Annotated in this window: 52 protein-coding genes (1 of these 52 running past the window's edge); 37 read left to right on the top strand and 15 right to left on the bottom strand. The window is 61.5% G+C overall.

The window, feature by feature from the left end; genetic code table 11:
• Window positions 1-391: 391 nt before the first annotated feature.
• On the bottom strand, window positions 392-721 hold the full coding sequence (locus BM321_RS00005; protein ID WP_060738627.1) for an EscU/YscU/HrcU family type III secretion system export apparatus switch protein: 330 nt from the start codon (window positions 719-721) through the stop codon (window positions 392-394).
• Window positions 718-2,289, bottom strand: a complete 1,572-nt coding sequence (locus BM321_RS00010; RefSeq protein WP_092441135.1) for a flagellar hook-length control protein FliK — start codon at window positions 2,287-2,289, stop codon at window positions 718-720. The genes BM321_RS00005 and BM321_RS00010 overlap by 4 nt, the downstream gene beginning before the upstream one ends.
• A 199-nt stretch (window positions 2,290-2,488) precedes the next feature.
• On the opposite strand from BM321_RS00010, the gene ccmA reads away from it, so the two are divergent.
• From ccmA to BM321_RS00065, 11 genes are all read left to right on the top strand, one after another.
• Window positions 2,489-3,124 carry a cytochrome c biogenesis heme-transporting ATPase CcmA gene (gene ccmA / locus BM321_RS00015; RefSeq protein WP_092441137.1) on the top strand — a complete coding sequence of 212 codons (636 nt, stop codon included), beginning with the start codon at window positions 2,489-2,491 and terminating at the stop codon, window positions 3,122-3,124.
• On the top strand, window positions 3,121-3,789 hold the full coding sequence (ccmB, locus tag BM321_RS00020; protein ID WP_003183957.1) for a heme exporter protein CcmB: 669 nt from the start codon (window positions 3,121-3,123) through the stop codon (window positions 3,787-3,789). The genes ccmA and ccmB overlap by 4 nt, the downstream gene beginning before the upstream one ends.
• Before the next feature lie 94 nt (window positions 3,790-3,883).
• Entirely contained in the window at window positions 3,884-4,639 is a 756-nt protein-coding gene (locus BM321_RS00025) for a heme ABC transporter permease (RefSeq protein ID WP_092441138.1), read from the top strand.
• Entirely contained in the window at window positions 4,636-4,812 is a 177-nt protein-coding gene (gene ccmD, locus BM321_RS00030) for a heme exporter protein CcmD (protein WP_003199159.1), read from the top strand. Before BM321_RS00025 ends, ccmD begins: the two co-directional genes overlap by 4 nt.
• Window positions 4,809-5,264 (top strand): cytochrome c maturation protein CcmE, encoded by a 456-nt coding sequence (ccmE, locus tag BM321_RS00035; protein WP_092197753.1) that lies wholly within the window; start codon window positions 4,809-4,811, stop codon window positions 5,262-5,264. The genes ccmD and ccmE overlap by 4 nt, the downstream gene beginning before the upstream one ends.
• A 3-nt stretch (window positions 5,265-5,267) precedes the next feature.
• Window positions 5,268-7,256, top strand: coding sequence for a heme lyase CcmF/NrfE family subunit (locus BM321_RS00040; RefSeq protein ID WP_092441139.1), 1,989 nt, complete (start codon window positions 5,268-5,270; stop codon window positions 7,254-7,256).
• Window positions 7,253-7,789, top strand: coding sequence for a DsbE family thiol:disulfide interchange protein (locus tag BM321_RS00045; RefSeq protein WP_092441140.1), 537 nt, complete (start codon window positions 7,253-7,255; stop codon window positions 7,787-7,789). The genes BM321_RS00040 and BM321_RS00045 overlap by 4 nt, the downstream gene beginning before the upstream one ends.
• Entirely contained in the window at window positions 7,786-8,259 is a 474-nt protein-coding gene (locus BM321_RS00050; RefSeq protein WP_014337194.1) for a cytochrome c-type biogenesis protein, read from the top strand. Before BM321_RS00045 ends, BM321_RS00050 begins: the two co-directional genes overlap by 4 nt.
• Window positions 8,252-9,454 (top strand): c-type cytochrome biogenesis protein CcmI, encoded by a 1,203-nt coding sequence (gene ccmI, locus BM321_RS00055; protein WP_092441141.1) that lies wholly within the window; start codon window positions 8,252-8,254, stop codon window positions 9,452-9,454. The genes BM321_RS00050 and ccmI overlap by 8 nt, the downstream gene beginning before the upstream one ends.
• A 14-nt stretch (window positions 9,455-9,468) precedes the next feature.
• Window positions 9,469-9,876, top strand: coding sequence for a hypothetical protein (locus tag BM321_RS00060; protein WP_060738618.1), 408 nt, complete (start codon window positions 9,469-9,471; stop codon window positions 9,874-9,876).
• A 385-nt stretch (window positions 9,877-10,261) separates the two neighbouring features.
• Window positions 10,262-12,355, top strand: a complete 2,094-nt coding sequence (locus tag BM321_RS00065; RefSeq protein ID WP_092441142.1) for an LTA synthase family protein — start codon at window positions 10,262-10,264, stop codon at window positions 12,353-12,355.
• A 62-nt stretch (window positions 12,356-12,417) separates the two neighbouring features.
• Here BM321_RS00065 and BM321_RS00070 read toward each other — a convergent pair whose 3' ends face one another.
• Window positions 12,418-12,570, bottom strand: coding sequence for a DUF3309 family protein (locus BM321_RS00070; protein ID WP_003183939.1), 153 nt, complete (start codon window positions 12,568-12,570; stop codon window positions 12,418-12,420).
• A gap of 240 nt (window positions 12,571-12,810) precedes the next feature.
• Between BM321_RS00070 and BM321_RS00075 the strand changes: the two genes are divergently transcribed.
• From BM321_RS00075 to csrA, 3 genes are all read left to right on the top strand, one after another.
• Window positions 12,811-13,626: an SDR family oxidoreductase gene (locus BM321_RS00075; protein ID WP_092441143.1), complete on the top strand. Its 816-nt coding sequence runs from the start codon at window positions 12,811-12,813 to the stop codon at window positions 13,624-13,626.
• Between the two features lie 57 nt (window positions 13,627-13,683).
• Entirely contained in the window at window positions 13,684-14,016 is a 333-nt protein-coding gene (locus BM321_RS00080) for a YnfA family protein (RefSeq protein ID WP_092441333.1), read from the top strand.
• Between the two features lie 151 nt (window positions 14,017-14,167).
• Window positions 14,168-14,368, top strand: coding sequence for a carbon storage regulator CsrA (csrA, locus tag BM321_RS00085; protein ID WP_092441144.1), 201 nt, complete (start codon window positions 14,168-14,170; stop codon window positions 14,366-14,368).
• Here the strand turns inward: csrA and BM321_RS00090 are convergent.
• The 5 genes from BM321_RS00090 to mnmC all read right to left on the bottom strand — a co-directional run bounded on the left by BM321_RS00090 (window position 14,357) and on the right by mnmC (window position 21,934).
• Window positions 14,357-14,584: a YheU family protein gene (locus tag BM321_RS00090; RefSeq protein WP_003199186.1), complete on the bottom strand. Its 228-nt coding sequence runs from the start codon at window positions 14,582-14,584 to the stop codon at window positions 14,357-14,359. The two genes, csrA and BM321_RS00090, sit on opposite strands and share 12 nt — an antisense overlap.
• A gap of 182 nt (window positions 14,585-14,766) precedes the next feature.
• Window positions 14,767-15,957 (bottom strand): osmoprotectant NAGGN system M42 family peptidase, encoded by a 1,191-nt coding sequence (locus tag BM321_RS00095; RefSeq protein WP_092331834.1) that lies wholly within the window; start codon window positions 15,955-15,957, stop codon window positions 14,767-14,769.
• Window positions 15,958-16,158: 201 nt separating this feature from the next.
• Entirely contained in the window at window positions 16,159-17,904 is a 1,746-nt protein-coding gene (gene ngg / locus BM321_RS00100; protein ID WP_092441145.1) for an N-acetylglutaminylglutamine synthetase, read from the bottom strand.
• 3 nt (window positions 17,905-17,907) lie between these two features.
• Window positions 17,908-19,680, bottom strand: coding sequence for an N-acetylglutaminylglutamine amidotransferase (locus BM321_RS00105; protein ID WP_092441146.1), 1,773 nt, complete (start codon window positions 19,678-19,680; stop codon window positions 17,908-17,910).
• Between the two features lie 271 nt (window positions 19,681-19,951).
• The gene (mnmC, locus tag BM321_RS00110) at window positions 19,952-21,934 is read right to left on the bottom strand and encodes a bifunctional tRNA (5-methylaminomethyl-2-thiouridine)(34)-methyltransferase MnmC2/FAD-dependent 5-carboxymethylaminomethyl-2-thiouridine(34) oxidoreductase MnmC1 (protein ID WP_092441147.1); all 1,983 of its coding nucleotides are present in this window, start codon (window positions 21,932-21,934) and stop codon (window positions 19,952-19,954) included.
• A 151-nt stretch (window positions 21,935-22,085) separates the two neighbouring features.
• Between mnmC and pap the strand changes: the two genes are divergently transcribed.
• Both pap and BM321_RS00120 read left to right on the top strand, forming a co-directional pair.
• Window positions 22,086-23,600: a polyphosphate:AMP phosphotransferase gene (gene pap / locus BM321_RS00115; protein WP_092327186.1), complete on the top strand. Its 1,515-nt coding sequence runs from the start codon at window positions 22,086-22,088 to the stop codon at window positions 23,598-23,600.
• 103 nt (window positions 23,601-23,703) lie between these two features.
• Complete coding sequence (locus BM321_RS00120) at window positions 23,704-24,888, top strand: thiolase family protein (RefSeq protein WP_092441148.1); 1,185 nt, start codon at window positions 23,704-23,706, stop codon at window positions 24,886-24,888.
• Window positions 24,889-25,082: 194 nt separating this feature from the next.
• Here BM321_RS00120 and BM321_RS00125 read toward each other — a convergent pair whose 3' ends face one another.
• Window positions 25,083-25,280 carry a DUF6316 family protein gene (locus tag BM321_RS00125; RefSeq protein ID WP_092327182.1) on the bottom strand — a complete coding sequence of 66 codons (198 nt, stop codon included), beginning with the start codon at window positions 25,278-25,280 and terminating at the stop codon, window positions 25,083-25,085.
• Between the two features lie 193 nt (window positions 25,281-25,473).
• On the opposite strand from BM321_RS00125, the gene BM321_RS00130 reads away from it, so the two are divergent.
• Window positions 25,474-26,436 (top strand): DMT family transporter, encoded by a 963-nt coding sequence (locus BM321_RS00130; RefSeq protein ID WP_092441149.1) that lies wholly within the window; start codon window positions 25,474-25,476, stop codon window positions 26,434-26,436.
• 238 nt (window positions 26,437-26,674) lie between these two features.
• On the opposite strand, the gene BM321_RS00135 is transcribed toward BM321_RS00130, so the two are convergent.
• A complete protein-coding gene (locus BM321_RS00135) occupies window positions 26,675-28,069 on the bottom strand; it encodes a class II fumarate hydratase (RefSeq protein ID WP_092167491.1) in 1,395 nt (464 codons plus the stop codon).
• Between the two features lie 202 nt (window positions 28,070-28,271).
• On the opposite strand from BM321_RS00135, the gene BM321_RS00140 reads away from it, so the two are divergent.
• The 7 genes from BM321_RS00140 to BM321_RS00170 all read left to right on the top strand — a co-directional run bounded on the left by BM321_RS00140 (window position 28,272) and on the right by BM321_RS00170 (window position 36,176).
• A complete protein-coding gene (locus BM321_RS00140) occupies window positions 28,272-28,790 on the top strand; it encodes a DUF2059 domain-containing protein (protein WP_060738605.1) in 519 nt (172 codons plus the stop codon).
• A gap of 12 nt (window positions 28,791-28,802) precedes the next feature.
• Window positions 28,803-29,102 carry a BolA family protein gene (locus tag BM321_RS00145; protein ID WP_060738604.1) on the top strand — a complete coding sequence of 100 codons (300 nt, stop codon included), beginning with the start codon at window positions 28,803-28,805 and terminating at the stop codon, window positions 29,100-29,102.
• 184 nt (window positions 29,103-29,286) lie between these two features.
• Complete coding sequence (locus BM321_RS00150) at window positions 29,287-30,228, top strand: oxygen-dependent tRNA uridine(34) hydroxylase TrhO (protein ID WP_072408456.1); 942 nt, start codon at window positions 29,287-29,289, stop codon at window positions 30,226-30,228.
• Window positions 30,229-30,264: 36 nt separating this feature from the next.
• Window positions 30,265-30,867, top strand: coding sequence for a DsbA family protein (locus BM321_RS00155; protein WP_170847552.1), 603 nt, complete (start codon window positions 30,265-30,267; stop codon window positions 30,865-30,867).
• 4 nt (window positions 30,868-30,871) lie between these two features.
• Window positions 30,872-32,686, top strand: coding sequence for an ABC transporter ATP-binding protein (locus BM321_RS00160; RefSeq protein ID WP_371856601.1), 1,815 nt, complete (start codon window positions 30,872-30,874; stop codon window positions 32,684-32,686).
• Between the two features lie 181 nt (window positions 32,687-32,867).
• On the top strand, window positions 32,868-35,327 hold the full coding sequence (locus tag BM321_RS00165) for an EAL domain-containing protein (RefSeq protein ID WP_092441151.1): 2,460 nt from the start codon (window positions 32,868-32,870) through the stop codon (window positions 35,325-35,327).
• Window positions 35,328-35,405: 78 nt separating this feature from the next.
• Complete coding sequence (locus BM321_RS00170; protein ID WP_371856600.1) at window positions 35,406-36,176, top strand: iron-containing redox enzyme family protein; 771 nt, start codon at window positions 35,406-35,408, stop codon at window positions 36,174-36,176.
• A 274-nt stretch (window positions 36,177-36,450) separates the two neighbouring features.
• Here BM321_RS00170 and BM321_RS00175 read toward each other — a convergent pair whose 3' ends face one another.
• From BM321_RS00175 to BM321_RS00200, 5 genes are all read right to left on the bottom strand, one after another.
• Window positions 36,451-37,377 (bottom strand): GGDEF domain-containing protein, encoded by a 927-nt coding sequence (locus tag BM321_RS00175; RefSeq protein WP_092441152.1) that lies wholly within the window; start codon window positions 37,375-37,377, stop codon window positions 36,451-36,453.
• Between the two features lie 347 nt (window positions 37,378-37,724).
• Window positions 37,725-38,465, bottom strand: a complete 741-nt coding sequence (locus BM321_RS00180; protein ID WP_060738597.1) for a YciK family oxidoreductase — start codon at window positions 38,463-38,465, stop codon at window positions 37,725-37,727.
• Between the two features lie 191 nt (window positions 38,466-38,656).
• Window positions 38,657-39,328: an N-acetylmuramic acid 6-phosphate phosphatase MupP gene (gene mupP / locus BM321_RS00190; protein WP_072408441.1), complete on the bottom strand. Its 672-nt coding sequence runs from the start codon at window positions 39,326-39,328 to the stop codon at window positions 38,657-38,659.
• A gap of 4 nt (window positions 39,329-39,332) precedes the next feature.
• Window positions 39,333-40,031 (bottom strand): bifunctional 2-polyprenyl-6-hydroxyphenol methylase/3-demethylubiquinol 3-O-methyltransferase UbiG, encoded by a 699-nt coding sequence (gene ubiG / locus BM321_RS00195; RefSeq protein WP_092441154.1) that lies wholly within the window; start codon window positions 40,029-40,031, stop codon window positions 39,333-39,335.
• A gap of 61 nt (window positions 40,032-40,092) precedes the next feature.
• Window positions 40,093-41,424: a TRZ/ATZ family hydrolase gene (locus tag BM321_RS00200; protein WP_092441155.1), complete on the bottom strand. Its 1,332-nt coding sequence runs from the start codon at window positions 41,422-41,424 to the stop codon at window positions 40,093-40,095.
• A gap of 105 nt (window positions 41,425-41,529) precedes the next feature.
• Here BM321_RS00200 and mtnA point away from each other — a divergent pair, with 105 nt between their 5' ends.
• The 13 genes from mtnA to rfbD form a co-directional block, all read left to right on the top strand.
• A complete protein-coding gene (gene mtnA, locus BM321_RS00205; protein ID WP_092441156.1) occupies window positions 41,530-42,606 on the top strand; it encodes an S-methyl-5-thioribose-1-phosphate isomerase in 1,077 nt (358 codons plus the stop codon).
• Window positions 42,607-43,051: 445 nt separating this feature from the next.
• Window positions 43,052-45,715, top strand: coding sequence for a DNA gyrase subunit A (gyrA, locus tag BM321_RS00210; protein WP_092327168.1), 2,664 nt, complete (start codon window positions 43,052-43,054; stop codon window positions 45,713-45,715).
• Between the two features lie 239 nt (window positions 45,716-45,954).
• The gene (gene serC, locus BM321_RS00215) at window positions 45,955-47,040 is read left to right on the top strand and encodes a 3-phosphoserine/phosphohydroxythreonine transaminase (protein WP_041024563.1); all 1,086 of its coding nucleotides are present in this window, start codon (window positions 45,955-45,957) and stop codon (window positions 47,038-47,040) included.
• Window positions 47,040-48,134: a prephenate dehydratase gene (gene pheA / locus BM321_RS00220; protein WP_003199233.1), complete on the top strand. Its 1,095-nt coding sequence runs from the start codon at window positions 47,040-47,042 to the stop codon at window positions 48,132-48,134. The genes serC and pheA overlap by 1 nt, the downstream gene beginning before the upstream one ends.
• 13 nt (window positions 48,135-48,147) lie before the next feature.
• Window positions 48,148-49,260, top strand: coding sequence for a histidinol-phosphate transaminase (hisC, locus tag BM321_RS00225; RefSeq protein ID WP_092441157.1), 1,113 nt, complete (start codon window positions 48,148-48,150; stop codon window positions 49,258-49,260).
• 28 nt (window positions 49,261-49,288) lie between these two features.
• Entirely contained in the window at window positions 49,289-51,496 is a 2,208-nt protein-coding gene (locus tag BM321_RS00230; RefSeq protein ID WP_256573355.1) for a bifunctional prephenate dehydrogenase/3-phosphoshikimate 1-carboxyvinyltransferase, read from the top strand.
• Window positions 51,493-52,182: a (d)CMP kinase gene (cmk, locus tag BM321_RS00235; protein WP_014337227.1), complete on the top strand. Its 690-nt coding sequence runs from the start codon at window positions 51,493-51,495 to the stop codon at window positions 52,180-52,182. Before BM321_RS00230 ends, cmk begins: the two co-directional genes overlap by 4 nt.
• 120 nt (window positions 52,183-52,302) lie before the next feature.
• Window positions 52,303-53,994 (top strand): 30S ribosomal protein S1, encoded by a 1,692-nt coding sequence (gene rpsA, locus BM321_RS00240; RefSeq protein ID WP_053120388.1) that lies wholly within the window; start codon window positions 52,303-52,305, stop codon window positions 53,992-53,994.
• A gap of 278 nt (window positions 53,995-54,272) precedes the next feature.
• Window positions 54,273-54,554, top strand: coding sequence for a hypothetical protein (locus BM321_RS00245; protein WP_092441158.1), 282 nt, complete (start codon window positions 54,273-54,275; stop codon window positions 54,552-54,554).
• A gap of 152 nt (window positions 54,555-54,706) precedes the next feature.
• A complete protein-coding gene (gene ihfB / locus BM321_RS00250) occupies window positions 54,707-55,000 on the top strand; it encodes an integration host factor subunit beta (RefSeq protein ID WP_025805547.1) in 294 nt (97 codons plus the stop codon).
• A gap of 24 nt (window positions 55,001-55,024) precedes the next feature.
• Complete coding sequence (locus BM321_RS00255) at window positions 55,025-55,264, top strand: lipopolysaccharide assembly protein LapA domain-containing protein (RefSeq protein WP_092441159.1); 240 nt, start codon at window positions 55,025-55,027, stop codon at window positions 55,262-55,264.
• 210 nt (window positions 55,265-55,474) lie between these two features.
• Complete coding sequence (rfbB, locus tag BM321_RS00260) at window positions 55,475-56,551, top strand: dTDP-glucose 4,6-dehydratase (protein ID WP_092441160.1); 1,077 nt, start codon at window positions 55,475-55,477, stop codon at window positions 56,549-56,551.
• Window positions 56,548-57,236: the 5' portion of a dTDP-4-dehydrorhamnose reductase gene (gene rfbD, locus BM321_RS00265; RefSeq protein ID WP_092441161.1), read on the top strand. The gene runs 205 nt beyond the window's last position; the window shows 689 of its 894 coding nt (coding positions 1-689); it begins with the start codon at window positions 56,548-56,550; its stop codon lies beyond the right edge, outside the window. The genes rfbB and rfbD overlap by 4 nt, the downstream gene beginning before the upstream one ends.

The following is a 57,236-nucleotide window of genomic DNA, read 5'->3' on the forward strand; positions in this document are numbered from 1 at the left end:
TGATAAATCACCAACTCATCTTTGGCGACATCAACACCCACGATCGGCTTTGCGACAGAAACCGGCATTGCCATTGAAAATCCTCCGGGCTAAGGTTTGAACACTTGAAGGGTTCACCCAGAGGCGCAGGCTTGTTCCTATCGTCGGTCTAGGCCAGATGCATTCTTTATCGGCGCTTGGGTGAAAGGAGGAGGGGTGAAATCTCCCACGGTCTGTACTGCGGCTAACAGTCAGAATCGAGCTTTGTCCCTCCTCCCCCCTTCAAGTCCTACCATACAAGCGAGCTTGCTCGCGATAGCGGTGTGACCGTCGACAGCAATGTTGGATGTGAGCCCGTCATCGCGAGCAAGCTCGCTCCCACAGGCTTTTTCTGGCGCTCTTGTGGCTGTGATCAGTAATCGTCGCCGCGGTCGGTCACGTCCTTTTCGACACTCGGCGCATTCGGGTCATGGCCTTGGGGGAACTTGCCCTTGAGGTTCCAGGCGAACGCGATGATCTCGGCAATCGTGCGGTACAGCTCTTCCGGGATGCTGTCCCCCAATTCCATCCGTGCCAGCAGCTTCACCAGCTCGGCATTTTCATAGATCGGTACTTCACTGTCCCGGGCGATGCGCAGGATTTCCTCGGCCAGGGCTTCGTCGCCCTTGGCGGTGAGGGTCGGGGCGTGGTGGCCGTCGTATTTAAGGGCGATGGCCTGGCGGGGTTCGGTGTGGGTTGTCATGCGGTTTCGTCCACCCAGCGTTGTTCCAGGCGAGTCTTGGGACCTTGGGGCGGCGTGCCAAGGTGGCAGTCCAGGTCGCCGACGTTCAGGCCACAGGTCACCAGGCGCTCACGCAGTGCGGTCAGATTGCTTTCGATCAGGCTCGCGGTGTACGGCCGTTCGGCCCACAATTGGCTGGACAGGCTGCCGCTGAGCAACTGCGCTTGTATCTGCAGCGGACCGAGCGGTTCCATGTCGAATGCCAGTTCGACCCGCCAGAGCTGCTGTTTCGGCTCGCGTTCTTCCCGGCGTTCCTCTGGCTGTTCCCGGGGCGGGGTTTCCTCGCGCTGGAACTTGACCTGCAACGGCACGATGTCCTGCAGGTTGCGCATCGGGATCTCCAGCTGCCAGGTGCTCATCAAACGACCGTCGTCGGTCAGGCCGGTTTGTTCCAGGCTCGACAACTGATGGCTTTGCAGGCGCGACACGGCAGCGGCGGCCAGACGCAGCAGGTGCTCCAGATCGCCGTCTTCGTCCTGGTCTTTCAACTGGCGCGAGGGCAGCGGAAAACTGGTGGGTTGCGGCTTGGCGCTGACCTGGCCGAGCATCCCCAGGGCGCTGCGCACGAAACTCGGCAGGACCTGGGCCAGCGTATTGGCGGCAATGATGGCGCTGAGGTTGGTGGAGGCGGGCAGGGCCGGTGTCAGTTGGGCAATCAGTTTCAGCAGGTCGCCTTTCATGTCCGGCGCCAGGCTCGGTGGCTGGCCGGCGAGCAGTTTGCTTTCCAGGAATACCCCGCTGGCGACCATGGCCTGGGCCAAGCCCTTGGGCGTGCTCAGTTGCTGGACATCCGGCAGCCCAGCCAGCAAGCGAGTCGCCGCGGCGCGCAGCTCGGTGCTGGTGTCGTCGGTGACCGGCAGGTTTTGCAGGGCAGTGATCAGGCTGTCCAGCGAGCCCTGGCGGCTCACTTGGGTGAGCAGTTGCTGGCTCACCGCCAGTTGCTCCTGGCGGTTGCTCAGGGGGACGAATTTCAGCGTCTGGGCATCTTGCACCTGGGCGCTCAAGAGCGTGCCGATGCGCAGCGGTCGGGGGCTGTCGATGTCCAGGGTACTGCCGGCCTGGGCGGTGTTGAGCAGGCTCACCAATGACCGATAGACCGCCGGCTGCCCAGGCAATGACGGCAATGCCTGGCTGGTCAGCACCTTGCCTTGCAGCAGCGTGCCGACCGGCATCTGCGCCGTGTCGATGCGCGTCAAAGTGGCGACGCTGGAGGCAACGGCCTGCTGCACGGCAATCGTCAGGTTGCTGGGGGACGGTTGGGTCACGGCCAGGCTGGTGCCCTGGGGTAATGGCTGGGTGCTGGTGGCTTGCACGGTGGTCTGGCGGCCGCTCTCCAGGGTGACCTTGAGCAACAGCTGGAAAGTCTGGTCGGCCTGCTTGAGCGACAGCACTTCGGCCTGGGCGGTCTGGCCGGGGCCGATCAGCCCTTCGGCCGGTGCCAGCAATTTGAGCTGCTCGCCCGTCACCGCTGGCATACGCGTCGTTGCCGTGGCCTGGGGCAGCGGCAGGATGTTGATGTCGCCTGTCATCTGCGGTCTTACCCTGGGGAAAATAAGCCCTCTTGAGAGTAGGGCATCACATGTATAATGCCGCCCGTCTTTCAGGGAGTGGCGAAAACCTTGCAATTGTTTGACGCAGCTCTGTGGAACAGGCCGTCAAAGCATCTATGCTGCACCTCTTTAACGGCCGCTGCACCGCCGACTTGAACCGTATAAGGCCCGCGATCCCTTGACCAGTCCTCTCCTGCAAACCGTTGGCCTCGCCTGTGAGCGAGACTTGCGGCTGCTTTTCGAAAATCTCGAGTTGAGACTCTCGCCGGGCGATATGGTGCAGATCAGTGGCCCCAACGGTAGCGGCAAGACCAGCCTGTTGCGCCTGCTCGCCGGATTGATGCAGCCCACCGCGGGCCAAGTGTTGCTCAATGGCCAGCCTTTGCACAGCCAGCGCAGCGAGCTGGCCCGTAACCTGCTCTGGATCGGCCATGCCGCCGGCATCAAGGACTTGCTGACCCCCGAAGAAAACCTCAGCTGGCTCTGCGCTCTGCACACGCCGGCCGGCCGCGAGGCGATCTGGCAGGCGTTGGCGGCGGTCGGGCTGCGCGGCTTCGAGGATGTACCGAGCCACACCCTGTCCGCCGGTCAGCAGCGCCGGGTGGCCCTGGCCCGGTTGTACCTGGACGGTCCACCGCTGTGGATCCTCGACGAGCCATTCACTGCCCTGGACAAGCAGGGCGTCGCGCAGCTCGAGGAACAGCTGGCACGGCATTGCGAAAACGGCGGCATGGTGCTGTTGACCACCCACCACACGCTGGCGCGGATGCCGTCCGGCTATCGCAACATCGATCTGGGGAACTGGGCCGTATGAGTGTGTTTGGCCTGTTACTGGCCCGCGAGGCGCGCCTGCTTTTTCGTCGTCCGGCCGAATTGGCCAATCCGTTGGTGTTCTTCGCGATCGTCATCGCGCTGTTCCCGCTGGCGGTCGGTCCGGAGACTCAATTGTTGCAAACCTTGTCTCCGGGACTGGTCTGGGTGGCCGCGCTTTTATCGGTCCTGCTCTCGCTGGACGGGCTTTTCCGCAGTGATTTCGAAGACGGTTCCCTGGAGCAGTGGGTCCTTTCGTCGCACCCCCTGGCCCTTCTGGTTTTGGCCAAGGTACTGGCACACTGGGTTTTTTCCGGGCTGGCGCTGGTGCTGCTCTCGCCGCTGTTGGCGATGATGCTGGGTTTGCCCGCCGCGTGCATGCCGGTGCTGCTGGTGTCGCTGCTGCTGGGCACGCCGGTGTTGAGCCTGCTCGGTGCGGTAGGCGCGGCGTTGACGGTGGGGTTGAAGCGCGGTGGCCTGTTGCTGGCGCTGCTGATCCTGCCCTTGTATATCCCGGTGCTGATCCTGGGCAGTGGTGCCTTGCAAGCGGCGCTGCAGGGCATGCCCGCGACCGGTTATCTGCTGTGGCTTGGGAGCCTGACCGCCCTGGCGATAACCCTGACACCCTTTGCAATAGCCGCTGGCCTGAAGATCAGCGTCGGCGAATAATAATGAGGCCTGGTCAAGCATTGACCACTTCTGCGGAAGTTAAGGCAGACCTGGCTGCTCGTGATGACGAGCCGCAACCGTGATGGAAACAGCAATGAACTGGACCTGGTTTCATAAGCTCGGCTCACCCAAGTGGTTCTACGGCATCAGCGGCAAGATGCTGCCCTGGTTGAGCCTCTTCGCTCTGCTGCTGATCGGCTCCGGCGTCGTCTGGGGCCTGGCCTTCGCCCCACCGGATTACCAGCAGGGCAACAGCTTCCGCATCATCTACATCCACGTTCCCACCGCGATGCTGGCCCAGTCCATCTACGTGATGCTGGCCGTGTGTGGCGTGGTCGGGCTGGTGTGGAAGATGAAGCTGGCCGACGTGGCCCTGCAATGCGCCGCGCCCATCGGCGCCTGGATGACGGCCGTGGCGCTGGTCACCGGGGCCATCTGGGGCAAGCCGACCTGGGGTTCCTGGTGGGTCTGGGATGCCCGACTGACGTCCATGCTGATCCTGCTGTTCCTGTACTTCGGTCTTATTGCGCTGGGCAACGCCATCAGCAATCGTGACAATGCCGCCAAGGCCTGCGCGGTGCTGGCGATTGTCGGCGTGATCAACATCCCGATCATCAAGTACTCGGTGGAGTGGTGGAACACCCTGCACCAGGGCGCGACGTTCACCCTCACCGAAAAGCCGGCGATGCCCGTCGAAATGTGGCTGCCGCTGTTGCTGACGGTGCTGGGCTTCTACTGTTTCTTCGGCGCGGTGCTGTTGCTGCGCATGCGCCTGGAAGTGCTCAAGCGCGAATCCCGGGCCAGTTGGGTGAAGGCCGAAGTACAGAACAGCCTGGAGGCCGCTCGATGAGTTTCGCTTCATTCGGCGATTTCCTCGCCATGGGTCATCATGGCCTGTATGTCTGGTCGGCCTATGGTATTTGCCTGGTGGTGCTGGCCCTCAACGTGGCGGTGCCGATCCTGGCCCGCAAGCGGTATCTGCAACAAGAGGCGCGTCGTCTGCGCCGGGAGAACGGTCAGTGAATCCGCTGCGCAAAAAACGTCTTGTCATCATTCTGGCGATCCTGGTGGGTGTCGGTGCCGCGGTCGGCCTTGCCCTGAGCGCCTTGCAGCAGAACATCAACCTGTTCTACACCCCGACCCAGATCGCCAGTGGCGAAGCGCCCAAGGACACCCGCATCCGCGCTGGCGGCATGGTGGAGAAAGGCTCGCTGGTGCGCTCCGGGGATTCACTGGACGTGACATTCAATGTCACCGACTTCAACAAGACCGTGACCATCACCTATCGCGGCATCCTCCCGGACCTGTTCCGCGAAGGGCAGGGCATCGTCGCCCTGGGCAAGCTCAACGCCGATGGCGTGGTGGTGGCCGACGAAGTGCTGGCCAAGCACGATGAAAAATACATGCCGCCGGAAGTGACCAAGGCCTTGAAAGACAGCGGCCAGTCGGCGCCCGCTCCCGTGAAGGAGGGCTGATCGATGACTGCTGGCATCTTTATTCCCGAGTTGGGCCACCTGGCGATGATCCTGGCCCTGTGTTTCTCCCTGGTACAGGCCGTGGTGCCGTTGCTCGGCGCCTGGCGTGGCGACCGCTTGTGGATGAGCCTGGCCCAGCCCGCGGCGTGGGGGCAGTTCGCCTTCATGCTGTTCGCCTTCGGTTGCCTGACCTATGCGTTCATGGCCGACGATTTTTCCGTGGAGTACGTCGCCAGCAACTCCAACAGCGCTTTGCCCTGGTACTACAAGTTCAGCGCCGTGTGGGGCGCCCACGAAGGTTCGCTGTTGCTTTGGGCGTTGATCCTCGCCGGCTGGACTTTCGCGGTCTCGGTGTTTTCCCGGCAGTTGCCCCAAGTGATGCTGGCTCGGGTGCTGGCGGTGATGGGCATGATCAGCACCGGTTTCCTGTTGTTCCTGATCGTCACGTCCAACCCGTTCAAACGCATCCTGCCGCAGATGCCGATGGATGGCCGCGACCTCAACCCATTGTTGCAGGACATCGGCCTGATCGTTCACCCACCGATGCTCTACATGGGCTACGTCGGTTTCTCCGTGGCCTTCTCCTTCGCCATCGCCGCGTTGCTTGGTGGTCGCCTCGATGCCGCGTGGGCACGCTGGTCGCGCCCGTGGACCATCGTCGCCTGGGCCTTCCTCGGTATCGGCATCACCCTCGGTTCGTGGTGGGCCTACTACGAACTCGGTTGGGGCGGCTGGTGGTTCTGGGACCCGGTGGAAAACGCCTCGTTCATGCCCTGGCTGGTGGGCACGGCGCTGATTCACTCCCTGGCTGTCACGGAAAAGCGCGGTGTATTCAAAAGCTGGACCGTGCTGCTGGCCATCGCGGCGTTCTCCCTGAGCCTGCTGGGAACGTTCCTGGTGCGTTCCGGCGTGCTGACGTCGGTGCATGCCTTCGCCTCGGACCCTGAGCGTGGCGTGTTCATCCTGATGTTCCTGTTGTTCGTCGTCGGTGGTTCGCTGACGTTGTTCGCCCTGCGTGCGCCGGTGGTCAAGAGCCAGGTGGGCTTCAACCTCTGGTCACGGGAAACCCTGTTACTGGGCAACAACCTGGTGCTGGTGGTGGCCGCGTCGATGATCCTGCTGGGGACGTTGTACCCGCTGGTGCTCGATGCGCTGTCCGGCGCGAAGCTGTCGGTCGGCCCGCCGTATTTCAACGCGTTGTTCATTCCGCTGATGGCGATCCTGATGGTGGTGATGGCCATCGGTGTGCTGGTGCGCTGGAAGGACACGCCGGTCAAGTGGCTGCTGGGCATGTTGACCCCGGTGCTGCTGGGCACGGCCGCCCTGGCCGTGGTGGCCGGCGTGGCCTATGGCGACTTCAACTGGGCGGTGCTGGCGACGTTCGTGCTGGCGGCCTGGGTGTTGCTGGCCGGTGTCCGGGATATCTTCGACAAGACCCGCCACAAAGGCCTGATCAAGGGCCTGCTAACCCTGACCCGCAGTTACTGGGGCATGCAGATCGCCCACCTGGGCATCGCCGTCTGCGCCCTGGGCGTGGTGCTGTCCAGCCAGAACAGTGCCGAGCGCGACCTGCGCCTGGCGCCGGGCGAATCCATGGACCTGGGAGGCTACCAGTTCGTGTTCGAGGGCGCCAAGCATTTCGAGGGACCGAACTTCACGTCCGACAAAGGCACCGTGCGGGTCATTCGCGACGGTCAGGAAGTCACTGTGCTGCATCCGGAAAAACGCCTCTACACCGTGCAGAACTCGGTCATGACCGAGGCTGGGATCGATGCCGGTTTCACCCGCGACCTCTACGTGGCCCTGGGCGAATCCCTGGGCGACGGCGCATGGGCGGTGCGGGTCCACGTCAAGCCGTTCGTGCGCTGGATCTGGTTCGGTGGCTTGCTCACCGGCCTGGGTGGGGTGCTGGCGGCGCTGGATCGGCGCTATCGAGTCAAGGTGAAAGCCCGGGTGCATGAAGCCCTGGGCGCGACGGGAGCCACTGCATGAAACGTTGGTTGATGGTGTTGCCGCTGGCGCTGTTCCTGTTGATGGCGGTGTTTTTGTACCGGGGGTTGTACCTGAACCCGAGCGAATTGCCCTCGGCAATGATCGGCAAGCCGTTCCCGGAGTTTTCCCTGCCCTCGGTGCAAGGTGACAAGACCCTGACTCGCACCGACCTGCTGGGCAAACCGGCGCTGGTCAACGTGTGGGGCACCTGGTGCATTTCCTGCCGGGTCGAACACCCGGTGCTGAACAAGCTGGCCCAGAATGGTGTGGTGATCTACGGCGTCAATTACAAGGACGTCAATGCCGACGCCTTGAAGTGGCTCGCCGAATTCCACAACCCGTATCAATTGGACATTCGTGATGAAGACGGCTCCCTGGGCCTGAACCTGGGTGTCTATGGCGCACCGGAAACCTTCTTCATCGACGCCAAGGGCGTGATCCGCGACAAGTTCGTCGGCGTGATCGACGAACAGGTCTGGCGCGAGAAACTGGCCGCCAAGTACCAGGCCCTGGTGGACGAGGCCAAGCCATGAAGCGCTGGTTAGCCGCCGCTATCCTCGGTTTGAGCCTGGTCGGTGTGGCTCACGCTGCCATCGACACCTACGAATTCGCCAACGATGGCGAGCGCGAGCGGTTTCGCGAATTGACCAAGGAATTGCGCTGCCCCAAGTGCCAGAACCAGGACATCGCCGACTCCAACGCCCCGATTGCCGCCGACCTGCGCAAGGAAATCTTTCGCATGCTCGGCGAGGGCAAGGACAACCAGCAGATCATCGACTTCATGGTCGATCGCTACGGTGAGTTCGTGCGCTACAACCCCGCCCTGTCCTCCAAGACCGCGCTGCTCTGGTTCGGCCCCGCCGGGCTGTTGCTCGGCGGTTTCGTCGTCATCGCGGTGATCGTGCGCCGCCGCCGGGTCCAGCGTACAGCCGCCCCGGACACGCTTTCCGTCGAAGAGCGCCAGCGCCTCGACCAACTGTTGGATAAAACCAAGCATGATTGATTTCTGGCTCGCCGCAGGTCTGCTTCTTCTGGTTGCCCTGAGTTTTCTGTTGATCCCTGTGCTGCGTGGTCGTCGCGCCCAACTGGAGGAGGATCGCACCGCACTCAACGTGGCGCTGTATCAGGAGCGCGTGGCCGAATTGCAGGCTGAACGGGAGGAGGGCGTGCTCAACGCCGCGCAACTGGATACCGGTCGCGCCGAAGCCGCCCGTGAACTGCTCGCCGACACCGAGGGCGCCGACGCGCCGCGCGAATCCCGGCTAGGCAAGCCATTGCCGTTGCTTGCCGCCGTGCTGGTGCCGGTGTTGGGCCTGGCGCTGTACCTGCATTTCGGTGCCAGCGACAAGGTCGAGCTGACCCGCGAGTTCGCCCAGGCGCCGCAGTCGATGGAAGAGATGACCCTGCGCCTGGAACGCGCGGTGGCGGCGCAGCCGGATAATGCCGAGGGCCTGTATTTCCTCGGGCGTACCTACATGGCTCAGGATCGTCCGGCGGACGCGGCGAAGCTCTTCGAGCGCACCGTGGCCGTCGCCGGTCGTCAACCGGAACTGTTGGGCCAGTGGGCCCAGGCGCAGTATTTCGCCGATGGCAAGAAATGGTCGGATAAGGTCCAGGCCTTGACCGACGAAGCGCTCAAGCTCGATCCGAAGGAGGTTACCAGCCTCGGCCTATTGGGCATCGCCGCGTTTGAAGGCGAGCGTTATCAGGATGCGATCGACTACTGGGGGCGTCTGCTCGCGCAACTGCCGGAAGGCGACAAATCCCGCGAGGCGCTGCAGGGCGGCATTGCCCGTGCCACCGAGAAGCTGCAAGCCAGCGGTGGCAAAGTCGCCCAGGCCCCGGTGGCCAAGACCGGGGCATTGCTCACGGTCCGCGTCGATCTGGCACCGGCACTCAAGGCCAAGGTGCAGCCGGGCGACAGCGTGTTCATCTTCGCCCGTGCCGTTTCCGGCCCACCGGCACCGCTGGCCGCCAAACGCCTGACGGTGGCCGACCTGCCGGTCACGGTGGAATTGGGCGACGCGGATGCCATGATGCCGCAGTTGAAACTGTCGAACTTCCCCGAAGTCCAACTGATGGCGCGCATCTCCCGGGCCGGTCAGCCGACCGCGGGTGAGTGGATCGGCCGCAGCCAGCCCCTGGCCAGCAGCACCACGGCGCCACAACAATTGACCATCGACAGCCCGGACAAATAACAGGAATTCGCACCATGACCGCCATCGCTCGTATCACCCTGCTCACGCTCGTCATGGGCCTGAGCGCTTGTGCGGTCCAGCGTCCGTCTGAGCCCTCGGCACCGCTGCCACCGATTCCACCGTCGACCCCAACCACCAAACCGGCCCCGTCCACGCCTCCAGGCAAGCCGGCCATCCCGAACAAACCGGCCAAGCCGTTGCCGCGCACTTCCGCCAGCTTCGCCCCGCCACCGGGTGGCAACAGCCATTGGGACGCCAAGCTGGGGGTCTATGTGCTGGACAACCAGACCAATACGTTCTATCGCCAGCGTACCTATTACCGCTGGAACAACGGTTGGAGCCGTTCCGTCAGCCCGAATGGCCCCTGGGAAGACACCACCATCGAAGGCGTGCCGGCGGGCCTTGGGCGGCAATTTCACTAAGCATCGGGCTCCTGGGGCCATGGGCATCTGTGGGAGCAAAGCTTGCTCGCGATAAAGGCGATGCGGTCTTTCAGAAATTGTGGCGTCTGTTTCGCGAGCAAGCTTTGCTCCCACAGATAAATCCCCTCGCCACCCTAGTGTTCGCCTCAACCGCATTACCAGCCGGGATTTTTGTGTTTCCGGATATTCTTTGAACGAAATTTTCACTAAATCTTGCGGACAATCCCTCGCGCTCATATCGCCATCGGTTATTTAATGGCAATGCCATAGCCGTTCGTGCAACATTTGCGCACTCGCGCAAGCCCCGGGGCCAGGCTTTGGCCAACAGAGGGCGCGCCGTAGTTTCTCTTTTGTCACTCCAATTCCAATAGGGTCCTTAAACGACATGGCAATCCCGGACGCCCTGAGTCAGCAGCGCACCACGCATCGCCTGCTGCAACCGACCGTCAAATCGCACCTGGCCTACACGTTGCTTTGCGCCCTGGTGATGATGGTTATGCTAAGCCTGCTGCGCGTGGCGCTGCTGGTCTATAACCGCGAGATGATTCTCGACACCCCGGCCTCGACCTTCGTTGAAGCGTTCGTCAACGGCCTGCGCTTCGACTTGCGCCTGGTGGTTTACCTCTGCATCCCGTTGCTGCTGGCGTTGTTCAGCGCAAGGGCCATGGCTGCCCGCGGGTTTTTTCGTTTCTGGCTGACCGTCACCTCCAGCATCGCGCTGTTCCTCGGCTTGATGGAGATGGACTTCTACCGTGAATTCCACCAACGCCTCAACGGTCTGGTCTTCCAATATGTGAAGGAAGACCCGAAAACCGTGATGAGCATGCTCTGGTATGGTTTCCCGGTGGTGCGCTACCTGCTGGCCTGGGTCGGCGGCACCGTCATCCTCGCCCTGGCGTTCAAGGGCGCCGACCGCGCCACCCGTCCCCGTGGACCGTTCAGTGGCGGTACTATCGGCACCCGGCAGATCGCCCCGTGGTATGGGCGTGTCGCGGTGTTCATGGTTTGCCTGCTGGTGGCCGTGGTCGCTGCGCGCGGCACCCTGCGCCAAGGTCCGCCGCTGCGTTGGGGGGATGTCTACACCACCGATTCGAACTTCGCCAACCAGTTGGGACTCAATGGCACGTTGTCGCTAGTGGCGGCGGCCAAGAGCCGGATGTCCGAAGACCGTGACAACATCTGGAAAGCCACCCTTGAGCAGCCGCTGGCACAGCAGACCGTGCGTGACATGCTGGTGATGCCTGACGACAAGCTCGTGGACACCGAGACCGCCGCCGTGCGCCGTGACTACACGCCGCCGGCGGACAAGACCCTGCCGATCAAGAACGTGGTCGTGATCCTCATGGAAAGCATGGCCGGTCACTCGGTGGGCGCCCTGGGCGCGCCGGGCAACATCACGCCTTACCTGGACAAACTGTCCAAGGAAGGCCTGCTGTTCGACCGTTTCTTCTCCAACGGCACCCACACCCACCAAGGCATGTTCGCCACCATGGCGTGCTTCCCGAACCTGCCGGGTTTCGAATACCTGATGCAGACACCGGAGGGCAGCCACAAGCTGTCGGGCTTGCCGCAACTGCTCAGCGCCCGTGACTACGACGACGTGTATGTCTACAACGGCGATTTCGCCTGGGACAACCAGTCGGGGTTCTTCAGCAGCCAGGGCATGACCAACTTCATCGGGCGTAACGACTTCGTGAACCCGGTGTTTTCCGACCCCACCTGGGGTGTGTCCGACCAAGACATGTTCGACCGTGGCCTGATCGAGCTCAAGGCCCGGGAAAATGGCAAGCCGTTCTATGCCTTGCTGCAAACCCTGTCCAACCACACGCCTTATGCGTTGCCAACGCCGTTGCCGGTCGAGCCGGTCACCGACCGTGGCAGCCTGAACGAACACTTGACGGCCATGCGCTACGCCGACTGGGCGCTGGGCCAGTTCTTCGAGAAAGCCCGCAAGGAGCCTTACTTCAAGGAAACCCTGTTCGTGGTGGTGGGCGACCATGGCTTTGGCAACGAACGCCAGATCACCGAAATGGACCTGGGCCGTTTCAACGTGCCGATGCTGTTGATCGGCCCGGGCGTCCAGGAAAAATTCGGCCAGCGTAGCCATACCGTGGGAACTCAGGTCGACATCGTGCCGACCATCATGGGCCGTCTCGGCGGGCAGGTTCGGAACCAGTGCTGGGGCCGTGACCTGTTGAACCTGCCGGAAGGCGACACCGGTTTTGGCGTGATCAAGCCGTCGGGCAGTGAACAGACGACGGCGATCATTCGCGACGACAAGATCCTGGTCCTGCCAAAGGAGAAGGAAATGCCGCCGAAAATGTACCGCTATGAACTGGGCGCGAACCCTCACGCGCAAATCATCCCGGACGCACCGGACACTGCCGAGATGAAACTCAAGCTCGAATCGTTCCTGCAAACCGCGACCAAGAGCCTGTTGGATAACACCGCAGGCGTCGTTGACGGCAAGCCGGACTGATAAACGGCGAGCATAAAAAAGAGGCCTGCAAAGGCCTCTTTTTTTTGCGCTTACTTAGCGGTTTATATCTTGCCCAGTAATAGCAGGACCAACAGCACCACCAACACTACACCAATGATACCGGACGGACCGTAACCCCAACTTCTGGAGTGCGGGAAGACCGGAAGACCACCGATCAGCAGGAGGATCAGGATGATGATAAGTATTGTGCCCATTGTAGATTTCCTTATTGGTCAGTTTTGGAGTGTTGCAACTTCCAACTACCAGCACGCATGTGTTAAATCCGGGCGGCTTATTAAGTCCGACCGTTACGTCTGGTAAAAAATTCAAAGTTTTTATGGGCTCCTACCAGTTCCTACGGTTTGCCCTCGCCATTCAGCAATCTGATGGAGCGTGGGTCCGGCAGGCGCCTTCGCTACACTCGGCCTATCTCTCCCGGAACAAGGCTGTTTGCTATGCAAAATCGCATGATGATCACTGGTGCCGGCTCCGGCCTGGGTCGCGAAATCGCGCTGCGCTGGGCCCGCGAAGGCTGGCGCCTGGCTTTATCGGATGTCAGCGAACCAGGCCTTGTGGAAACCCTCAAACTCGTGCGCGCGGCCGGTGGCGACGGCTTCATCCAGCGCTGCGATGTGCGCGACTACAGCCAATTGACGGCGTTCGCCCAGGCTTGTGAAGAGAAGCTCGGCGGCATCGATATCATCGTCAACAATGCCGGCGTCGCCTCGGGCGGGTTCTTCAGCGAACTCTCCCTGGAGGATTGGGACTGGCAGATCGCGATCAACCTGATGGGCGTGGTCAAGGGCTGCAAGGCGTTCCTGCCACTGCTGGAAAAAAGCCGCGGCAAGATTATCAACATTGCTTCCATGGCCGCCCTGATGCAGGGGCCCGCCATGAGCAACTACAACGTGGCCAAGGCCGGTGTGGTGGCGTTGTCGGAAAGCCTGTTGGTTGAACTGGCGCAGCAGGAGGTCGGCGTACACGTGGTGTGCCCGTCGTTCTTCCAGACCAATCTGCTGGATTCCTTCCGCGGTCCGACCCCGGCCATGAAGGCCCAGGTGGGCAAATTGCTGGAAAGCTCGCCGATCAGCGCCGCCGACATTGCCGACTACATCTATCAGCAGGTCGCCCAGGGTCAGTTCATGATCCTGCCCCATGAACAGGGACGCATGGCGTGGGCCCTCAAGCAGAAGAACCCACAAGCGCTGTACGACGAAATGACCGTCATGGCCGACAAGATGCGCGCCAAGGCTCGGCAGAACCTGAATTGACCTGGCTGCCCGATGTCCTCAGGATGGCGCCATTCGGCCTTCCTGATGGACATCTGCATGCTCAATTACTTGTGGTTTTTTCTCGCCGCGCTGTTTGAAATCGCCGGTTGCTACGCCTTCTGGATGTGGCTGCGCCAGGGCAAGAGCGCCTGGTGGATCGCTCCGGCGCTGCTCAGCCTGACCTTGTTCGCCCTGCTGCTGACTCGCATCGAAGCGACGTATGCCGGGCGTGCCTACGCCGCCTATGGCGGCATCTATATCATTGCCTCGATTGGCTGGCTGGCCGTGGTGGAGCGGGTCCGGCCACTGGGTTCCGACTGGATTGGCGTGGCGCTCTGCGTGTTGGGGGCGAGCGTGATTCTATTCGGCCCGCGGTTCTCGGCGTCCTGAAATCACCTACGGTCCAGCAGGGTTTTGCAGGAAGTTTCCTTCAGTCGCAAGAACTTTGCTTGTAGGGCCTTACTGAATTCTCGCCGGTGTCTTGAGAACGGAAAGCAGGCCGGGCATGGTCAGGGTCCAGACATTCTTAAGGACAAGAACCATGCTCGTATTAAGCCGCGCTGTGGGTGAGTTGATTTCCATCGGTGACGATATTTCCGTCCGTGTGCTGTCGGTCAGCGGCACCACCGTGCGTTTTGGCGTGGAAGCGCCACGGCACGTCGATGTCCATCGCTCCGAAATCTACGAAAAGATCCAGAGGAAAAAGGCCCACGCCGCCCGCAAGGCGTGTTCAATCGAATAGGTGCTTGGGCACGTCGTGCTTGAGCATCAGTTGGCACTGTTCGCTTTCGGGGTCGAAGACGATCAACGCCTGGCCTTTGGTCAGCGCTTGCCGGACCCGTAGAACCCGCGTTTCAAGGGGCGTGTCGTCACCGTTGTCGGTGCCGTCGCGGGTCACGAAATCCTCGATCAGGCGAGTGAGTGTGTCGACTTCGAGTTGGTCGTGGGGGATGAGCATGGGGTACCTCGGCTAGACAATGAGGCGATGCTACGGCCAATGGGCTTTTGCGGCTAGCCTGGGGTTTGCGGTTGCTTGTTCCGGCCTCATCGCGAGCAAGCTCGCTCCCACAGGGGAATGCATTTCAAGTGTGGGAGCGAGCTTGCTCGCGATGGCAATAGCCCAGACAGTGATGTGTTGGATCAGCTATCCGACCGCTGCCCCACCAGGCTATCCACCGACGGCACCCGGGTATCGCTTTCCATCTGTGCATCATGCTCGATCTGGTGACTGAAGCGGTCCAGCGAGCCTTGGGCCGGTTGTGCGTCGCTGGCGAACACCGGTGGGCTGAGAATGTAGGCGCCGAGCAAGCGGCTGAGGGCGGCCAGGCTGTCGATGTGGGTACGTTCATAGCCATGGGTGGCGTCGCAGCCGAAGGCGAGCAGGGCGGTACGGCTATCGTGGCCGGCGGTAATGGCCGAATGAGCGTCGCTGAAGTAGTAGCGGAACAGGTCGCGGCGTGCCGATATGTCGTTCTCCTTGGCCAGTTTCAGCAGGTGCCGCGACAGGTGATAGTCGTAGGGGCCTCCGGAGTCCTGCATCGCCACGCTGACCGAATGTTCGCTCGAGTGCTGGCCGGGGGCGACGGGCGCGATGTCGATGCCGACGAATTCGCTGACGTCCCAGGGCAGCGCGGCCGCGGCGCCGCTGCCGGTTTCCTCGGTGATGGTGAACAGCGGGTGACAATCGATCAGCAGTTCTTCACCGCTGTCGACAATCGCCTTGAGCGCCGCCAGCAAAGCCGCGACCCCGGCCTTGTCGTCCAGATGCCGGGCGCTGATGTGGCCGCTTTCGGTGAATTCCGGCAGGGGATCGAAGGCCACGTAATCGCCGATGCCCACCCCGAGGGTCTCGCAGTCGGCGCGGGTGGCGCAATAGGCGTCCAGGCGCAATTCGATGTGGTCCCAACTGATGGGCATTTCGTCCACGGCGGTGTTGAACGCGTGCCCGGACGCCATCAATGGCAGCACGCTGCCGCGAATCACGCCGGTGTCGGTGAACAGGCTGACCCGGCTGCCTTCGGCAAACCGACTGGACCAGCAACCTACCGGAGCCAGGGTCAGGCGACCATTGTCCTTGATGGCCCGCACCGCGGCACCGATGGTATCCAGGTGCGCCGAGACGGCCCGGTCGGGGCTGCTCTTGCGACCCTTGAGCGTGGCGCGGATCGTGCCGCGACGGGTCATTTCAAACGCGATACCCAGCTCCTCGAGCCGCTCGGCGACGTAGCGCACGATGGTGTCGGTAAAGCCGGTGGGGCTGGGAATGGCGAGCATTTCCAGCAGGACTTTCTGCAGGTATTCGAGATCCGGTTCGGGAATTTTACTGATCATGGAAACTCCTGATGGGTTGAGCGCATCGATGGTTTCGATGAGTGAGTCCGACTGTTGGATGACGGTGCCTGCACTGGCCTTATCGCGAGCAAGCTCGCTCCCACAGGGCTTCTGCAGTGAACACAGAATGCATAAACACCAAAAATTCCATGTGGGAGCGAGCTTGCTCGCGATGGGGACTGTTCAGGCACCACACTTCTGCTAGGCCACCGTCTGGCTATGAGGAAACAACAAATCCACAAAGCGCTCGGCGGTGGGCTGGGGTTCGTGGTTGGCCAGGCCGGCGCGTTCGTTGGCTTCGATGAACACGTACTCGGGTTGATCGGCCGCCGGCACCAGCAGGTCGAGGCCGACCATGGGAATGTCCAACGCCCGCGCGGCGCGCACCGCCGCATCGACGAGGGTCGGATGCAGGATGGCGGTGACATCCTCCAGCACGCCGCCGGTATGCAGGTTCGCCGTACGCCGGACGAACAGGTGTTCTCCGGCCGGCAGCACGCTGTCGTAGTCGAACCCCGCCGCGTTGAGTGTGCGCAGGGTCTCGGCATCCATCGGGATCTTGCTTTCGCCGCCCGTGGCCGCCTGCCGTCGGCGGCTTTGGGCTTCGATCAACGCGCCGATGGTGTGCCGGCCGTCGCCGATCACCTCCGCCGGACGCCGGATCGCCGCCGCCACCACTTCAAAGCCGATCACCAGGATGCGCAGGTCCAGCCCTTCGTGGAAGCTTTCCAGTAACACCTGGCTATCGAACTGCCGAGCCGTCTCGATGGCGCTCTGCACCTCCTCGATGGTGCGCAGATCCACCGCCACGCCTTGGCCCTGTTCCCCGTCCAGCGGCTTGACCACCACCCGTTCGTGCTCGTCGAGGAACGCCAGGTTGTCATCGGCGTTACCCGCCAACTGTTGGGCCGGCAGGTTCAGGCCGGCGCTTTTCAGCACCTTGTGGGTCAGGCTTTTGTTCTGGCACAAGGTCATGCTGATGGCGCTGGTCAAGTCGCTCAGGGATTCGCGGCAGCGCACCCGGCGGCTCCCGTGGATGAGGGTGAACAAGCCGGCCTCGGCATCGTCCACCTGCACTTCGATGCCGCGACGGCGAGCTTCCTCGACAATGATCCGCGCATAAGGATTGAACTGCGCCTCGGGGCCCGGCCCGAGGAACAACGGCTGGTTGATGCCGTTCTTGCGCTTGATGGCGAAGGTCGGCAGGTTGCGAAAACCGAGTTTGGCGTAGAGGTTTTTCGCCTGGCGATTGTCATGCAGCACCGACAGGTCGAGGTAACTCAAACCCCGGCTCATGAAATGTTCGATGAGGTGACGTACCAGCACTTCGCCCACACCGGGCCGTGGGCATTGCGGATCGACGGCCAGGCACCAGAGGCTGCTGCCGTTTTCCGGGTCGTTGAAGGCCTTCTGATGGTTCAGGCCCATGACGCTGCCGATCACCGTACCGGTGTCGTCGTCTTCGGCCAGCCAATAAACCGGGCCGCCCTCGTGACGCGGGGTCAGTCGCAGCGGGTCGATGGGCAACATGCCCCGGGCCTGGTAGAGCTGGTTGATGGCCTGCCAGTCGGTCTCGCTCTGGGCCCGGCGAATCCTGAAACCGCGAAACACCCGTGTGGACTGGCGATAGTCGCTGAACCACAGGCGCAAGGTGTCGGAGGGGTCGAGGAACAGTTGCGCCGGTTCCAGCCCCAGCACTTGCTGGGGCGCGGCCACGTACAAGGCAATGTCGCGTTCACCGGGTTGTTCGTTGAGCAGTTCCCGGCCCAGGCTCGCCGGGTCCGGGAAGGTGTGGCCGATCAGCAGTCGGCCCCAGCCGCAATGCACCGCGATCGGGTCGGCGCCCAATTCGCTGCCGTCTTCGGCCAGGCGTGCCTGCAGGCGTTCGTAAGAAGGCGCCTGGCCGCGCAAGAGGCGTTGGTTGTGAACGGTTGCGTGAGGTTTCATCGGTCAGATTCCTTGCTCGCTGAGCCACAGGTTCAGCGCCGCCAGTTGCCACAGCCGCGAACCGCGCAACGGCGTGAGCTGGCCGTTGGGGTCGGTGAGCAGGCGGTCGAGCATGGCCGGGTTGAACAGGCCGCGATCCTGGCTCGGATCCAGCAGCAGTTCGCGGACCCAGGCCAGGGTGTGGCCTTCCAGATGCTTGAGGCCTGGCACTGGGAAATAACCTTTCTTGCGGTCGATCACCTCGCTGGGGATCACCCGTCGGGCGGCTTCCTTGAGCACCTGCTTGCCGCCATCGGGCAGCTTGAACTTCGCCGGGACCCGGGCCGAAAGCTCCACCAGGCGGTAGTCCAGGAACGGTGTGCGCGCTTCCAGGCCCCAGGCCATGGTCATGTTGTCGACGCGCTTGACCGGGTCGTCCACCAGCATCACGGTGCTGTCCAGGCGCAGGGCCTTATCCACCGCTGCATCGGCCCCGGGTTGGGCGAAATGTTCCTTGACGAAGTCACCGGCCGCGTCATTGGCCGTCAGCCAGTTGGGCTGCACGGTGGCGGCATATTCTTCGTAGCTGCGGTCGAAGAACGCAGCGCGATAGGCGGCGTACGGATCGCTGGCGCCATCGACCTGCGGGTACCAGTGGTAACCGGCGAACAGCTCGTCGGCGCCCTGGCCGCTTTGTACGACTTTGCAATGCTTGGCCACTTCCCGCGACAGCAGGTAGAAGGCGATGCAGTCGTGGCTGACCATCGGCTCGCTCATGGCGCGGAACGCCGCGGGCAGTTGCTCGATGATCTCTTTTTCGTCGATGCGCAGTTGGTGGTGGCAGGTGCCGTAGTGCTTGGCGATCAGGTCCGAATATTGGAATTCGTCACCGCGCTCGCCGCCGGCATCCTGGAAACCGATGGAGAACGTGGACAGGTCTTCCACGCCCACTTCCCGCAACAGACCCACCAACATGCTTGAGTCGACGCCCCCGGACAGCAGCACGCCGACATCCACGGCGGCGCGCTGGCGAATGGCGACGGCTTCACGGGTGCTGTCGAGCACGCGGTCGGTCCAGTCTTCCAGGTTCAGGTGCTGTTCGTCGGCCCGAGGGCCATAGGGCAGGGTCCACCAGGTTTTCTGCTCGGTGGTGCCGTCGGCTTCGATCCGCATCCAAGTAGCGGGCGGCAGTTTTTCAACACCGGCCAGCAAGGTACGGGGCGCCGGGACCACCGCGTGGAAATTCAGATAATGGTTGAGGGCCACCGGGTCGAGCATGGGGTTGATGTCGCCGCCCTTGAGCAGGGCCGGCAATGCCGAGGCGAAACGTAGCCGCTGGCCGGTGCGCGACAGGTACAGCGGCTTGACGCCGAGGCGGTCGCGGGCGATGAACAGCCGCTTGGCATCGCGCTCCCAGATGGCGAACGCGAACATGCCGTTGAGCTTGGGCAGCAGTGCTTCGCCCCAGGCGTGGTAGCCCTTGAGCAGTACTTCGGTGTCGCCACCGGAATAGAAGGTGTAGCCCAGGGCTTCGAGTTCGGTGCGCAGTTCCGGGTAGTTGTAGATCGCGCCGTTGAAGGCCAGGGACAGGCCCAGTTGATTGTCGATCATCGGCTGGGCCGAGCCGTCCGACAGGTCCATGATTTTCAGGCGCCGATGGCCCAGGGCAATCGGCCCCTGGCTATGAAAACCCCACGCGTCAGGGCCGCGAGGGGCCAGGTGATGGGTGATTCGCTCTACGGCCGCAAGGTCCGCAGGTTGTTGATCGAAACGTAACTCTCCAGCTAATCCGCACATAAGTCCTTACCGGTTTTTCCGTTGGGGAGGGGTCAAGCAGCACCTGCCAAAAGGGCAGGTACCCTGAAACTGACCGGAGGGATTGCTGTGAGTTTTAGATCGATGCGTTATAAACCGGTGGGCGGGGTTGGGTTGAATGTCGCGTGATCCTTGTGGGAGCGAGCTTGCTCGCGATAGCGGAGGCTCAGTTGGCCTCTGAGTTGACTGACCCAACGCCATCGCGAGCAAGCTCGCTCCCACAGGGGTTGTGACATGTCTTAAGAAGTCGGTGCTAAGCCTTGCCCCGGATCAAGGCCCGCAACGCGAACCGGTTCGGGTGGCAGGCCTCGGCCACGCTGCGGGGCAGTGGCAGCGGTTCGTTGTCCAGCCAGGCGGCGATCAGCTCGCCCGACAGGGGCGCGGTGATCAGGCCTCGGGAACCGTGGCCGCTGTTGATGTACAGGCCCTCGAGCCACGGGCAAGGGGTGTCCGGTACTTGGCGGGCGTCTTTGCCCAGGGCCGCATAGGCGTCGGTAAAGGCCTGGCGGTCGGCCAACGGTCCGACAATCGGCAGGTAATCCGGGCTGGTGCAACGAAACGCCACGCGGCCTTCGAGGTGCTCCGGGTCCAAGCTAGTGGCGTTCAAGCGCTGCACCAGGTCGTGGGAGATTTCTTCGAGCATCCGCAGGTTGCCGGCGTGCTCGGCGGCGGTGGGGGTCAGATCATCACTATTGAAGTCGAAACTGGCGCCCAGGGTGTGTTCGCCCTGTCGCGGTGGCGCCACATAACCTTCGGCGCAGACTACCGTCGCCAGGCTCTGGCTGCGGTGGGTTTGCGGCAGACGGGTGATCTGCCCGCGAATGCGCTTGAGCGGCAAGTCGGCAGCCGGTTCGAAGCGTTTGATCTCGGCAGCACTGGCGAGGATCACCACCGGCGCACTGGCCAGGCAGCGTTCGCTGTCCCACGCCTGCCATTGGCCGTCGACGCGGCGCAAGTGCAGCACGTCATGATGGGGTTGCACATCGATCGCCGGTCCCGAGGCCTGCCAGCGACACAGCGCTGACGGATGCACCCAGCCGCCCTCGGGATAAAACAAGCCTCCACAGGCCAGGCCGATGCCGGATCGGGCCTGGGCCTCGGACTGATCCAGGGAGTGCAGTAAATCCGCTGGGAACGCGTCGGCCAGTTGTGCCTGGCGTTCGGCTTCCTTGCTGTTGAAGGCCAACTGCAAGACGCCACAGGCATCCCAGTCAACGCCGCGTTGCAGTTGCTCCAGCACGCGCCGGGTATAGCCGAAGCCGCTGAGGATCATCTGCGACAACGCGGTGCCGTGGGCCGACAACTTGAGGTACAGCACGCCCTGGGGGTTGCCGGAGGCCTCCTCGGCCAACCCGGCATGACGCTCCAGCAGCGTCACCTGCCAGCCACGGGCGGCCAGGCTCGCTGCGCTGGCACAACCGGCCAGGCCGCCCCCGATCACCAGGGCCTGGCGCTCGCCGGCGGGAGGCACGGGGCGGGCGTACCAGGGTTTTGCCGGGGATGGCGCCGCCGTCTGCTCCGGCCAGCCAAGAAACACGCCCCGCAGGATTTCCCACTTATGGCCGATGCCCGGCGTGCGCTTCATCTTGAAGCCCGCCGCGTTCAGCAAACGCCGGACCCAGCCGGTGCTGGTGAAGGTGCTGAGGGTGGCGCCGGGTGCGGCCAGCCGGGCCAGTTCGGCGAACAGCTCGGCGGTCCACATTTCGGGGTTCCGGGCCGGTGCGAAACCGTCCAGGAACCAGGCGTCGATCTGCCCGTCCAGTTGCGGCAACTGCTCCAGGGCATCGCCAATCAACAGGGTCAGCGTCACCCGCCCATTGGCCAGCACCAGGCGCTGGAAACCCTGATGGATCGCCACGTATTGCCCAAGCAGTTGCTCGGCCTGGAGGGCGAGCTGCGGCCAGAGGGCCAGGGCCCGGCACAGGTCCTGCGGGGTCAATGGATACTTCTCGACGCTGACGAAATGCAGCCGCGCCCCGGTCGGCGCGCATTGTTCGAACAACTGCCAGGCGCAGAGGAAATTCAAACCGGTGCCAAAGCCGGTTTCGCCGATCACCAGGCGCCCGTCGGAGGGCAGCGCGGCAAAGCGCTCGGCCAGGTTGTTCTGCTCGAGGAACACGTAACGGGTTTCTTCCAGCCCGGACTGATCGGAGAAATACACGTCATCGAACACCCGCGAACGCGGGCGTCCCTGGTCGTCCCAGTCGAGTTGGGCGTGGTGCTGTACAGGCGTCATGGCAGGCTCGGTCGAAACAAGGTGGCCATTCTAGCCGATCGGTATCCGCTTGCTTGACCCATCGCAACACCGCGTTGTTCTTGATGGAATCTGCTGCACAGGGCCGCATCCAATCCGCTAGTCTTGCCCCAATCCCTGGAAGGAGCTGTCCATGTTTGAATCCGCTGAAATCGGTCACGTCATCGATAAAGACACTTTCGAAGCCGAGGTGCCGGCCCTGCGTGAAGCACTGCTGGAAGCGCAGTTCGAGTTGCAGCAGCAGGGTCGGTTTCCGGTCATCGTGTTGATCAACGGTATCGAAGGCGCGGGCAAGGGCGAGACGGTGAAGTTGCTCAATGAATGGATGGACCCGCGGCTGATAGAAGTGCGCACCTTCGACCAGCAGACCGACGAGGAACTGGCGCGGCCTCCCGCGTGGCGTTATTGGCGGATGCTGCCGGCCAAGGGGCGCATGGGGATTTTCTTCGGCAACTGGTACAGCCAGATGCTGCAAGGCCGGGTCCATGGCGAATTCAAGGACCCACGGCTCGACCAGGCGATCGCCGGGGCCGAACGCCTGGAAAAAATGCTCTGCGATGAGGGCGCGCTGATCTTCAAGTTCTGGTTCCACCTGTCCAAGAAACAAATGAAGGCCCGCCTCAAGGGGCTCAAGGATGACCCGCTGCACAGTTGGCGCATCAGCCCGCTGGATTGGCAGCAATCCCAGACCTATGACAAGTTCGTCAAATACGGCGAGCGTGTGCTGCGCCGCACCAGTCGCGATTACGCGCCGTGGCATGTGATCGAAGGCATGGACAGCTGTTATCGCAGCCTCACCGTCGGGCGGATCCTGCTCGACGGCTTGCGCCAGGCCCTGGACCGGCCGAAGATCAAGCCGCAAAAGGTCAGCGTGGCGCCCCTGCCCGAGTTGGATGGCCAGATCACGTTGCTCGACAGCCTGGACATGACCCGGCGCCTGGACAAGGCCGACTACGAAGAACAGCTGATCACCGAGCAGGCGCGCTTCGCCGGGCTGCTGCGGGACAAACGCATGCGCCAGCATGCCCTGGTGGCGGTATTCGAAGGCAATGACGCGGCGGGCAAGGGCGGGGCGATCCGGCGGGTCACGGCGGCCCTGGACCCGCGCCAATACAACATCGTGCCCATTGCCGCGCCCACGGAAGAAGAGCGCGCCCATCCGTACATGTGGCGGTTCTGGCGGCATATTCCTGCACGCGGCAAGTTCACCATGTTCGACCGCTCCTGGTACGGCCGGGTGCTGGTGGAGCGGGTCGAAGGGTTTTGCAGCCAGGCCGACTGGCTGCGGGCCTACGGGGAGATCAACGACTTCGAGGAACAGCTCGCCGATGCCGGCGTGGTGGTGGTCAAGTTCTGGCTGGCCATCGACAAGGAAACCCAGCTGGAACGTTTCCAGGAGCGCGAGGACATCCCGTTCAAGCGTTTCAAGATCACCGAGGATGACTGGCGCAACCGCGACAAGTGGGATGCCTACCGCGCGGCAGTGTGCGACATGGTCGACCGCACCAGCACCGAGATCGCCCCCTGGACCTTGGTGGAGGCCAACGACAAGCGCTGGGCGCGGGTCAAGGTGTTGCGCACCCTCAACCAGGCGCTGGAGGCGGCTTTCGAGCGCAGTGCGAAACAGGCTCGCAAGAAGAAGCGCTAGGGCGATGGGCGCGCATACGCCAGGTGAATGATTGTCGCGGTCGGTTATCCAGTGGATCTATGCTCGATCCACTCTCAACCGACTACAACAATGAGGTGCAGCCATGCGTGAAGTGGTGATCGTCGACAGCGTACGGACCGGCCTGGCCAAGTCCTTTCGTGGCAAGTTCAACATGACCCGTCCGGATGACATGGCGGCCCATTGCGTCAATGCTTTGCTGGCGCGCAACGACATCGACCCGGCCAGTGTCGAGGACTGCATCGTCGGGGCCGGGTCCAATGAAGGTGCCCAGGGCTACAACATCGGGCGCAACGTGGCGGTGCTCTCGAAATTGGGCATCGGCACGGCCGGCATGACCCTCAACCGCTTCTGCTCTTCGGGCCTGCAAGCCATTGCCATCGCCGCCAACCAGATCGCTTCTGGTTGCAGCGACATCATCGTGGCCGGCGGGGTGGAGTCCATCAGCCTGACGATGAAAAGCGTCAACACCGACAACCTGATCAACCCACTGCTCAAGGAGCAGGTGCCCGGGATTTATTTTCCCATGGGCCAGACCGCCGAGATCGTCGCCCGTCGTTACCAGGTCAGCCGCGAGGAGCAGGATCGCTACGCCTTGCAGAGCCAGCAACGCACCGCCAAGGCCCAGGCGGCCGGGTTGTTCGATGACGAAATCATCCCGATGGCGGTCAAGTACCGCGTCGAGGACAAGAACACCGGTGCCGTGCAGATCCTCGATGGCGTGGTCGATCGTGATGATTGCAACCGTCCCGACACCACCTATGAAAGCCTGGCCGGCTTGAAGCCAGTGTTCGCCGAAGACGGCTCGGTGACGGCGGGCAACTCCTCGCAGTTGTCCGACGGGGCTTCGATGACCTTGGTGATGAGCCTGGACAAGGCCTTGGCCCTGGGGCTCAAGCCCAAGGCGTTTTTCCGTGGCTTTACAGTGGCCGGTTGCGAGCCGGACGAAATGGGCATCGGGCCGGTGTTTTCGGTGCCCAAGCTGCTCAAGGCCAAGAGCTTGCAGATCGCCGATATCGACCTGTGGGAACTCAACGAGGCGTTCGCTTCCCAGTGCCTGTACAGCCGCGACCGGCTGGAAATCGATCCGCAGAAATACAACGTCAATGGCGGTTCGATCTCCATCGGCCATCCGTTCGGCATGACCGGTTCGCGGCAGGTGGGGCATCTGGTGCGTGAGCTGCAACGGCGCAACCTGCGTTACGGCATCGTGACCATGTGCGTGGGCGGCGGGATGGGGGCTACGGGGTTGTTCGAGGCGGTGGGATAACCTACGAACTGACAGTTGGCGAGAGTAATTATTTGTGGCGAGGGGATTTATCCCCGCTGGGCTGCGAAGCAGCCCCAAAGCAGACAACGCTGTCAGCCTGATACACCGTGTTTGTAGATTTTAGGGTTGCTGCGCAACCCAGCGGGGATAAATCCCCTCGCCACAAGAAAGTGGTGCTAGCTGTGGGTGTCGTGCTAGCTGGCGACCTGAGTCAGTCGCAGCATTCGCTGTACATACGCCTCCACCTCCCGCAACGCATCTTCGCGACTGGCGAACGGCCCTTCCTGGGTGCCTTCCCGGGTGTTGAAGTAAAATTCGCCGTTTATCCGGCAAATCCGGTCACTGGGAAAGACCATCGCAGGGGCGAGGTCCTGGGCGCGTTTGCCGAGCATGAGAGGGCTCCAAAAGAGGCGGAGGGATCAGGTTGAGTGAAGTTTAGGAGCTGGCGTCGATGGCTGCTTGGCGAGCCGATAGGCGGCGATGTGCCATATCCGTACCCGGTTCAATTAATCCACAACTGTTCCTGTGTTGCTGGGCGATAGATGCCTAGAATGGGCGTTCTTTGTCTTGGGCTTCGAGGGTTGCATGCACATATCGTCCGGTCGCTGGGTCTACGGCTTGTTCCTTGCCCTGTTGACTGCCCTGCTCTGGGGAATCCTGCCGATCAAGCTCAAGCAAGTGCTGCAAGTGATGGACCCGGTCACCGTGACCTGGTTTCGCTTGCTGGTATCCGGCGGTCTGCTGCTCATCTATTTGGCGGCCACCCGGCGCCTGCCCAGTCGCAAGGTGCTCGGTCCTCGCGGCGGCTGGCTGGTGGCGATGGCGGTGCTCGGGCTGGTGGGCAACTACGTGTTGTACCTGATGGGCCTGAATCGCTTGAGCCCCGGCACCGCGCAACTGGTGGTGCAGATGGGGCCGATCATGTTGCTGGTCGCCAGCCTGTTCGTGTTCAAGGAGCGGTTCAGCGTGGGGCAGGGCATCGGCCTGCTGGTGCTGCTGATCGGTTTCACGCTGTTTTTCAACCAGCGCCTGGGCGAGTTGCTGACGTCCCTGAGCGACTACACCGCCGGGGTGCTGATGGTGTTGCTGGCGTCGACGGTCTGGACGTTCTATGCCCTGGGCCAGAAGCAATTGTTGACGGTGTGGAATTCGTTGCAGGTGATGATGGTGATCTACCTGTTCTGCGCGCTGCTGCTCACACCCTGGGTGCATCCGTTGGAGGCGCTGCAATTGAGCCCGTTGCAAGGCTGGTTGTTGCTCGCTTGCTGCCTCAACACACTGATTGCCTATGGCGCGTTCGCCGAAGCCCTGGCCCATTGGGAAGCGTCGCGGGTCAGCGCGACCCTGGCGATCACGCCGCTGGTGACCTTTGCCGCGGTGGCGATGGCGGCCTGGTGGTGGCCTGATTATGTCCATGCCGAGCAGATCAACCTGCTGGGCTATGGCGGGGCGGTGTTGGTGGTCCTGGGTTCGGCGCTGGTTGCCCTGGGGCCTTCGTTGATCGCCGGGCTCAGGGCCCGGCGCGAGCGTTTGGCGGTCGGGCGTTAGCCCGTCGTGGGAGCGAGCTTGCTCGCGATAGCGGCTTGTGAGGCAACAGTGATGTCGAGCCTGCCGGCCTCATCGCGAGCAAGCTCGCTCCCACAGTGAATCATCAGTGTATGCAATATTGCGGCTCACATGGATTCCCTGTGGGAGCGGGCTTGCCCGCGAAAGCGGCTTGGCAGGCGATGAGGATGTCGAGCCGACCGGCCCCATCGCGAGCAGGCTCGCTCCCACAGGGACGGCGTCAGCCCTGGCTACCCGCTTCCAACATATTCTCCGGCCTCACCCAGGCATCGAACTCTTCATCGGTGAGATACCCCAATTGCAATGCCGCCTCGCGCAAGGTCAGCCCTTCACCGTAGGCTTTCTTGGCGATTTCCGCCGACTTGTCGTAGCCGATGTGCGGGTTCAGCGCGGTCACCAGCATCAACCCGCGTTCCAGGTGCGCGGCCATCTGCTCGGCGTCCGGTTCGAGCCCGGCGATGCAGTGCTGCTGGAAGTTGCTGCAGCCATCGGCCAACAGGCGAATCGATTGCAGCAGGTTGTGGATGATCACCGGTTTGAACACGTTCAACTGCAAATGCCCCTGGCTGGCGGCAAAACCGATGGTCACGTCGTTGCCCATGACCTGGCAGGCCAGCATCGACAAGGCTTCGCACTGGGTCGGGTTGACCTTGCCGGGCATGATGGAACTGCCTGGTTCGTTGGCCGGCAATTTCACCTCGGCGAACCCGGCGCGTGGTCCGGAGCCCAGCAGGCGCAGGTCGTTGGCGATTTTCATCAGGGTCACGGCGAGGGTTTTCAGCGCACCGGACAACGAGGTCAGGGGTTCATGGCCGGCCAACGCGGCAAACTTGTTGGGTGCGGTGACGAACGGCAGGCCCGACAGCGCCGCCAGTTCAGCGGCAATCGCTTCGCCGAACCCATGGGGTGAATTGAGCCCGGTGCCCACTGCCGTGCCGCCCTGGGCCAGTTCGCAGACCGCCGGTAGCGCGGCGCGGATCGCCCGCTCGGCGTAATCGAGCTGGGCAATGAACGCCGACAGTTCCTGGCCAAAGGTGATCGGCGTGGCATCCATCATGTGGGTACGGCCGGTCTTGACCAGCTTCATATGGCGCGCGGCCAGTTCCGCGAGACCGCCGGACAGCTCGCCGATGGCCGGCAGCAATTGCTGATGGACGGCCTGGGCGGCGGCGATGTGCATGGCGGTGGGGAAGCAGTCGTTGGAGCTCTGCGAACGGTTGACGTGGTCGTTGGGGTGCACCGGGCTCTTGCCGCCGCGGGGGTTGCCGGCCAGTTCGTTGGCGCGTCCGGCGATCACTTCGTTGACGTTCATGTTGCTCTGGGTCCCGCTGCCGGTCTGCCAGACCACCAGCGGGAACTGATCGTCATGCTGGCCGGCCAACACTTCGTCGGCGGCCTGTTCGATCAGGCGGGCGATGTCGGCGGGCAGGTCTCCGTTGCGGTCGTTGACCCGCGCGGCGGCCTTCTTGATCAGCGCCAGGGCGTGCAACACCGACAGCGGCATGCGTTCGTTGCCAATGGCGAAGTTGATCATGGAACGCTGCGTCTGCGCGCCCCAGTAGGCGTCGTCCGGGACTTCAACCTGGCCAAGGCTGTCGGTTTCGATACGGCTCATCGGGTCAAACTCCTTAAAGGCTGAATGCGCAGTTTAGGCCTAGATGGGCGGCTCCGGTTCCCTCAATCATCCCTCAATCCAGCAACGGTGGCTTCGGCCCGTCAATCGGACCCGACAACCATCGGGGTTGAGCCCCGGCGTTTTTTAGGCGCAGAATGGTCGCCCTTGGGGTTTTACCTCGCCTGTAATGAAAGGAAACTCGATGACCCGTCTTCGTGCCATCTGTACCGCAGTTGCTCTGGTGTGTGCCAGCGGCCCTGTTTTCGCCGATACCGCCAGCCACAACGCCAGCGCCGAAGCGTTCCTGACCCTGGCGCACGCTGACAAACTGGGCACTCCGGTGTACATGCAAGTGCAGCAGATGTTCGCCCAGCGCTTTGAACAGACCAAGGCCCCCGAATCGAAAAAAGCCACCCTGGAAACCTACCAGGCCAAGGCCAATGCCGCGTTGGACCAAGCCATCGGCTGGAACAAGCTCAAGCCGGACATGGTCAAGCTCTACACCAGCAACTTCAACGAATCGGAGCTCAAGGACCTGGTCGCTTTCTACCAGTCGCCATTGGGCAAGAAAGTCCTGGAAAAAATGCCACAGTTGACCCAGCAATCGGCCCAACTGACCCAGGCCAAGCTGGAAAGCGCGGTGCCGGTGGTCAACAAGCTGCTGGCCGACATGACGGCCGAGCTCGAGCCAAAAGCCGCTCCAGCCAAGAAAAAGCCGTAAGCGGAGCCCGGTATGAGTATGCAACAACGCATCGAATCAACGCTTGGGCTGTTGCAGCCCGAGCATTTGCAAGTGCTGGATGAAAGCCACATGCACAGCCGTGGCCTGCAGACCCACTTCAAGGCCGTGGTGGTCAGCCAGCAGTTCGAAGGGCTCAATCGCGTCAAGCGTCACCAGAAGGTCTATGGCACGCTGGGCGAGCTGATGGGCGAATTCCATGCGTTGGCGCTGCACACCTACACACCCGAGGAATGGGCCCGGATCGACGCGGCCCCGGCTTCGCCGACCTGTGCCGGTGGTAGCAAGCACTGAGTGGGCTGCTGTGGGTGGCAAGGCTTGCTCCCACAGAGTGATCCTCACAGCATTGTTGGCCACAGCAATCGCTGTCTGCACCCCTCCTGTTTTTTGTTAGAATCCGCAACGCGCCGCTCACCCGGCGCGTTTTTTTTCGCATCCGGTTCACCCTTTACGAGGGTAGCCACCTGGAGAAACACCCATGACACAACCCATTGTCGTGGCGGCACTGTATAAGTTCGTCACCCTGGAAGATTACGTCGAGCTGCGTGAGCCCTTGCTCAAGGCCATGCTCGACAACGGCATCAAAGGCACGTTGCTGATCGCCGAGGAAGGCATCAACGGCACGGTCTCCGGCACCCGCGAAGGCATCGACGGCCTGCTGGCCTGGCTCAAGAACGATCCGCGCATGATCGACATCGACCATAAAGAGTCGTATTGCGATGAGCAGCCGTTCTACCGCACCAAGGTCAAGCTCAAGAAAGAAATCGTCACCCTTGGTGTCGAAGGCGTGGACCCGAACAAGCAAGTCGGCACCTACGTCGAACCGCGGGACTGGAACGCGCTGATCAGCGATCCGGAAGTGCTGCTGATCGACACTCGCAACGATTATGAAGTGTCCATCGGCACCTTCGAAGGCGCCATCGACCCCAAGACCACCAGCTTTCGCGAGTTTCCCGAGTACATCAAGGCCCACTTCGACCCGGCCAGACACAAGAAAGTCGCGATGTTCTGCACCGGTGGCATTCGCTGTGAAAAAGCTTCCAGCTACATGCTTGGCCAGGGGTTCGACGAGGTCTATCACCTCAAGGGCGGCATCCTGAAATACCTCGAAGAGGTGCCTCAGGAAGAAACCAAGTGGCGCGGCGACTGCTTCGTGTTCGATAACCGCGTGACCGTTCGCCACGACCTCAGCGAAGGAGACTACGATCAATGTCATGCCTGTCGCACTCCGGTGAGCGTAGAAGACCGCGCTTCGGAGCATTATGTGCCTGGCATCAGTTGCCCGCATTGCTGGGATAAGCTGAGCGAGAAAACCCGTCGCAGCGCCATCGACCGGCAGAAACAGATCGAGTTGGCCAAGGCGCGCAACATGCCGCACCCGATCGGCTACAACTACAAGCAAACATCTTCCGAGGCTTGAGCCATGACGTCACGCCTGCTCTATGTGATGGACCCGATGTGTTCCTGGTGCTGGGGCTTTGCGCCGGTGGCCGAGGCATTGGTCGAGCAGGCGCACGCCGCGGGTGTGGAGCTACACCTGGTGGTGGGCGGTTTGCGCACCGGCAGCGGTTCGGCGCTGGAGCCGACCACCCGGCGCTACATTCTCGAGCACTGGCAGGCCGTGACCCAGGCCACTGGACAGCCCTTCAAGTTTGAAGGCGCGTTGCCGGATGGTTTCGTCTACGACACCGAGCCCGCCTGCCGGGCAGTGGTGACGGCCCGCAGCCTGGCCCCGGACCTGGCCTGGACGCTGGTGAAGCTGATCCAACAGGCCTTTTATGTACAAGGCCGTGACGTCACCCACGCCAGCGTCCTGGTGGAGCTGGCCGAGCAGGCGGGGCTGCCACGCATCGAATTCGCCGCGGCCTTCGACCGCGCCGACCAGCACGCGGCCACTGCGGCGGATTTCACCTGGGTCCAGGATTTGGGCATTGCCGGGTTTCCCACGCTACTGGCCGAGCGTGACGGCCAGTTGGCCTTGCTGACCAACGGTTACCAGCCTCTGAGCCAGTTGTCGCCTTTGCTTGGCCGCTGGTTGGAGCGCGCGACCTGTGCCTGAGCGGCTGTCAGCCCCATCGACCTCGCAGCGCATCGACCGGTTGAGCTGGGCGGAGATCCGTCGCCTGGCCCTCAAACATAAAAAAGCCCTGTGGATCGCCAACGGCGTGGCCGTGCTGGCGACGCTGTGCAGCGTGCCGATTCCGTTGCTGTTGCCGTTGCTGGTGGACGAGGTCCTGCTGGGCCACGGCGATGCGGCCCTGAAAGTCATGAACCATGCCTTGCCCACGGCTTGGCAGAGCGCAGCCGGCTACATCGGGCTGATGTTGCTGGCGACCCTGACCCTGCGCTGTGGTGCCTTGCTGTTCAACGTGGTGCAGGCGCGCCTGTTCGCCAGGCTGGCCAAGGATATTGTCTATCGCATTCGCATCCGCTTGATCGAACGCCTCAAACGAATCTCCCTGGGCGAGTACGAAAGCCTGGGCAGCGGCACCGTGGCGGCCCACCTGGTCACCGACCTGGACACCCTCGACAAATTCATCGGCGAGACCCTCAGCCGTTTCCTGGTGGCGATGCTGACCCTGGTGGGCACCGCCGGGATCCTGGTGTGGATGCACTGGAAACTGGCGCTGCTGATCCTGCTGTTCAACCCGCTGGTGATCTACGCCACGGTGCAACTGGGCAAGCGGGTCAAACACCTCAAGAAGCTGGAGAACGACAGTACCTCGCGCTTCACCCAGGCCTTGACCGAAACCCTGGATGCCATCCAGGAAGTGCGCGCCGGCAACCGCCAGGGTTATTTCCTTGGCCGATTGGGGATGCGTGCCAAGGAGGTCCGCGATTACGCCGTGAATTCGCAGTGGAAAACCGACGCTTCGAACCGCGCCAGTGGTTTGCTGTTCCAGTTCGGCATCGATATTTTTCGCGCGGCGGCCATGCTCACCGTGGTGTTTTCCGACCTGTCCATCGGCCAGATGCTGGCGGTGTTCAGCTACCTCTGGTTCATGATCGGCCCGGTCGAGCAGCTGTTGAACCTGCAATACGCCTATTACGCGGCCGGCGGCGCCTTGAACCGGATCAACGAACTGCTGGCCCGGGCCGACGAGCCCCAGTACACGGGGGGCGTCGATCCGTTCAAGGGCCGTGACACCGTGGGCATCGAAATCCAGGGGTTGAGTTTCGGTTACGGCGAGGAGCTGGTGCTCGACCAGTTGAACCTGTCCATTTCGCCGGGCGAGAAAGTCGCCATCGTCGGGGCCAGTGGCGGCGGCAAGAGCACCTTGGTGCAGTTGCTGCTGGGGCTGTACACGCCACAGTCGGGCAGCATTCGTTTTGGCGGCGCCACGCAGCAGGAGATCGGCCTGGAAACCATTCGGGAGAATGTTGCAGTGGTGTTGCAACATCCGGCACTGTTCAACGACACGGTACGGGCCAACCTGGCCATGGGGCGTGAGTGCAGCGACGACGACTGCTGGCGGGCATTGGAAATCGCCCAGCTCGACGCCACGGTACGGGCGCTGCCCCAGGGCCTGGAAAGCGTTGTAGGGCGTTCCGGGGTTCGGTTGTCGGGCGGACAGCGCCAACGGCTGGCCATCGCCCGCATGGTACTGGCCGACCCACGGGTGGTGATTCTCGACGAAGCCACCTCGGCATTGGATGCGGCCACCGAGTACAACCTTCACCAGGCACTGGCGCGCTTTTTGAGCGCACGCACCACGTTGATCATCGCCCACCGGCTTTCGGCGGTGAAGCAGGCCGATCGGGTGTTGGTGTTCGACGGTGGTCAAATCGCCGAAGACGGCGACCATTTGCAGTTGATTGCCGACGGGGGCCTTTACGCTCGACTCTACGGTCATTTGCAACAGATACAACAGCCTTGAGTTTCCCGCCGTTTTCTGTGCTTAGTATCGGAAAAAACAGGCAAACACGTCGATTCTTCCAAATTCCACGCAAAGATCTCTTCATCCATCCATTCTATGGGGCGAAAACTAGCCTAGGCTGTTGAGTCAGGAGCGGAATTCTCGCGGGTGTTCGTTCGGCAGTACCTGTGCAAGGGACCTCATGAAGCAAAAGCAGACTCTCGGAACACCACGGCTGCTGGGCATCGTCTGGCCCTTTATTGCCGTTGTGCTATTTCAGGCATTGCTTGGCGGCGTCAGCCTTTACGTGCTTTCCGCCGTCCGCGGCTATGTAGCGGGGGAGAGTCTCTGGTCCAAGGGCCAGAAAGACGCCATCTATTACCTCAACCTCTACGCCGACAGCCGCGACGAGGCGATTTTCCACAAATACCAGCAAGCCATCGCCGTACCCGAGGGCGGCCATGAACTGCGGGTCGCGCTGGACCGCGAACCGCCGAACCTGGAAGCGGCACGGGCCGGGATCCTCAAGGGCGGCAATCACCCGGACGATGTGGCCAGCCTGATCTGGCTTTATCTGAACTTCCGTCACTTCAGTTACCTGGAAGAAGCCATCGATCTCTGGACGGTGGGCGATGGCTATCTGACCGAACTGGATAACGTCGCCCGGCAGATGCACGGCAGTATTGTCGCGGGCCAGGCGTCAGAGGTGGATATTCGCGGCTGGAAGGCCCAGATCTTTGCGATCAACGATTCCGTCACCCCGGCTGCCAAGGCGTTCAGCGACGCATTGGGCGAGGGCTCGCGCTTCATCCTGAGGCTCTTGCTGGTGACCAATTTCGCCACCGCCCTGGGGTTGATCGTCCTGGCGTTGTTGCGTACCCATAAACTGCTGGCCCAGCGGCAGGTGTTCGCCAATGCGCTGCAGATGGAGAAAGAGCGGGCACAGATCACCCTGCAATCCATCGGCGATGGGGTGATTACCACCGACGTGGAGGGGGCCATCGCCTACATGAACCCCGCCGCCGAAGCGATGACGCATTGGAAGGCCGAACACGCCACGGGCTTGCCCCTGGCCGCGCTGTTCAATTTGCTCGATGACAATGCCCAGACCGAAGGACTGACCCTGATCGAGCACATCCTCAGCGGTCGGCTCAGCGGCGCCAGTGAACATTCGAAACTGATCCAGCGCCTGGATGGCAGTACCGTGTCGGTCACCCTGGTGGGCGCGCCGATCCGCCATGCGGGCAAGGTCAGTGGCGCCGTGCTGGTGCTGCATGACATGACCCAGGAGCGGCAATACATCGCCAACCTGTCATGGCAGGCCACCCATGACGCCCTGACGGGCCTGGCCAACCGCCGGGAGTTCGAGTATCGCCTCGAGCAAGCCTTGCACAACCTCACTCGCCAGATCGGGCGCCATGCCTTGATGTTTCTCGACCTGGATCAGTTCAAGCTGGTCAACGACACCTGCGGTCATGCGGCGGGTGACGAATTGTTGCGGCATATCTGCGCCTTGCTGCAGTCAGGGCTGCGGGAAAATGACACCCTGGCCCGGCTGGGTGGCGATGAGTTCGGGATACTGCTGGAGAACTGTTCGCCGGAGGCGGCGGAAAAAATCGCTGAAGGGCTGCGCCAGACCGTGCAAAACCTGCACTTTGTCTGGAAGGGCCGGCCGTTCGTGACCACCGTGAGCATCGGCCTGGTGCATATCGCCCAGACCCCGACGACCCTGGAGGCATCCCTGCGGGCTGCCGACATGGCCTGTTACATGGCCAAGGAAAAGGGGCGCAACCGGGTCCAGGTCTATCACGCCGATGACTCGGAGTTGTCCCTGCGCTTTGGCGAGATGGCCTGGGTCCAGCGCTTGCACATGGCCCTGGAGGAAAACCGCTTTTGCCTGTACGCCCAGGAAATCGCCGCGCTGGGGCCGGGCGATCATGGTGGCGGACACATTGAAATCCTGTTGCGCCTGCATGACGAAGCCGGGCGGATGATCCTGCCGGACAGCTTCATTCCCGCGGCGGAACGCTACGGGCTGATGACGTCCCTGGACCGTTGGGTGGTGGAGAATGTCTTCAAGATCATCCGCCGGTGCCTGAATGAATCGCGGCAGGGGCCCATGGCGATGTGTGCGATTAATCTGTCAGGCACAACTATCGGAGATCAGGCGTTCCTCGACTTCCTGCGTAAACAGTTCGTGGCCTACTCCATTCCGCCGGAAATGATTTGTTTTGAAATTACAGAGACCAGCGCTATTTCGAATTTGGGCAGTGCGATCCGCTTTATCAATGAACTCAAGAGCTTGGGATGCTATTTCTCTCTGGATGACTTTTGCGCCGGAATGTCTTCATTCGCTTACCTGAAACATTTACCTGTAGACTTCTTAAAGATCGACGGGAGTTTCGTAAAGGATATGCTGGACGACCCGATTAACCGTGCAATGGTCGAAGTGATCAATCACATCGGTCACGTCATGGGTAAGCGCACGATTGCCGAGTTTGTTGAAACCGCCCAGATCGAGCAGGCATTGCTGGAGATAGGGGTGGACTACGCTCAGGGGTATGTGATCGAACGCCCGCAATTGTTTACCTGCGACACGTTGCAATGTCGGCCGGCCCGGCCCCAGCCGCTGTTATTCAAGGCCCCCGGCACGTTCCGCTGAAACTCTTGCTGATCCGAGAAAATCACAATCAAAAGGAGCCCGACAGTGATCGACACATTCAACCGAACAGGCCCGCTCATGGACGCCACAAGCTATCCGAAATGGGCACAGCAGCTCATTACCGATTGCAGCGAGAGCAAGCGCCGGGTTGTCGAACACGAACTGTATCAGCGCATGCGCGACAACAAGCTCAGCGCCAAGACCATGCGCCACTACCTCATTGGTGGTTGGCCGGTCGTCGAACAGTTCGCTTTATACATGGCACAGAACCTCACCAAGACCCGCTTTGCCCGCCACCCCGGCGAGGACATGGCGCGTCGCTGGCTGATGCGCAACATTCGTGTCGAACTCAACCATGCCGACTACTGGGTCAACTGGAGCGCCGCCCATGGCGTGACTTTGGAAGACCTGCAAGCCCAACAGGTACCGCCTGAGCTGCATGCCTTGAGCCACTGGTGCTGGCACACCAGTTCCTCGGACTCGTTGATCGTGGCCATCGCCGCGACCAACTACGCCATCGAGGGCGCCACGGGAGAGTGGTCGGCGCTGGTGTGTTCCAACGGTGTCTATGCGGCCGCTTTTGCCGAGGAAGACCGCAAGCGGGCCATGAAGTGGCTGAAGATGCATGCCCAGTACGACGATGCCCATCCTTGGGAAGCCCTGGAAATCATCTGTACGCTGGCGGGGATGAACCCGAGCAAGGCCCTGCAAACGGAGCTGCGCCAGGCCGTGTGCAAGAGCTATGACTACATGTACCTGTTCCTGGAGCGTTGCATGCAGCTGGAACAGGCGGAGCCTGCCAGCAGGGCGTCAGCCACCCGTGAGCGTCTGGCAATGGCCGGTAGCTGATTTCTACCGCTACAGATAGCCATACAACCTGTGGGAGCGAGCCTGCTCGCGAAGAGGTCTGACAGTCGACGGGGAGGTTGACTGCCAGGCCGCTATCGCGGGCAAGCTCGCTCCCACGGTCGTTTTGGATGGGCGCTGGCTTCAGATTCACCCAAAATCCCTATGGGAGCGAGCTTGCTCGCGATAGCGGTGGGTCAGCTCGCGCAGATGTCGGATATGCTGCCGCCATCGCGAGCAAGCTCGGTCCCACACAAGCTCGGTCCCACAATCGTTTTCAGCCGGCCATCGCCAGCCGATTGCGGCCTTCGCGCTTGGCTACGTACAACGCGCTGTCGGCCCTGCGCAGCAGGCTTTCCGAGGATTCCCCCGGTAGCAGGGTGGCGCACCCCAGGCTGACCGTCAGATCGATCCTTGTGCCTGCGGCGAAGTAATCCTGGGTCTGGGCGGCATGACGCAGTCGTTCACCGACCATCGCCGCCGCATCCCGACTGGTATTGGCCAGCAGGATCAGAAACTCTTCACCACCGAACCTGAACACCATGTCCACATTGCGCAGTTGGCCCTTGATCGACTCGGCCACGGCCTTGAGCACTTCGTCGCCAACACCGTGACCATGGTTGTCGTTGATGCGCTTGAAATGATCGATATCGAGCATCAGCACCGACAAGGGTTGCGAATGACGCTTGGCCATGTCGATTTCCCGCATCAGGGTCTGGTCCATGGCGATGCGGTTGCCGGTACCGGTCAGCGGATCGCGCAGGGCGCTTTGGGTCGCGGCGCGGTAGAGCAGCGCGTTGCGCAGCGGATACAGCAGCGTCGACATGATGGATTCGAGGTCGCTCTGTTCCGCCTCGGAGAAACGTTGGTTACGACGGAATACCAGCTCACCCAGGTGTTCGCCTTCATGGCTGAGGTTATAGCTGAGGGTGTGATGCCCGCGTTGCCCGAACTCCAGGCGCAGATCACTGGCTTTGTGCTGATAAGCCAACGCATCCAGGGGCACCAGTCGCTGGATTTCCCGGAAAAACAGGCCCAGGATCCGCTGCGGCTCCAGGCTGGTCTGTAGTTGCTGGCTCAATTGCTGGCGCAATTGCGACAGACTGACGGAGCGTGCAGGGAGCGGCGATGGCCGAGCCAGGCCCAAACGCTGCAATTTGGCGCTGTCGAAATCGAACGCGTTGATCTGGTTGGGCGTTTTCATATGGCGTTAGCCCCTAAGCTAAATCTGTCCCGCAGGTTGGGTGCGGCGGCTTTGGGCTGCACGTCGTACTGGTCCTTCAGTCCCATAGGACAACTGATTTGAGTTTAGTCCGCTTTCCATGGCAGGCATAAGTCTCGTCTCACCGTCCATTACCTGCCGAACATGGCATGTTTGAAGAGGTTAGAGCGAAAGTCGTGCCATTCGGTTCACTTCCGTAAAAACCGATTAGGAATCAATGAATTGATAGCGAGTCACGAATGCAGGGCGACGTGGACTTGGCGGTTCGCCTGGTTTGGCGTCGACCGGGGCCGGCATCGCGACGGTAAATCGTCGCGATGCCGGCTTCATTATTGTGCGTTGAACGCCTGACCGTTGACGCCGGTGCTGTCCGGGCCCATGAGGTACAGGTAGACCGGCATGATCGCTTCGGGCGTCGGATTGTTGAGCGGGTTTTCTCCCGGATAGGCCTGGGCGCGCATGCTGGTGCGGGTGGCGCCGGGGTTGATGCTGTTGGCGCGCACAGCGGCGACGGTATCGACTTCGTCGGCCAGGGTCTGCATCAGTCCCTCGGTGGCGAACTTGGACACGCCATAGGCGCCCCAGTAGGCCCGGCCCTTGCGGCCGACGCTGCTGGAGGTGAACACCACGGACGCATCCTTGGACAGCTTGAGCAGCGGCAGCAAGGTGCTGGTGAGCATGAACATCGCGTTCACGTTGACGTGCATCACCCGCATGAAGTTCTCCCCGGACAACTGTTCCAGTGGGGTGCGTGGGCCGATGATCGAGGCGTTGTGCAACAAGCCGTCCAGATGACCGAACTCGGTTTCGATCATCGCCGCCAGTTCATCGTATTGATGAGGCAGTGCGGTTTCGAGGTTGAACGGGATCACCGCTGGCTGCGGATGACCGGCCGCTTCGATTTCATCGTAGACCTGGGTCAGGTTGGCTTCGGTCTTGCCCAGCAGCAGTACGGTGGCACCGTGGGCGGCGTAGGTTTTCGCCGCTGCGGCACCGATCCCGCGACCGGCGCCGGTGACCAGGATCACCCGGCCATTGAGCAGGTCGGGACGGGCGGAATAATCAAACATAAAAAACCTCAACAAATCAATCTGTTGGCAGAAGCTGTAGTGGCGAGGGGATTGAGCCCCGCTGTTGGGAGCAGGCTGTGGGAGCAAAGCTTGCTCGCGAAACAGGCACCTCGATTCCTGAACGACCGCATCGCCTTCATCGCGGGCAAGCCTTGCTCCCACATAAATCCCTTCATCACAAGACCGTCACATCAGCAACTGCACAACGCGTTATCTAGCACTTCACGGAGCGCCGAGGGGTGGTCGATCACCACATCCGCGCCCCAATGATTCGGGTTGTCGTCCGGGTGGATATAGCCGTAGGTCACCGCGCAGGTCTTGGTGCCGGCGCTGCGACCGGACTCGATATCCCGCAGGTCATCGCCCACGAACAGCACGCTGGCCGGGTCCAGGTCGAGCATCTTGCAGGCCAGGGTCAGCGGTTCCGGGTCCGGCTTGCTGTTTTTCACGTGGTCAGGGCAGATCAGCACTTTCGAACGCTCGGCCAGGCCCAGTTGCTGCATGATCGGTTCGGCGAAACGCACGGGTTTGTTGGTGACCACACCCCAGATCAGGTTGGCCGCTTCGATATCGGCCAACACTTCGGCCATGCCGTCGAACAGGTGGCTGTGGACCGCACAACCCTTGAGGTAGCGGTCGAGGAATTCCTGGCGCAGCTCCTCGAACCCTGGTGATTCCGGGTCCATGGAAAAGGTCACCGCGACCATCGCCCGGGCGCCGCCGGAAATCTCGTCGCGAATGTGCTGGGTGTTCATGGGTGGCAAGCCACGGTCGGCGCGCATGGCCTGGCAGATAGCGATGAAGTCCGGCGCGGTGTCGAGCAGCGTGCCATCCATGTCGAAGAGAACCGCTTTGAGACGCATCGCCTTACTCCTCGCGCAGGGTCTGGATCATGTAGTTGACGTCAACGTCGGCGGCCAGCTTGTAATGCTTGGTCAGCGGGTTGTAGGTCAGGCCGATGATGTCCTTGACGGTCAGCCCGGCCGCGCGGCTCCAGGCGCCCAGTTCGGAGGGGCGGATGAATTTCTTGAAGTCGTGAGTGCCCCGTGGCAACAGCTTCATGATGTATTCGGCGCCAATGATGGCGAACAGGTAGGCTTTCGGGTTGCGGTTGATGGTGGAGAAGAACACCTGGCCGCCCGGCTTGACCATGCGGAAGCAGGCGCGGATGACCGAGGACGGGTCCGGCACGTGTTCGAGCATTTCCAGGCAGGTGACCACGTCGAATTGGCCGGGCATTTCTTCGGCCAGGGCTTCGGCAGTGATCTGCCGGTATTCCACGCTGACGCCCGACTCCAATTGATGCAGTTGCGCCACCGCCAGCGGCGCTTCGCCCATGTCGATGCCCATCACCGTCGCCCCGCGCTGGGCCATGGCCTCACTGAGGATGCCGCCACCGCAACCGACGTCGAGGACCTTCTTGCCGGCCAGGTGGACCCGTTCGTCAATCCAGTTGACCCGCAGCGGGTTGATGTCGTGCAGCGGTTTGAATTCGCTTTCACGGTCCCACCAGCGATGGGCCAGGGCTTCGAATTTGGCGATTTCGGCGTGGTCGACGTTGCTCATGTGCAGATCCTCGAAAAGCTTGAAAAATCAGATGCCCCGAGCCGCGGCTCCAGGGGCGTGGTCATTCGTTGTGGCCGCTGATGCGCCGACCCCAGGCCTGGGCCGTGGCGATCAGTGTCGGTTCGTCCATGCGGGTCAGCCGGCCATCCTCCAGTAACGGCTTGCCGCCTACCCAAAGGTGTTTGACGCAATCGCGGCCGGTGGCATAAATCAGTTGCGACACTGGGTCGTAGATCGGTTGCTGGGCCAGGCCTGACAGATCGAAGGCCACCAGGTCGGCGGCCTTGCCGACTTCCAGGGAGCCGACGGTCGCTTCGATGCCCAGCGCCCGGGCGCCGTTGAGCGTGGCCATGCGCAGCGCCCGATGGGCATCCAGGGCCGTGGCCGAGCCGGCGACGGCCTTGGCCAGCAGGGCGGCGGTGCGGGTTTCGCCGAGCAGGTCCAGGTCGTTGTTGCTCGCCGCACCGTCGGTACCGAGGGCGACATTGACGCCGGCTTGCCACAGGCGCTCCACCGGGCAGAAACCGCTGGCCAGCTTCAGGTTCGATTCCGGGCAATGGATCACGCTGCAATTGCTTTCTACCAGCAGGGCCTGGTCCTCGTCGCTGATCTGAGTCATGTGCACGGCCTGGAAGCGTGGCCCCAGCAGGCCAAGACGTGCCAGGCGAGCCATTGGCCGCTCAGCGGTGTTATCCACAGCCTGCTGCACTTCGAAGGCGGTTTCATGAACATGCATATGAATGGCCGCGTCCAGTTCCTCGGCGATCACGCGGATTTTCTCCAGGTTCTCGTCCCCCACCGTGTAGGGCGCGTGCGGGCCGAATGCCACTTTGATCCGCGGATGGTGCTTGAGGTCGCCAAACAATTCGATGCCCTGACGAATGGCGTCGTCGGCGCTGGCGGCACCGGGGATCGGAAAATCGAGGATCGGAATGGCGATTTGCGCGCGAATACCGCTGTCGTGGACGCACTCGCTGGCGATCTTGGGGTAGAAATACATGTCGGAGAAGCAGGTGATGCCACCCTTGATCTGCTCGGCGATCGCCAGGTCGGTACCATCCCGGACGAAATCTTCATCGACCCATTTGGCTTCAGCCGGCCAGATGTGCTGTTCCAGCCAGGTCATCAAGGGCAGGTCGTCGGCCAGGCCGCGAAACAGGGTCATGGCCGCGTGGCCGTGGGCGTTGATCAGGCCGGGGGTGAGCAGCATGCCGGGCAGTTCACGGACCTCGGTGGCGTCACACTTCAGGGCCTCTGCCCGTGGACCGATGAACACGATGCAACCGTCGCGAATGCCCAGGCCATGGTCCTTGAGCACTACACCGGCGGGTTCGACAGGTACCAACCAGGTCGGCAGCAATAATAAGTCGAGCGCAACGACAGGCTTGGGCATCGTGGAACGGCTCCATGGGGTATAAAGGATGGCGAAGTATACCCGAGCGTCTTCGCGGAGGGATCGCTATAATCGGCGGCTTTGTTCATGAGTACGGGGTGAAGGATGCGCGATCGACTATTGGCTGCGGAGAAGGTGAAGGCCATCGATTGGCGTGATGGCGTCCTGTACCTGCTGGACCAGCGTAGCTTGCCGTTCGAGGAACGCTGGATCGCCTGCACCCGTATCGCCGATGTGGCCGAGGCCATTGGCTCGATGGCCGTGCGCGGTGCGCCGGTCATCGGCATCAGTGCGGCGTACGGCGTGGTGCTGGCGGCGCGGGCCAGGATGGCCGAAGGCGGCGATTGGCAAGCGGCCCTGGAGGCCGATTTTGCCTTGCTGGCCGCAGCCCGGCCGACGGCGGCGAACCTTTTCTGGGCGCTGGATCGAATGCGCGACCGGCTGGGGCGCTTGAAAGAGCATGCCGAGCCGCTGGCGGTGCTCGAGGCTGAAGCCATCGCGATCCACGTGAGCGATCGCGAAGCCAACCTGACCATGGCCCAGTTGGGGGTCGACCTGATCCGCAAGCACCAGGGCAACGCCCAGGCCATTCTCACCCATGGCAACACCGGCGCCTTGGCCTCCGGCGGTTTTGGCACGGCCTTGGGGGTTATCCGGGGGGCGTATATCGAGGGCATGGTGGAATGCGTCTATGCCGATGAAACCCGGCCGTGGCTGCAAGGCTCGCGCCTGACGGCATGGGAACTGGCCCGGGAAGGCATTCCGGTGACCCTCAACGCCGATTCCGCCGCTGCCCATATCATGAAGACCAAGGGTGTGACCTGGGTGATCGTCGGTGCCGATTGCATCGCCGCCAATGGCGACGTGGCGAACAAGATCGGCACTTATCAACTGGCGGTCTGTGCCATGCACCATGGTGTGCGCTTCATGGTGGTGGCACCGAGCTCGATCATCGACATGAGCCTGGTCAGCGGTGAAGACATTCCGACGGAGGAGCGCGACGGGCGTGAACTGCTGGAAATCGGCGGCAGGAGGCTCGGCGCGGAGGTGGGCGCCTTCAACCCGGTCTTCGATATCACCCCGGCGGATCTGATCGACGTCATCGTCACGGAGAAGGGCATCATCGAGCGCCCGGACACCGCGAAGCTGGCACAGTTGATGTGCCGCAAGCGGTTGCACTGATGGTTCGTGCTGCCTGACCTGTCGCCATCGCGAGCAAGCTCGCTCCCACATTGGATCGGGTCGTGGCCGAAATCTCGAGCATGCAAAGATCCCTGTGGGAGCGAGTTTGCTCGCGATGAGGCCCTTGAAGGCAACAAATCCCTTGCATTTTGCCCCTGAATCTCCATCCACAGCGCTTCTAAGCCCCTCTGGTCCCATATCAGCCTGTCACCGGTCAACTAACTACGCACCATGCGCATCTGGGGGATAGGTGCGTGGCGGCTCTTGTGATAACATCCGGCGGTTTCCAGGGCTGCCTCGCGAGGTGGCCTTTACTGCGCAGATCCATGGCATAACTCGTTGATTTGTCGTAAGTCGCTGCACGGCATTTGTTCTGCAGCGGCGAGCTTCGTTCGTCCCATCTGGATGTGACGAGGTTTCACCAGAAAAAGGAATCAGGCTTCTCATGGGCGAACTGGCCAAAGAAATCCTCCCGGTCAATATCGAAGACGAGCTGAAACAGTCCTACCTCGACTACGCAATGAGCGTAATCGTCGGGCGGGCGCTGCCGGATGCGCGCGATGGCTTGAAGCCCGTGCACCGGCGCGTGCTGTTCGCGATGAGCGAGCTGGGCAACGACTTCAACAAGCCGTACAAGAAATCCGCCCGTGTCGTCGGCGACGTGATCGGTAAGTATCACCCCCACGGCGACACTGCCGTGTACGACACCATCGTTCGTATGGCGCAACCCTTCTCCTTGCGCTACCTGCTGGTAGACGGCCAGGGCAACTTCGGTTCGGTGGACGGCGACAACGCCGCGGCCATGCGATACACCGAAGTGCGCATGACCAAGCTGGCTCACGAGCTGCTGGCCGACCTGCACAAGGAAACCGTGGACTGGGTGCCGAACTACGACGGCACCGAAATGATCCCGGCGGTCATGCCGACCCGTATCCCGAACCTGCTCGTCAACGGCTCCAGCGGTATCGCCGTGGGCATGGCGACCAACATCCCGCCGCACAACCTCGGTGAAGTCATCGACGGTTGCCTGGCGCTCATCGACAATCCCGAGCTGACCGTCGATGAGCTGATGCAATACATCCCCGGTCCGGACTTCCCGACCGCTGCGATCATCAACGGTCGCGCCGGCATCATCGAAGCCTACCGTACCGGCCGTGGCCGCATTTACATGCGCGCCCGCTCGACGGTGGAAGACATCGACAAGGTCGGCGGCCGCCAGCAGATCGTCATCACCGAACTGCCGTACCAGCTGAACAAGGCTCGCCTGATCGAGAAGATCGCCGAGCTGGTGAAAGAGAAGAAGCTCGAAGGCATCACCGAGCTGCGTGACGAGTCCGACAAGGATGGCATGCGTGTCGTGATCGAGCTGCGCCGTGGCGAAGTGCCTGAGGTGATCCTCAACAATCTCTACGCCCAGACCCAGCTGCAAAGCGTGTTCGGCATCAACATCGTTGCGCTGATCGACGGCCGTCCGCGGATCCTGAACCTCAAGGACCTGCTGGAAGCCTTCGTGCGTCACCGTCGCGAAGTGGTCACCCGTCGCACGGTGTTCGAACTGCGCAAGGCTCGCGAGCGCGGCCATATTCTCGAAGGCCAGGCCGTCGCCCTGTCGAACATCGACCCGGTGATCGCCTTGATCAAGGCCTCGCCAACCCCGTCGGAAGCCAAGGAAGCGCTGATCAGCACCCCTTGGGAGTCCACCGCGGTGGTGGCGATGGTGGAGCGCGCTGGCGCCGATTCGTGCCGCCCGGAGAACCTCGACCCGCAATACGGCCTGCGCGAAGGCAAGTACTTCCTGTCCCCGGAGCAGGCGCAAGCCATCCTGGAACTGCGCCTGCACCGCCTGACCGGCCTCGAGCACGAGAAGCTGCTGGCCGAGTACCAGGAAATCCTCAACCAGATCGGCGAGCTGATCCGCATCCTCAACAGCGCTACGCGCCTGATGGAAGTGATCCGCGAAGAGCTGGAAGTGATCCGCGCCGAGTACGGCGACGTACGCCGCACCGAGATTCTCGATGCGCGCCTGGACCTGACCCTGGGTGACATGATCCCGGAAGAAGAGCGCGTGGTGACCATTTCCCACGGCGGCTACGCCAAGACCCAGCCGCTGGCCGCCTACCAGGCCCAGCGTCGCGGCGGCAAGGGCAAGTCCGCGACTGGCGTCAAGGACGAGGACTACATCGCTCACCTGCTGGTCGCCAACAGCCACACCACGCTGCTGCTGTTCTCCAGCAAGGGCAAGGTGTACTGGCTCAAGACCTACGAAATCCCGGAAGCGTCCCGTGCCGCCCGTGGCCGTCCGCTGGTCAACCTGTTGCCGCTGGACGATGGTGAATACATCACCACCATGTTGCCGGTGGAAGAGTACACCGAGGGTCACTACATCTTCATGGCCACCGCCAACGGAACCGTGAAGAAGACCCCGCTGGAGTCCTTCAGCCGTCAGCGCAGCGTCGGTCTGATCGCCCTGGAACTGGACGAAGGTGACGTGCTGATCTCCGCCGCCATCACCGACGGCGAGCGTGAGGTCATGCTGTTCTCCGACGGCGGCAAGGTCACTCGCTTCAAGGAATCCGACGTTCGGGCCATGGGCCGTACCGCTCGCGGTGTGCGCGGCATGCGCCTGCCGGAAGGCCAGAAGCTGATTTCCATGCTGATCCCCGAAGAAGGCAGCCAGATCCTCACCGCTTCGGCTCGTGGTTATGGCAAGCGCACGGCCATCAGCGAGTTCCCCGAGTACAAGCGTGGCGGCCAGGGTGTGATCGCCATGGTCAGCAACGAGCGTAACGGTCGCCTGGTCGGTGCGGTCCAGGTGCTCGATGGCGAGGAGATCATGTTGATCTCCGACCAGGGCACCCTGGTGCGCACGCGGGTCGCCGAAGTGTCGAGCCTGGGTCGTAACACCCAGGGCGTGACGCTGATCAAGCTGGCCAGCGACGAAACGCTGGTCGGGCTTGAGCGGGTCCAGGAACCGTCGGAGGTTGAAGGCGAGGAGTTGGACGGCGAGGAAGGCGTGGCGTTCGACGGTACCCTCGGTGCCGATGTCGACGACGCTGTCGGCGACCAACCGCTCGACGCTGCCGCAGACGAAGAAGAACCGCAGGACTAAGCGGACACGCAGGGGGCGGATGAAGATTCGCCCCCTTGTTGTTTGTTCCTTTTGAAAATTTGCGACTTGGCGTTGAACAAGAGCAGGATCGTTCCCGCGCTCTGCGTGGGAATGCCGCTCGGGACGCTCCGCGTCCCATGACGCAGAGCGTCATTAGATGCATTCCCACGCAGAGCGTAGGAACGATCATCCGTAGACCAAAAGATTTATGTGACCACCAAATCAGAGCGAGATTGGATGTGAGCAAGAGAGCCTATAACTTCTGTGCCGGCCCGGCGGCGCTTCCTGAAGCGGTCCTGAAGCGTGCCCAGGGTGAACTTCTCGACTGGCACGGCAAGGGCCTGTCGGTCATGGAAATGAGCCATCGCAGCGATGAGTTCGTGTCCATTGCCACCAAGGCCGAGCAGGACTTGCGTGATCTGCTGAACATCCCGTCCAACTACAAGGTGCTGTTCCTGCAAGGCGGCGCGAGCCAGCAGTTCGCCCAGATCCCGCTGAACCTGCTGCCGGAAAACGGCAAGGCCGACTACATCGACACCGGCATCTGGTCGCAGAAAGCCATCGAAGAAGCTTCGCGCTACGGTCACGTTAACGTGGCCGCCACCGCCAAGCCCTACGACTATTTCGCGATTCCCGGCCAGAACGAGTGGAACCTGTCCAAGGACGCGGCCTACGTTCACTACGCACCGAACGAAACCATCGGCGGCCTGGAATTCAACTGGATCCCGGAAACGGGCGACGTGCCATTGGTGGCCGACATGTCCTCGGACATTCTCTCGCGCCCTGTGGATATCTCCCGTTTCGGCATGATCTACGCGGGTGCCCAGAAGAACATCGGCCCAAGCGGCATCCTGGTCAGCATCATCCGTGAAGACTTGCTGGGGCGTGCCCGCTCCCTGTGCCCGACCATGCTCAACTACAAGGTCGCGGCCGACAACGGCTCGATGTACAACACCCCGCCGACCCTGGCCTGGTACCTGTCGGGCCTGGTGTTCGAATGGCTGAAGGAGCAGGGCGGTGTCGAAGCCATCGGCAAGCTCAACGAAGTGAAGCAGCGCACGCTGTATGACTTCATCGACGCCAGCGGCCTCTATAGCAACCCGATCAACAAGACCGATCGCTCGTGGATGAACGTGCCGTTCCGCCTGGCCGATGACCGTCTCGACAAACCATTCCTGGCTGGCGCCGACGAGCGCGGCCTGCTGAACCTCAAGGGCCACCGTTCGGTCGGTGGCATGCGCGCCTCCATCTACAACGCCGTCGACATCAACGCCGTCAATGCGTTGATCGCCTACATGGCAGAGTTCGAGAAGGAACATGGCTGATGTCTGAGCAAGAACTCAAGGCGCTGCGCCTGCGTATCGATGCCCTGGACGAAAAGGTCCTGGAGCTGATCAGCGAGCGCGCGCGCTGCGCCCAGGAAGTCGCCCGGGTGAAGATGGCCTCCCTGGCCGAAGGCGAAGTGCCGGTGTTCTATCGCCCCGAGCGTGAAGCGCAGGTGCTCAAGCGTGTCATGGAGCGCAACAAGGGGCCGCTGGGCAACGAAGAGATGGCGCGTCTGTTCCGCGAAATCATGTCTTCGTGCCTGGCCCTCGAGCAGCCGCTGAAAGTCGCCTACCTGGGCCCGGAAGGCACCTTCACCCAGGCCGCGGCCATGAAGCACTTCGGTCACGCCGTGATCAGCAAGCCGATGGCGGCCATTGACGAAGTGTTCCGTGAAGTGGCTGCCGGCGCGGTGAATTTTGGCGTGGTGCCGGTGGAGAACTCCACTGAAGGCGCGGTCAACCACACGCTGGACAGCTTCCTCGAGCACGACATGGTGATCTGCGGCGAAGTCGAGTTGCGCATCCACCACCACCTGCTGGTGGGCGAGAACACCAAGACCGACAGCATCAGCCGGATCTATTCCCACGCCCAGTCGTTGGCCCAGTGCCGCAAGTGGCTGGACGCCCACTATCCGAACGTCGAGCGCGTGGCGGTATCGAGCAACGCCGAGGCGGCCAAGCGGGTCAAGGGCGAGTGGAACTCGGCGGCGATTGCTGGCGATATGGCGGCCGGCCTCTATGGGTTGACGCGCCTGGCGGAAAAAATCGAGGATCGCCCGGACAACTCCACGCGATTCCTGATGATCGGCAGCCAGGAAGTCCCGCCGACCGGCGACGACAAGACTTCGATCATCGTTTCCATGAGCAACAAGCCCGGCGCGCTCCATGAACTGCTGGTGCCGTTCCATGACAACGGTATCGACCTGACGCGGATCGAGACCCGTCCGTCGCGCAGCGGTAAATGGACCTACGTGTTCTTCATCGATTTCGTCGGCCACCACCGCGATCCGCTGGTAAAAGGTGTGCTGGAGAAAATCAGTCAGGAAGCAGTGGCACTCAAGGTGCTGGGTTCCTACCCCAAAGCAGTTCTTTAAGGGCGGATAGCAAATGAGTGGCAACTTCCTCGCTCTGGCTCAGCCAGGCGTGCAACAACTCTCGCCTTACGTTCCGGGCAAGCCCGTGGACGAACTGGCCCGTGAGCTGGATCTGGATCCGGCCAGCATCGTCAAGTTGGCGAGCAACGAAAACCCGTTGGGCGCGAGCCCCAAGGCATTGGCGGCGATCCGCGACGAACTGGCCGAGCTAACCCGTTACCCCGATGGCAATGGCTTTGCACTCAAGAGCCTGCTGGCCGAGCGCTGTGGTGTCGAGCTGAACCAAGTGACGCTGGGCAATGGTTCCAACGACATCCTTGAGCTGGTCGCTCGTGCGTACCTGGCGCCAGGTCTCAACGCGGTGTTCAGCGAGCACGCGTTCGCGGTTTACCCGATCGCGACCCAGGCCGTCGGCGCGGATGCCCGTGTGGTTCCCGCCAAGGACTGGGGGCACGACCTGCCAGCCATGCTGGCCGCCATCGACGCCAACACCCGCGTGGTTTTCATTGCCAACCCGAACAACCCGACCGGCACCTGGTTCGATGCCCAGGCCCTGGATGACTTCCTGCAGGACGTGCCCGCGCACGTGCTGGTGGTGTTGGACGAGGCTTACATCGAATACGCCGAAGGCAGTGATTTGCCCGATGGGCTGGACTTCCTCGCGGCGTACCCGAACCTGCTGGTTTCGCGCACCTTCTCCAAAGCCTATGGCCTGGCCTCGCTGCGGGTCGGCTACGGCCTGTCCACTGCCGTGGTGGCCGATGTGCTGAACCGCGTGCGTCAGCCGTTCAACGTCAACAGCTTCGCCCTGACCGCCGCCTGTGCGGCCTTGCAGGATGAAGCCTACCTGGCTGAAAGTCGTCGCCTCAACGCGGCCGGCATGCTGCAGTTGGAAGCGGGGCTGCGTGAGCTGGGCCTGGGCTGGATTCCATCCAAAGGCAATTTCATTTGCATCGACCTGGGGCGTGTCGCCGCGCCGGTGTACCAGGGGCTGTTGCGCGAAGGTGTGATCGTGCGTCCGGTGGCCAATTACGGCATGCCGAACCACTTGCGCGTCACCATCGGCCAGCCGGCGGAAAACAGCCGTTTCCTCGAGGCGTTGAGCAAGGTCCTGGTTCGTGGTTGATGTCACTTCGCTGCAACCTGCTGCCCCTATGATCGGTCGCCTGGTGGTGGTCGGCCTGGGGTTGATCGGCGGTTCGTTCGCCAAGGGCTTGCGTGAAAGCGGCCTGTGCCGCGAGGTGGTCGGTGTCGACCTGGATCCGCAGTCGCGCAAGCTGGCCGTGGAGCTGGGTGTGGTCGATCGCTGCGAGGATGACCTGGCGATCGCTTGTCAGGGCGCGGACGTGATCCAGCTGGCAGTGCCGATCCTGGCCATGGAAAAACTGCTGGCACGCCTGGCGAGCATGAATTTGGGGCAAGCGATCCTGACCGATGTCGGCAGCGCCAAGGGCAACGTCGTGCGCGCCGCCACCGAGGCGTTCGGCGGGATGCCGGCGCGCTTCGTGCCCGGTCATCCGATTGCCGGTTCCGAGCAGAGCGGGGTGGAAGCTTCCAACGGCGAACTGTTTCGTCGTCACAAAGTGATTCTCACGCCGCTGGACCAGACGGATCCAGCCGCGCTGGCGGTGGTGGACCGTTTGTGGCGCGAACTGGGTGCCGATGTCGAGCACATGCAGGTCCAGCGTCACGATGAAGTATTGGCCGCCACCAGCCATTTGCCGCACCTGTTGGCGTTCGGCCTGGTGGATTCATTGGCCAAACGCAATGAAAATCTTGAGATCTTCCGTTACGCTGCCGGCGGTTTCCGCGATTTCACGAGAATCGCCGGAAGCGACCCGGTCATGTGGCACGACATCTTCCTCGCCAACCGCGAAGCTGTCTTGCGCACACTCGATACATTTCGCAGCGACCTCGACGCCTTGCGCGACGCGGTCGATGCAGGGGACGGGCACCAATTGCTGGGCGTTTTCACGCGCGCCAGGGTGGCCCGCGAGCATTTCAGTAAAATCCTGGCCCGTCGGGCCTATGTGGACGCTATGAACTCCAACGATCTGATTTTCCTGGCACAACCTGGTGGCTCCCTGAGTGGGCGTATTCGTGTACCGGGCGATAAATCGATTTCCCACCGTTCGATCATGCTCGGCTCCCTGGCCGAAGGCGTGACCGAGGTGGAAGGCTTCCTTGAGGGCGAAGACGCCCTGGCGACGCTGCAAGCGTTTCGCGACATGGGGGTGGTCATCGAAGGTCCGCACCACGGTCGCGTGACCATCCATGGTGTCGGCCTGCACGGCCTCAAGCCTGCCCCGGGGCCGATCTACCTGGGTAACTCCGGGACTTCGATGCGTCTGTTGTCCGGCTTGTTGGCTGCGCAGGACTTCGACAGCACCCTGACCGGCGACGCCTCGCTGTCCAAGCGCCCGATGAATCGTGTCGCCAACCCGTTGCGGGAAATGGGCGCAGTCATCGAGACGGCCGCCGACGGTCGTCCGCCGATGACCATCCGCGGTGGCAACAAGCTCAAGGGCCTGACCTACACCATGCCGATGGCCAGCGCCCAGGTGAAATCCTGCCTGCTGCTGGCCGGTCTCTACGCCGAGGGCAAGACCACCGTCACCGAGCCGGCCCCGACCCGCGACCACACTGAGCGCATGCTGCGCGGCTTCGGCTACCCGGTCACGGTGGACGGCGCCACGGCGTCCGTCGAGTCTGGTAATAAGCTGACCGCGACCCACATCGAAGTGCCAGGCGATATCTCGTCTTCGGCATTCTTCCTGGTGGCCGCCTCGATCGCCGAAGGCTCCGACTTGGTGCTCGAGCACGTCGGCATCAACCCGACCCGCACCGGTGTGATCGACATCCTGCGCCTGATGGGCGCTGACATTACCTTGGAAAACCAGCGTGAAGTCGGCGGCGAACCCGTAGCGGACCTGCGCGTACGAGCAGCTAAACTCAAGGGTATCGAGATTCCGGAGGCGCTGGTTCCGCTGGCCATCGACGAGTTCCCGGTGCTGTTCGTGGCGGCCGCCTGTGCAGAAGGGCGCACCGTGCTGACTGGCGCCGAAGAGCTGCGGGTCAAGGAGTCGGATCGCATCCAGGTGATGGCTGATGGCTTGCTCACCTTGGGCGTCAAGTGCCAGCCGACGCCGGACGGCATCATCATCGACGGCGGCCAGATCGGCGGCGGCGAAGTCCATGGTCACGGTGATCACCGCATCGCCATGGCCTTCAGTGTTGCGTCTCTGCGCGCCAGCGCGCCGATTCGCATCCATGATTGCGCCAACGTCGCCACCTCGTTCCCGAACTTCCTGGCGCTGTGCGCACAGGTCGGTATTCGCGTAGCACAAGAGGCGCAGTCGTGAACATCAAGGCACCGGTCATCACCATCGATGGCCCAAGCGGTTCGGGCAAGGGCACCGTCGCCGGGATCCTGGCCAGGCAGTTGGGCTGGAACCTGCTCGATTCGGGTGCCTTGTACCGGCTGCTGGCATTCGCCGCCGCCAACCATGGCGTCGACCTGACCAATGAAGAATTGCTCAAGGCGCTGGCGGCTCACCTGGACGTGCAATTCATTGCGGCGACCGATGGCCAGCTCCAGCGCATTATCCTGGAAGGTGACGAAGTCAGTGATGTCATCCGTACCGAAAGCGTGGGCGCCGGGGCCTCCCAGGTCGCCGCGCTGCCAGCGGTGCGCGAAGCGTTGCTGCAACGCCAGCGCGCTTTCCAGGAGCCGCCGGGGCTGGTGGCCGATGGTCGCGACATGGGCACGGTGGTCTTTCCTGACGCGCCGTTGAAGATTTTCCTCACCGCCAGCGCCGAGGAGAGGGCGCGCCGCCGATATTTGCAGTTGAAGGGCAAAGGCGAGGATGTTAGTCTGTCGAGTCTGCTAGATGAGATCCGTGCACGCGACGAGCGTGACACCCAGCGCGCAGTAGCCCCGCTCAAGCCGGCGGCCGACGCGATACAGCTGGATTCAACGGAGTTGTCCATCGATCAGGTGCTGCAACGCATCATGAGCGAGATCGCCATTCGCGATATCGCCGGGTGACCAGGAAGCTTCGCAGGGGACCAGTCATAGTCCTGCGATGCTTCTTTTATATGAAACTAACCCACACCGTCTGGGGTGTGGAGGCGGGCGTATTCTTCGCCCTAATCAACAGGAATTAAAATGAGCGAAAGCTTTGCGGAACTCTTTGAAGAAAGCCTGAAAACCCTGAACCTTCAGGCAGGCTCCATCATCACCGGTGTTATCGTTGATATCGATTACCAAGCTCGCTGGGTAACCGTTCACGCTGGTCTGAAGTCTGAAGCACTCATCCCGCTTGAGCAGTTCTACAACGACGCTGGCGAACTGAACATCAATGTCGGTGACGAAGTTCACGTTGCGCTGGACTCGGTTGAAGATGGCTTTGGTGAAACCAAGCTGTCCCGTGAAAAAGCCAAGCGCGCTGAATGCTGGATCGTTCTGGAAGCGGCTTTCGCAGCTGAGGAAGTGGTCAAGGGCGTTATCAACGGTAAGGTTAAAGGCGGCTTCACTGTCGACGTTAACGGCATCCGTGCGTTCCTGCCAGGTTCCCTGGTTGACGTCCGTCCAGTGCGCGACACCACGCACCTGGAAGGCAAAGAGCTGGAATTCAAGGTCATCAAGCTGGACCAGAAGCGCAACAACGTTGTCGTTTCCCGTCGCAGTGTCCTGGAAGCCGAGAACTCCGCCGAGCGTGAAGCTCTGCTGGAATCGCTGCAGGAAGGCCAACAGGTCAAGGGTATCGTCAAGAACCTCACCGATTACGGCGCATTCGTCGATCTGGGTGGCGTCGATGGTCTGCTGCACATCACCGACATGGCCTGGAAGCGTATCAAGCATCCTTCGGAAATCGTCAACGTTGGCGACGAGATCGATGTCAAGGTTCTGAAGTACGATCGCGAGCGCAATCGTGTTTCCCTGGGCCTCAAGCAACTGGGTGAAGATCCATGGGTTGCTATCAAAGCCCGTTACCCAGAAGGCACCCGCGTCACCGCTCGTGTTACCAACCTCACCGACTACGGCTGCTTCGCTGAGCTGGAAGAAGGCGTTGAAGGCCTGGTACACGTTTCCGAAATGGACTGGACCAACAAGAACATCCACCCTTCGAAAGTCGTACAAGTCGGCGACGAAGTGGAAGTCATGGTTCTGGACATCGACGAAGAGCGTCGTCGTATCTCCCTCGGCATCAAGCAGTGCAAGTCCAACCCATGGGAAGACTTCTCTGGCCAGTTCAACAAGGGCGATAAAATCTCCGGCACCATCAAGTCGATCACCGATTTCGGTATCTTCATTGGTCTGGACGGCGGCATCGACGGTCTGGTTCACCTGTCCGACATCTCCTGGAACGAAGTGGGCGAAGAAGCCGTACGCCGTTTCAAGAAGGGCGACGAGCTGGACACCGTTATCCTGTCGGTTGACCCAGAGCGCGAGCGTATCTCCCTGGGTATCAAGCAACTGGAAAGCGATCCGTTCTCCGAGTACGTTCAAGAGAACGACAAGGGCGCAATCGTTAAGGGCATCGTGAAGGAAGTTGACGCCAAAGGCGCCATCATCACCCTGGCCGACGATATCGAAGCGACTCTGAAAGCCTCCGAAATCAGCCGTGACCGCGTTGAAGACGCGCGCAACGTTCTGAAAGAAGGCGAAGAAGTAGAAGCCAAGATCATCAGCGTTGACCGCAAGAGCCGCGTAATCCAGCTCTCCATCAAGTCGAAAGACGATGCTGAAGAGAAAGAAGCAATCCAGAGCCTGCGCGACAAGCCAGCCGCTGACATTGCTGCTGGTCCTACCACTCTGGGCGACCTGCTGCGTGCACAAATGGAAAAACAGAACTGAGTTCTGTCAGACCATAGAAAAAGGGCGACTTTGGTCGCCCTTTTTTGTGGTTGCGATTTGACGAATATCGCGCAGGGAGATGCAGGTGAGTCTGCTGGGGTTGCTAAGCAGTCCCTGACCCTCTCATCGCATCATTTCCGTCTGACCGGAGATAAGGGTAGAGGTGAAACCATTTCCTTCGGCTGGATGTCTGTTTCTGTAACAGGATCAGTCCTTTAATTGATTTAGCTGGGTCGAAGTGAGACGGTAAACAGTCCGATCCATTCCAAAGGAAATGAATGAAAAAGCTTGTTTTTGTCATGGCAGTCGTGCTGACGTTAGTAGGCTGTACCACTCACGCCAAGACCCGCGCGGTGCGTGGTGTCAGTGGGATTCAAGTGGATTGCTCAGGGCTGGGCTCGGGTTGGGAAAAGTGCCAAAAACGAGCTGCGAAGGAGTGCAAGGGGGCAGGGTACAAAGTCATCACCCGTTCCGATGAGGCCAAGGATGAAGACGAGTTTCCCTTCGGCTTCAATCCGGCCGGTTACTTGACCCGAACGATGCTGGTGATTTGTCGCTGAGTAGGTGCGGCGTTCCATTGCGCTTGTTGCACGAAAATGGAGCGTGTATGACTTTGCGAAGATATGTCAATACGTGGGCTGTTCAAAACCGTCCGGTCATGCTAAAACCTTTGGAGCGATTTTCCTAGCTGCTTGAAAAAGAAGGGAAAAACATGACGAAGTCGGAGTTGATCGAACGCATTGTCACCCATCAAGGGCTTCTCTCATCCAAGGATGTGGAGCTGGCCATCAAGACCATGCTTGAGCAAATGTCCCAATGCCTGGCAACCGGAGATCGCATCGAGATCCGTGGATTCGGCAGCTTTTCCCTCCATTATCGTGCGCCGCGTGTAGGGCGTAACCCGAAGACGGGCCAGTCTGTTAGCCTCGACGGTAAATTCGTTCCGCATTTCAAGCCAGGTAAAGAGCTTCGGGATCGTGTGAACGAAGAGGAGGAAGGGGTTTGACCTTCGTCGTAAAAGGAATGGCTCATGCGTAACCTGAAGCGTATTCTTCTCGCCATATTTATCCTTTTGGTGATTTTGGCTGTCCTCGCCTTTGTACTGGAGAATCAACAGCGGGTTTCACTGTTGTTCCTGGGTTGGGCTGGGCCTCAATTGCCAGTGTCGGCGATTACCGTGATTGCCTTGCTGATCGGTATGCTGTTGGGACCGCTGTTGGGCTGGGTTTTGGCACGTATTAAGCGGGTTTCGCGAAAGCGGCTGGCGTAACAGCGACGCAGATAAGTCCTGCACTTCAGTGTTCCGTCTATCTTCGTTAGTAAATCATTCATTTATCTGTAAAATGTTTCCTTTGAACGATCATGGCTTCTGCCTGCTCGAATCAAAGTGACGAAGCATCGCCGGAGCGATGGCTTTATATGAATGGATTAGACGGCGCCGGATTGGCTGCCCGTCGACGGCTCAAGGGTACGGTTTCGCGTGAAAATTCTAGTTACCGGCGGCGCCGGGTTTATCGGCTCCGCCGTCATTCGCCACATCATCTCTAATACGACTGATTCAGTAATCAACGTCGACAAGCTCACCTACGCCGGTAATCTTGAATCCCTGGCTGAGGTCAGCCAAGACCCGCGTTATGCATTTGAGCGGGTCGACATATGTGATCGCGGCGAAATCGACCGCGTCCTGCGTGAGCATCAACCGGATGCAGTCATGCACCTGGCTGCGGAATCTCATGTGGATCGATCCATCTCCGGGCCGTCCGAATTCATCCAGACCAATATCATCGGCACTTACACTTTGCTGGAGGCGGCACGCCATTACTGGGCGGCCCTGAATGACGCACGTAAAGCCAACTTTCGCTTTCACCACATTTCGACGGATGAAGTTTACGGCGACCTTGAAGGGCCGGAAGATCTCTTCACCGAAACCACGCCGTACCAGCCAAGCTCCCCGTATTCCGCCAGCAAGGCCAGTTCCGACCACTTGGTTCGAGCTTGGGCCCGCACTTATGGTTTGCCGACACTGGTGACCAACTGTTCGAACAACTATGGTCCATGCCATTTCCCCGAGAAGCTTATACCGCTGATCATTCTCAACGCGTTGGAAGGGAAGCCTCTGCCGGTCTACGGCAAAGGTAACCAGGTTCGCGACTGGCTCTACGTCGAAGATCACGCCCGCGCCCTGTACAAGGTGGTGACGGAAGGCGTCATCGGCGAGACGTACAACATCGGCGGCCATAACGAAAAGCAGAACATCGAAGTTGTACAGACCTTGTGCGCACTGCTTGATGAGTTGCGCCCAGATTCCGCTCATCGTCCTCACGCCAGCCTGATTACTTATGTTCAGGATCGTCCTGGGCATGATCAGCGTTATGCAATTGATGCCAGCAAGATTCAGCGCGAGCTGGGCTGGACGCCCGAAGAAACGTTCGAAACTGGCATCCGCAAAACCGTTGAGTGGTACCTGAACAACACCGAGTGGGTCGCTCATGTGAAAAGCGGCAGCTACCAGCAGTGGATTGATCAGAACTACGCGGATCGTTCGAACAACGCATGAAAATCCTTCTTTTGGGTAAAAATGGGCAAGTGGGTTGGGAGCTGCAACGTTCCCTTGCGCCATTGGGCGAGTTGATCGCACTGGATCGTCATTCGATTGATGGTTTGAGTGGTGACCTGTCTGACCTCGATGCACTGCGTACAACGATCCGCCAGGTAGGCGCCGATATTATTGTCAATGCAGCGGCTTATACGGCTGTAGACAAAGCCGAGTCCGAGGCCGAGCTGGCAGAGCGGATCAATGCTCAGGCTAGCCAAGTCATGGCCGAAGAGGCTGCCGCCCAAGGCGCATGGCTGATCCATTATTCGACCGATTACGTCTTCAGTGGCGAAGGTACAAGGCCTTGGCAGGAGAACGATGCGGTCGCCCCCGTCAATTGCTACGGTGCAAGCAAGCTGGCCGGCGAACAGGCGATTATCGCGTCAGGCTGCAAGCACCTGATCTTTCGCACCAGCTGGGTCTATGGCGCTCGCGGCAATAACTTCGCCAAAACCATGCTGCGCTTGGCCAAGGATCACGAAATCTTAAGTGTCATCGCTGACCAGATCGGAGCTCCAACCGGCGCTGATCTGATTGCTGACGTGACCGCGCAGGCCATTCAGCAAGTTCTGCAACGTCCCGAGCTGTCGGGCTTGTATCACTTGGCGGCTGATGGCGAAGTTTCCTGGCACGGCTATGCTAGCCA

The sequence above is a fragment of the Pseudomonas sp. NFIX10 genome, assembly GCF_900111955.1.
Lineage (GTDB): Bacteria > Pseudomonadota > Gammaproteobacteria > Pseudomonadales > Pseudomonadaceae > Aquipseudomonas > Aquipseudomonas fluorescens_AA.

Coding starts and splice junctions, on each gene's coding strand:
- BM321_RS00005 (WP_060738627.1), bottom strand. CDS start 721: ATGACAACCCACACCGAACCCCGCCAGGCCATCGCCCTTAAATACGAC.
- BM321_RS00010 (WP_092441135.1), bottom strand. CDS start 2,289: ATGACAGGCGACATCAACATCCTGCCGCTGCCCCAGGCCACGGCAACG.
- ccmB (WP_003183957.1), top strand. CDS start 3,121: ATGAGTGTGTTTGGCCTGTTACTGGCCCGCGAGGCGCGCCTGCTTTTT.
- BM321_RS00025 (WP_092441138.1), top strand. CDS start 3,884: ATGAACTGGACCTGGTTTCATAAGCTCGGCTCACCCAAGTGGTTCTAC.
- ccmD (WP_003199159.1), top strand. CDS start 4,636: ATGAGTTTCGCTTCATTCGGCGATTTCCTCGCCATGGGTCATCATGGC.
- BM321_RS00040 (WP_092441139.1), top strand. CDS start 5,268: ATGACTGCTGGCATCTTTATTCCCGAGTTGGGCCACCTGGCGATGATC.
- BM321_RS00045 (WP_092441140.1), top strand. CDS start 7,253: ATGAAACGTTGGTTGATGGTGTTGCCGCTGGCGCTGTTCCTGTTGATG.
- BM321_RS00050 (WP_014337194.1), top strand. CDS start 7,786: ATGAAGCGCTGGTTAGCCGCCGCTATCCTCGGTTTGAGCCTGGTCGGT.
- ccmI (WP_092441141.1), top strand. CDS start 8,252: ATGATTGATTTCTGGCTCGCCGCAGGTCTGCTTCTTCTGGTTGCCCTG.
- BM321_RS00060 (WP_060738618.1), top strand. CDS start 9,469: ATGACCGCCATCGCTCGTATCACCCTGCTCACGCTCGTCATGGGCCTG.
- BM321_RS00065 (WP_092441142.1), top strand. CDS start 10,262: ATGGCAATCCCGGACGCCCTGAGTCAGCAGCGCACCACGCATCGCCTG.
- BM321_RS00070 (WP_003183939.1), bottom strand. CDS start 12,570: ATGGGCACAATACTTATCATCATCCTGATCCTCCTGCTGATCGGTGGT.
- BM321_RS00075 (WP_092441143.1), top strand. CDS start 12,811: ATGCAAAATCGCATGATGATCACTGGTGCCGGCTCCGGCCTGGGTCGC.
- BM321_RS00080 (WP_092441333.1), top strand. CDS start 13,684: ATGCTCAATTACTTGTGGTTTTTTCTCGCCGCGCTGTTTGAAATCGCC.
- csrA (WP_092441144.1), top strand. CDS start 14,168: ATGCTCGTATTAAGCCGCGCTGTGGGTGAGTTGATTTCCATCGGTGAC.
- BM321_RS00090 (WP_003199186.1), bottom strand. CDS start 14,584: ATGCTCATCCCCCACGACCAACTCGAAGTCGACACACTCACTCGCCTG.
- BM321_RS00095 (WP_092331834.1), bottom strand. CDS start 15,957: ATGATCAGTAAAATTCCCGAACCGGATCTCGAATACCTGCAGAAAGTC.
- ngg (WP_092441145.1), bottom strand. CDS start 17,904: ATGAAACCTCACGCAACCGTTCACAACCAACGCCTCTTGCGCGGCCAG.
- BM321_RS00105 (WP_092441146.1), bottom strand. CDS start 19,680: ATGTGCGGATTAGCTGGAGAGTTACGTTTCGATCAACAACCTGCGGAC.
- mnmC (WP_092441147.1), bottom strand. CDS start 21,934: ATGACGCCTGTACAGCACCACGCCCAACTCGACTGGGACGACCAGGGA.
- pap (WP_092327186.1), top strand. CDS start 22,086: ATGTTTGAATCCGCTGAAATCGGTCACGTCATCGATAAAGACACTTTC.
- BM321_RS00120 (WP_092441148.1), top strand. CDS start 23,704: ATGCGTGAAGTGGTGATCGTCGACAGCGTACGGACCGGCCTGGCCAAG.
- BM321_RS00125 (WP_092327182.1), bottom strand. CDS start 25,280: ATGCTCGGCAAACGCGCCCAGGACCTCGCCCCTGCGATGGTCTTTCCC.
- BM321_RS00130 (WP_092441149.1), top strand. CDS start 25,474: ATGCACATATCGTCCGGTCGCTGGGTCTACGGCTTGTTCCTTGCCCTG.
- BM321_RS00135 (WP_092167491.1), bottom strand. CDS start 28,069: ATGAGCCGTATCGAAACCGACAGCCTTGGCCAGGTTGAAGTCCCGGAC.
- BM321_RS00140 (WP_060738605.1), top strand. CDS start 28,272: ATGACCCGTCTTCGTGCCATCTGTACCGCAGTTGCTCTGGTGTGTGCC.
- BM321_RS00145 (WP_060738604.1), top strand. CDS start 28,803: ATGAGTATGCAACAACGCATCGAATCAACGCTTGGGCTGTTGCAGCCC.
- BM321_RS00150 (WP_072408456.1), top strand. CDS start 29,287: ATGACACAACCCATTGTCGTGGCGGCACTGTATAAGTTCGTCACCCTG.
- BM321_RS00155 (WP_170847552.1), top strand. CDS start 30,265: ATGTGTTCCTGGTGCTGGGGCTTTGCGCCGGTGGCCGAGGCATTGGTC.
- BM321_RS00165 (WP_092441151.1), top strand. CDS start 32,868: ATGAAGCAAAAGCAGACTCTCGGAACACCACGGCTGCTGGGCATCGTC.
- BM321_RS00170 (WP_371856600.1), top strand. CDS start 35,406: ATGGACGCCACAAGCTATCCGAAATGGGCACAGCAGCTCATTACCGAT.
- BM321_RS00175 (WP_092441152.1), bottom strand. CDS start 37,377: ATGAAAACGCCCAACCAGATCAACGCGTTCGATTTCGACAGCGCCAAA.
- BM321_RS00180 (WP_060738597.1), bottom strand. CDS start 38,465: ATGTTTGATTATTCCGCCCGTCCCGACCTGCTCAATGGCCGGGTGATC.
- mupP (WP_072408441.1), bottom strand. CDS start 39,328: ATGCGTCTCAAAGCGGTTCTCTTCGACATGGATGGCACGCTGCTCGAC.
- ubiG (WP_092441154.1), bottom strand. CDS start 40,031: ATGAGCAACGTCGACCACGCCGAAATCGCCAAATTCGAAGCCCTGGCC.
- BM321_RS00200 (WP_092441155.1), bottom strand. CDS start 41,424: ATGCCCAAGCCTGTCGTTGCGCTCGACTTATTATTGCTGCCGACCTGG.
- mtnA (WP_092441156.1), top strand. CDS start 41,530: ATGCGCGATCGACTATTGGCTGCGGAGAAGGTGAAGGCCATCGATTGG.
- gyrA (WP_092327168.1), top strand. CDS start 43,052: ATGGGCGAACTGGCCAAAGAAATCCTCCCGGTCAATATCGAAGACGAG.
- pheA (WP_003199233.1), top strand. CDS start 47,040: ATGTCTGAGCAAGAACTCAAGGCGCTGCGCCTGCGTATCGATGCCCTG.
- hisC (WP_092441157.1), top strand. CDS start 48,148: ATGAGTGGCAACTTCCTCGCTCTGGCTCAGCCAGGCGTGCAACAACTC.
- BM321_RS00230 (WP_256573355.1), top strand. CDS start 49,289: ATGATCGGTCGCCTGGTGGTGGTCGGCCTGGGGTTGATCGGCGGTTCG.
- rpsA (WP_053120388.1), top strand. CDS start 52,303: ATGAGCGAAAGCTTTGCGGAACTCTTTGAAGAAAGCCTGAAAACCCTG.
- BM321_RS00245 (WP_092441158.1), top strand. CDS start 54,273: ATGAAAAAGCTTGTTTTTGTCATGGCAGTCGTGCTGACGTTAGTAGGC.
- ihfB (WP_025805547.1), top strand. CDS start 54,707: ATGACGAAGTCGGAGTTGATCGAACGCATTGTCACCCATCAAGGGCTT.
- BM321_RS00255 (WP_092441159.1), top strand. CDS start 55,025: ATGCGTAACCTGAAGCGTATTCTTCTCGCCATATTTATCCTTTTGGTG.